The organism is Roseovarius nitratireducens, from assembly GCF_002925845.1.
In the GTDB taxonomy this organism is placed as follows: Bacteria; Pseudomonadota; Alphaproteobacteria; order Rhodobacterales; family Rhodobacteraceae; genus Roseovarius; species Roseovarius nitratireducens.
In genome coordinates, this window is record NZ_PDNI01000028.1 from 56,924 (window position 1) to 114,369 (window position 57,446).

General features: G+C 60.9%; 48 protein-coding genes and 1 pseudogene (2 of these 49 running past the window's edge). 17 read left to right on the plus strand and 32 right to left on the minus strand.

Annotated features, from left to right (window positions below; all coding sequences use genetic code 11):
- From CRJ03_RS05075 to CRJ03_RS05085, 3 genes and pseudogenes are all read left to right on the plus strand, one after another.
- Positions 1-686: the 3' portion of an ImmA/IrrE family metallo-endopeptidase gene (locus CRJ03_RS05075; protein WP_104017825.1), read on the plus strand. It extends 106 nt beyond the left edge of the window; 686 of the gene's 792 nt are visible here — the last part of the coding sequence; its start codon lies off the left edge, out of view; it ends in the stop codon at positions 684-686.
- 163 nt (positions 687-849) lie between these two features.
- A complete protein-coding gene (locus CRJ03_RS05080; protein WP_129590245.1) occupies positions 850-1,482 on the plus strand; it encodes a hypothetical protein in 633 nt (210 codons plus the stop codon).
- A gap of 141 nt (positions 1,483-1,623) precedes the next feature.
- Positions 1,624-2,214 (plus strand): annotated as a pseudogene (locus CRJ03_RS05085) (transposase family protein); the annotation flags it as partial.
- 538 nt (positions 2,215-2,752) lie between these two features.
- On the opposite strand, the gene CRJ03_RS19630 reads toward CRJ03_RS05085, so the two are convergent.
- From CRJ03_RS19630 to CRJ03_RS05125, 8 genes are all read right to left on the minus strand, one after another.
- The gene (locus tag CRJ03_RS19630; protein WP_129590246.1) at positions 2,753-4,024 is read right to left on the minus strand and encodes a ComEC/Rec2 family competence protein; all 1,272 of its coding nucleotides are present in this window, start codon (positions 4,022-4,024) and stop codon (positions 2,753-2,755) included.
- A gap of 197 nt (positions 4,025-4,221) precedes the next feature.
- Positions 4,222-5,360 (minus strand): IS3 family transposase gene (locus CRJ03_RS05100; protein WP_439126619.1). Its coding sequence is split into 2 segments (ribosomal slippage): positions 4,222-5,073 and positions 5,076-5,360, totalling 1,137 coding nucleotides; the frame shifts between segments, so codons are not numbered across the junction.
- A gap of 134 nt (positions 5,361-5,494) precedes the next feature.
- Positions 5,495-7,813, minus strand: coding sequence for an nSTAND3 domain-containing NTPase (locus tag CRJ03_RS05105; RefSeq protein WP_206018303.1), 2,319 nt, complete (start codon positions 7,811-7,813; stop codon positions 5,495-5,497).
- The gene (locus CRJ03_RS05110; RefSeq protein ID WP_104017828.1) at positions 7,810-9,837 is read right to left on the minus strand and encodes an ATP-dependent nuclease; all 2,028 of its coding nucleotides are present in this window, start codon (positions 9,835-9,837) and stop codon (positions 7,810-7,812) included. Before CRJ03_RS05110 ends, CRJ03_RS05105 begins: the two co-directional genes overlap by 4 nt.
- A gap of 184 nt (positions 9,838-10,021) precedes the next feature.
- Positions 10,022-11,056 carry a protein kinase domain-containing protein gene (locus tag CRJ03_RS05115; RefSeq protein ID WP_104017829.1) on the minus strand — a complete coding sequence of 345 codons (1,035 nt, stop codon included), beginning with the start codon at positions 11,054-11,056 and terminating at the stop codon, positions 10,022-10,024.
- 335 nt (positions 11,057-11,391) lie between these two features.
- Positions 11,392-12,867 (minus strand): recombinase family protein, encoded by a 1,476-nt coding sequence (locus CRJ03_RS05120; RefSeq protein ID WP_104017830.1) that lies wholly within the window; start codon positions 12,865-12,867, stop codon positions 11,392-11,394.
- Positions 12,864-13,010 carry a hypothetical protein gene (locus CRJ03_RS19820; RefSeq protein ID WP_165375247.1) on the minus strand — a complete coding sequence of 49 codons (147 nt, stop codon included), beginning with the start codon at positions 13,008-13,010 and terminating at the stop codon, positions 12,864-12,866. The genes CRJ03_RS05120 and CRJ03_RS19820 overlap by 4 nt, the downstream gene beginning before the upstream one ends.
- Positions 13,000-14,226: a type IV secretory system conjugative DNA transfer family protein gene (locus tag CRJ03_RS05125; RefSeq protein WP_104017831.1), complete on the minus strand. Its 1,227-nt coding sequence runs from the start codon at positions 14,224-14,226 to the stop codon at positions 13,000-13,002. The genes CRJ03_RS19820 and CRJ03_RS05125 overlap by 11 nt, the downstream gene beginning before the upstream one ends.
- A gap of 265 nt (positions 14,227-14,491) precedes the next feature.
- Here CRJ03_RS05125 and CRJ03_RS20250 point away from each other — a divergent pair, with 265 nt between their 5' ends.
- The 3 genes from CRJ03_RS20250 to CRJ03_RS05140 all read left to right on the plus strand — a co-directional run bounded on the left by CRJ03_RS20250 (position 14,492) and on the right by CRJ03_RS05140 (position 16,167).
- Positions 14,492-14,944 carry a DUF3768 domain-containing protein gene (locus tag CRJ03_RS20250; protein WP_240611560.1) on the plus strand — a complete coding sequence of 151 codons (453 nt, stop codon included), beginning with the start codon at positions 14,492-14,494 and terminating at the stop codon, positions 14,942-14,944.
- Positions 14,945-15,329: 385 nt separating this feature from the next.
- Entirely contained in the window at positions 15,330-15,680 is a 351-nt protein-coding gene (locus tag CRJ03_RS05135) for a helix-turn-helix transcriptional regulator (RefSeq protein ID WP_104017832.1), read from the plus strand.
- Positions 15,670-16,167, plus strand: a complete 498-nt coding sequence (locus CRJ03_RS05140; protein ID WP_104017833.1) for a hypothetical protein — start codon at positions 15,670-15,672, stop codon at positions 16,165-16,167. Before CRJ03_RS05135 ends, CRJ03_RS05140 begins: the two co-directional genes overlap by 11 nt.
- A gap of 109 nt (positions 16,168-16,276) precedes the next feature.
- Here the strand turns inward: CRJ03_RS05140 and CRJ03_RS05145 are convergent, their stop codons facing one another.
- Positions 16,277-18,136, minus strand: a complete 1,860-nt coding sequence (locus CRJ03_RS05145; RefSeq protein ID WP_104017834.1) for a ParB/RepB/Spo0J family partition protein — start codon at positions 18,134-18,136, stop codon at positions 16,277-16,279.
- A 483-nt stretch (positions 18,137-18,619) separates the two neighbouring features.
- Here CRJ03_RS05145 and CRJ03_RS05150 point away from each other — a divergent pair, with 483 nt between their 5' ends.
- The 4 genes from CRJ03_RS05150 (at position 18,620) to CRJ03_RS05165 (ending at position 22,742) form a co-directional block, all read left to right on the plus strand.
- Positions 18,620-19,177: a hypothetical protein gene (locus tag CRJ03_RS05150; RefSeq protein WP_104017835.1), complete on the plus strand. Its 558-nt coding sequence runs from the start codon at positions 18,620-18,622 to the stop codon at positions 19,175-19,177.
- A gap of 256 nt (positions 19,178-19,433) precedes the next feature.
- Complete coding sequence (locus tag CRJ03_RS05155; protein ID WP_240611561.1) at positions 19,434-19,751, plus strand: hypothetical protein; 318 nt, start codon at positions 19,434-19,436, stop codon at positions 19,749-19,751.
- A complete protein-coding gene (locus CRJ03_RS05160; RefSeq protein WP_206018304.1) occupies positions 19,751-21,826 on the plus strand; it encodes a type IV secretory system conjugative DNA transfer family protein in 2,076 nt (691 codons plus the stop codon). Before CRJ03_RS05155 ends, CRJ03_RS05160 begins: the two co-directional genes overlap by 1 nt.
- A 19-nt stretch (positions 21,827-21,845) precedes the next feature.
- On the plus strand, positions 21,846-22,742 hold the full coding sequence (locus CRJ03_RS05165) for a replication-relaxation family protein (protein WP_104017837.1): 897 nt from the start codon (positions 21,846-21,848) through the stop codon (positions 22,740-22,742).
- A gap of 138 nt (positions 22,743-22,880) precedes the next feature.
- Here the strand turns inward: CRJ03_RS05165 and CRJ03_RS05170 are convergent, their stop codons facing one another.
- The 5 genes from CRJ03_RS05170 to CRJ03_RS05190 form a co-directional block, all read right to left on the minus strand.
- Positions 22,881-25,712, minus strand: coding sequence for a type I restriction endonuclease subunit R (locus tag CRJ03_RS05170; RefSeq protein WP_104017838.1), 2,832 nt, complete (start codon positions 25,710-25,712; stop codon positions 22,881-22,883).
- Between the two features lie 143 nt (positions 25,713-25,855).
- A complete protein-coding gene (locus CRJ03_RS05175) occupies positions 25,856-26,770 on the minus strand; it encodes an Abi family protein (protein WP_206018305.1) in 915 nt (304 codons plus the stop codon).
- 5 nt (positions 26,771-26,775) lie between these two features.
- On the minus strand, positions 26,776-27,999 hold the full coding sequence (locus CRJ03_RS05180; RefSeq protein WP_165375248.1) for a restriction endonuclease subunit S: 1,224 nt from the start codon (positions 27,997-27,999) through the stop codon (positions 26,776-26,778).
- 10 nt (positions 28,000-28,009) lie between these two features.
- A complete protein-coding gene (locus tag CRJ03_RS05185) occupies positions 28,010-29,701 on the minus strand; it encodes a type I restriction-modification system subunit M (protein WP_240611562.1) in 1,692 nt (563 codons plus the stop codon).
- 23 nt (positions 29,702-29,724) lie between these two features.
- Entirely contained in the window at positions 29,725-29,922 is a 198-nt protein-coding gene (locus CRJ03_RS05190) for a helix-turn-helix transcriptional regulator (RefSeq protein WP_104017940.1), read from the minus strand.
- 1,047 nt (positions 29,923-30,969) lie between these two features.
- Here CRJ03_RS05190 and CRJ03_RS05195 point away from each other — a divergent pair.
- The 5 genes from CRJ03_RS05195 (at position 30,970) to CRJ03_RS05215 (ending at position 36,052) form a co-directional block, all read left to right on the plus strand.
- Entirely contained in the window at positions 30,970-32,166 is a 1,197-nt protein-coding gene (locus tag CRJ03_RS05195; RefSeq protein WP_104017842.1) for an ABC transporter substrate-binding protein, read from the plus strand.
- A 93-nt stretch (positions 32,167-32,259) separates the two neighbouring features.
- Positions 32,260-33,042 (plus strand): ABC transporter ATP-binding protein, encoded by a 783-nt coding sequence (locus CRJ03_RS05200; protein WP_104017843.1) that lies wholly within the window; start codon positions 32,260-32,262, stop codon positions 33,040-33,042.
- Complete coding sequence (locus tag CRJ03_RS05205) at positions 33,039-33,746, plus strand: ABC transporter ATP-binding protein (protein ID WP_104017844.1); 708 nt, start codon at positions 33,039-33,041, stop codon at positions 33,744-33,746. Before CRJ03_RS05200 ends, CRJ03_RS05205 begins: the two co-directional genes overlap by 4 nt.
- Entirely contained in the window at positions 33,747-34,757 is a 1,011-nt protein-coding gene (locus CRJ03_RS05210; protein ID WP_104017845.1) for a branched-chain amino acid ABC transporter permease, read from the plus strand.
- Complete coding sequence (locus tag CRJ03_RS05215) at positions 34,754-36,052, plus strand: branched-chain amino acid ABC transporter permease (RefSeq protein ID WP_165375249.1); 1,299 nt, start codon at positions 34,754-34,756, stop codon at positions 36,050-36,052. Before CRJ03_RS05210 ends, CRJ03_RS05215 begins: the two co-directional genes overlap by 4 nt.
- Before the next feature lie 68 nt (positions 36,053-36,120).
- Here CRJ03_RS05215 and CRJ03_RS05220 read toward each other — a convergent pair whose 3' ends face one another.
- From CRJ03_RS05220 to CRJ03_RS05260, 10 genes are all read right to left on the minus strand, one after another.
- Complete coding sequence (locus CRJ03_RS05220; RefSeq protein WP_129590247.1) at positions 36,121-36,255, minus strand: aldehyde dehydrogenase family protein; 135 nt, start codon at positions 36,253-36,255, stop codon at positions 36,121-36,123.
- Between the two features lie 15 nt (positions 36,256-36,270).
- Positions 36,271-36,615 carry an aldehyde dehydrogenase family protein gene (locus CRJ03_RS05225; protein ID WP_104017847.1) on the minus strand — a complete coding sequence of 115 codons (345 nt, stop codon included), beginning with the start codon at positions 36,613-36,615 and terminating at the stop codon, positions 36,271-36,273.
- 19 nt (positions 36,616-36,634) lie between these two features.
- The gene (locus tag CRJ03_RS20420) at positions 36,635-36,757 is read right to left on the minus strand and encodes a hypothetical protein (RefSeq protein WP_276308221.1); all 123 of its coding nucleotides are present in this window, start codon (positions 36,755-36,757) and stop codon (positions 36,635-36,637) included.
- Between the two features lie 3 nt (positions 36,758-36,760).
- The gene (locus CRJ03_RS05230) at positions 36,761-37,807 is read right to left on the minus strand and encodes a tartrate dehydrogenase (protein ID WP_104017848.1); all 1,047 of its coding nucleotides are present in this window, start codon (positions 37,805-37,807) and stop codon (positions 36,761-36,763) included.
- Between the two features lie 23 nt (positions 37,808-37,830).
- Positions 37,831-39,294: an aldehyde dehydrogenase family protein gene (locus tag CRJ03_RS05235; RefSeq protein ID WP_104017849.1), complete on the minus strand. Its 1,464-nt coding sequence runs from the start codon at positions 39,292-39,294 to the stop codon at positions 37,831-37,833.
- 123 nt (positions 39,295-39,417) lie between these two features.
- The gene (locus tag CRJ03_RS05240) at positions 39,418-40,791 is read right to left on the minus strand and encodes an FAD/NAD(P)-dependent oxidoreductase (RefSeq protein ID WP_104017850.1); all 1,374 of its coding nucleotides are present in this window, start codon (positions 40,789-40,791) and stop codon (positions 39,418-39,420) included.
- On the minus strand, positions 40,788-41,114 hold the full coding sequence (locus tag CRJ03_RS05245) for a (2Fe-2S)-binding protein (RefSeq protein ID WP_104017851.1): 327 nt from the start codon (positions 41,112-41,114) through the stop codon (positions 40,788-40,790). The genes CRJ03_RS05240 and CRJ03_RS05245 overlap by 4 nt, the downstream gene beginning before the upstream one ends.
- The gene (locus CRJ03_RS05250; protein ID WP_104017852.1) at positions 41,111-43,096 is read right to left on the minus strand and encodes a hydantoinase B/oxoprolinase family protein; all 1,986 of its coding nucleotides are present in this window, start codon (positions 43,094-43,096) and stop codon (positions 41,111-41,113) included. The genes CRJ03_RS05245 and CRJ03_RS05250 overlap by 4 nt, the downstream gene beginning before the upstream one ends.
- Positions 43,097-43,101: 5 nt before the next feature.
- On the minus strand, positions 43,102-45,153 hold the full coding sequence (locus CRJ03_RS05255; RefSeq protein ID WP_104017853.1) for a hydantoinase/oxoprolinase family protein: 2,052 nt from the start codon (positions 45,151-45,153) through the stop codon (positions 43,102-43,104).
- Positions 45,154-45,246: 93 nt separating this feature from the next.
- Entirely contained in the window at positions 45,247-46,131 is an 885-nt protein-coding gene (locus CRJ03_RS05260; protein ID WP_104017854.1) for a LysR family transcriptional regulator, read from the minus strand.
- A gap of 112 nt (positions 46,132-46,243) precedes the next feature.
- Here CRJ03_RS05260 and CRJ03_RS05265 point away from each other — a divergent pair, with 112 nt between their 5' ends.
- Positions 46,244-47,350: an NAD(P)/FAD-dependent oxidoreductase gene (locus CRJ03_RS05265; protein ID WP_104017855.1), complete on the plus strand. Its 1,107-nt coding sequence runs from the start codon at positions 46,244-46,246 to the stop codon at positions 47,348-47,350.
- A 2-nt stretch (positions 47,351-47,352) separates the two neighbouring features.
- On the opposite strand, the gene CRJ03_RS05270 is transcribed toward CRJ03_RS05265, so the two are convergent.
- On the minus strand, positions 47,353-48,678 hold the full coding sequence (locus CRJ03_RS05270) for an NAD(P)/FAD-dependent oxidoreductase (RefSeq protein WP_104017856.1): 1,326 nt from the start codon (positions 48,676-48,678) through the stop codon (positions 47,353-47,355).
- 158 nt (positions 48,679-48,836) lie between these two features.
- Here CRJ03_RS05270 and CRJ03_RS05275 point away from each other — a divergent pair, with 158 nt between their 5' ends.
- Positions 48,837-49,331 carry an Lrp/AsnC family transcriptional regulator gene (locus CRJ03_RS05275; protein WP_104017857.1) on the plus strand — a complete coding sequence of 165 codons (495 nt, stop codon included), beginning with the start codon at positions 48,837-48,839 and terminating at the stop codon, positions 49,329-49,331.
- A 19-nt stretch (positions 49,332-49,350) separates the two neighbouring features.
- Here CRJ03_RS05275 and CRJ03_RS05280 read toward each other — a convergent pair whose 3' ends face one another.
- The 7 genes from CRJ03_RS05280 to CRJ03_RS05310 all read right to left on the minus strand — a co-directional run.
- Positions 49,351-51,015 (minus strand): ABC transporter ATP-binding protein, encoded by a 1,665-nt coding sequence (locus tag CRJ03_RS05280; protein WP_104017858.1) that lies wholly within the window; start codon positions 51,013-51,015, stop codon positions 49,351-49,353.
- Complete coding sequence (locus tag CRJ03_RS05285; RefSeq protein ID WP_104017859.1) at positions 51,015-51,881, minus strand: ABC transporter permease; 867 nt, start codon at positions 51,879-51,881, stop codon at positions 51,015-51,017. Before CRJ03_RS05285 ends, CRJ03_RS05280 begins: the two co-directional genes overlap by 1 nt.
- Positions 51,881-52,840 (minus strand): ABC transporter permease, encoded by a 960-nt coding sequence (locus CRJ03_RS05290; RefSeq protein ID WP_104017860.1) that lies wholly within the window; start codon positions 52,838-52,840, stop codon positions 51,881-51,883. Before CRJ03_RS05290 ends, CRJ03_RS05285 begins: the two co-directional genes overlap by 1 nt.
- 72 nt (positions 52,841-52,912) lie before the next feature.
- Entirely contained in the window at positions 52,913-54,481 is a 1,569-nt protein-coding gene (locus CRJ03_RS05295) for an ABC transporter substrate-binding protein (protein ID WP_240611563.1), read from the minus strand.
- A 132-nt stretch (positions 54,482-54,613) separates the two neighbouring features.
- A complete protein-coding gene (locus tag CRJ03_RS05300) occupies positions 54,614-55,330 on the minus strand; it encodes an HAD-IA family hydrolase (protein ID WP_104017862.1) in 717 nt (238 codons plus the stop codon).
- A gap of 187 nt (positions 55,331-55,517) precedes the next feature.
- On the minus strand, positions 55,518-56,429 hold the full coding sequence (locus CRJ03_RS05305) for a 2-hydroxyacid dehydrogenase (protein WP_104017863.1): 912 nt from the start codon (positions 56,427-56,429) through the stop codon (positions 55,518-55,520).
- Positions 56,426-57,446, minus strand: partial view of an aspartate aminotransferase family protein gene (locus tag CRJ03_RS05310; RefSeq protein WP_104017864.1) — the 3' portion only. The gene runs 356 nt beyond the window's last position; only the last 1,021 of its 1,377 coding nucleotides appear in the window; the start codon falls outside the window, past its right edge; its stop codon occupies positions 56,426-56,428. The genes CRJ03_RS05305 and CRJ03_RS05310 overlap by 4 nt, the downstream gene beginning before the upstream one ends.

A 57,446-nucleotide genomic window follows, 5' to 3' on the forward strand; every position in this document is an offset into this window, starting at 1 on the left:
GATACTGCGATCTGAGCGGATGTGAAGCCGATATTCTCGGCTACCGGGACCGAGCGATCATCTCAATAGATCGGAATCGCGGGCTCAGACGTAGGCGTTTCTCTATCGCGCACGAGTTGGGGCATTGGCATTACCACCGTGGTAAAAAGCTGCAATGCCGTGTCGATGAATACCAACCGAAGCACAAACAGCTCGCAGAGCGCAAGGCCAACGGGTACGCAGCATCGCTGCTCATGCCTCACTATCTGCTAAAGCCGCGCGCCCGAGATCACCAGAAACTCACATTCAAGACAATTGAACAATTCTCTTCGGAGTTCCGCACCAGCTTACCGGCCACAGCCATTCGATTGGTCGAGGCGGATATTTGGCCCTGTATGTTGATTTGTCACACGCGTCAGGGGAGAAAATGGTTCGCACAAGCGCCTATGTTTCACCAGCGCTGGTTTCCTCAAGCTGAGCTCGATCCAGAAAGCTCGGCATTCGACGCCGTGTTCGGCCAGTCCGAGGGGGACGCTCACCCCAGGATCATCGGTGCCGATGCTTGGTTCGACCGTGCTGAGGCGCAGCGGTACGAACTCTTCGAACAGGTCAAGTGCATTGGGGATGATGAGGCACTTGTTCTTCTCACCATCAAAGACGACCGTATGATGGAAGATGAGCCAGAACGGTTCGGGCATCGTTGGTGAAACGTTTTGACCTGCCCCCTCAGAGCCCGCGTTTATAAATCAGCTCCGTTCAAGGTTTGGCCTTGATGCAAGGGATCAGCATAGCTGACATATTTTGCATGAGTAGGCATTTAAACGCCTTAAAGTTCTGGCTTCCAGAGCCAACGCACGTTTAGATCGACGCATGGCTACCCAAGAAGATCGACGCGATGATTTCCTTCAGTCTCTCAGTCACCTTCGGTCAATCGCCGCCAAGCTTGGGGGAATGCTTGGCCCGCAAGGGGCGCTGACCTTTCCGGATCACCATAAGCTGTCGGAAGGGCTCTTCCTCAGCGCATGGACCCAATGGGAAGAGTTCATTCGTCTGCTTCTTATCGATGATCTGGCGATGGAGCCATCTGGCTTTGTCCAGAAGGATGTTACGAAGTTCCGCGTGAAAGGTGCGCCTCGCCGCATGGCAGAGCGGATTCTGTTTCATCCCGACCACCCTCAGAGGTTTGTGGAGTGGGATTTTGGACAAGTGAGATCGCGGGCGGATACCTTTTTGCCTTTAGGACACAGATTCGCAGCGCCGCTTCCCCGGCAAGGCGACTTGGACAAACTCAAGCGTGTTCGCAACGCAATCGCTCACAAGAGCGATCGCGCACGGGAGAGCTTCTTGTCTCTTGTGAGTAACGCTCCTTTCAATCTGCAGCCAAACCAACGGAGGGGGCTGACAGTCGGCCGGTTTCTTACGTCACACCAATGGAATGGCCACAGTGTGCTACACGAGTCGTTGCGGATTCACCACGCGCACGCAATGCATTTGGTGGCATAGCTATTCTGAAGTCAGCAGGTCTAAAACGGTTGAGTTTTGGCCGCTACAATCCAGAGTCAGGACATGACGACTGCATGCTGCTAGTTGTTCAATCTCACGGTTTGATGGTGTGATCCTTTCGCAGGAATGGAAGGAAGCACTATGGGACAAGTTCGTCATGGCAGCGCCATGACCACGCACGCGGTCATAGCTGCAATACAGCGATCGCAGGCTTCGCTCTCGGAGTTGAGCCGGGAGTTGGGGATCAACCCCAAAACTGTTGCGAAAAGGCGCAAGCGCCAGACGGTTGAGGATCAGAAGGCCGGCCCGAGAGCCCCGCGCTCTACCGTTCTCAGTGAGCAAGAGGAGGCCATGATCGTTGCCTTCCGGCGGCACACACTGCTGCCGCTGGACGACTGTCTTTATGCCCTCCACTCGTCGATCCCGAACTTGACGCGGTCTTCTCTGCATCGCTGTCTGCAGCGCCATGGCATATCACGCCTGCCGGACGTGGATGGCGACAAGCCGAAGCGGCAGAAGTTCAAACGCTACCCGATCGGCTCTTTCCACATCGACATCGCCGAGGTGCCGACCGCCGAGGGCAAGCTCTATCTCTTCGTCGGCATTGACCGCACAAGCAAGTTTGCGGTGACCCAACTCGTCGAGAAGGCCGACAGGCGCACCGCATGGGAGTTCTTCCAGCACATGCTCGAGGCCGTGCCTTACCAGGTCCACACGGTCCTGACCGACAACCAACCGCATCCAGTTCGCAGAGCAGCCGCGCAACAGGAATACAGCCTATTCACGGCCGATGCGCTTCGACATGATCTGCGCCTCGACGCGCTCGTCATTTCCCAAATCGATTTCAAGAACACCATCGAACAGGGGAACTACCACGTAGTCAAAAGCATGCCGGTGCCAGCCGGTATTGTCCCCCGCTTCTTGAAGCGCCATTCCGTGACTTTGACACGATCATTGTCAATCATGACCGTCGGCCGAGCAGATCCGTTTTCAGAGCACATCGCACGTTCCTTCATTAGGCGAAGGCAGACTAAGCGCCGTCCATCCCACGCAATAGGGCCAGATTTTCCTGTTCGGCTATTCCAGATCGAATGACCGCTCGGTCGCGGGTACAGACCCTGAGAACCTGGCCTCTTTCGCTGCTGCAGCGAAAGTCTGCAATGACAGGACGCGCTGCAGCATCGAGCACCGTTGATGAAAGGCCGGTCAGGGCCGATCTTGTCAGTAAGGTGGCTTCCGGCGCAATCGGCGCACGGGAGCCGATTACCTATCAGGTCAAGACCTCGCTTCCCCGTACAAGGTGCGGCGGGCGAAGGAAAGTAGGAGTTTCAGACGTGAAATCGGTTTGCCAAAGCGCGGCGTGGAGGTCCCCCATAGTTTTGGGAGAAGGGTGCTGGTAGCAGTTCACCAGACCCATCGATACCACCGCCCTTGAATTGCTCGCCAGGCCCGCTGGCACGTTTCCCTCGACGGAAGCGCCATGATGTGGGGCAACTAGGTGATGCAGCTTCGGAACGTACTGCCAGTTGATTCCCGAGTAGTCGGCATCACCAGGCATCAAGACGCGTCGGCCGCTACTTAGGGTGACCGTCATTGAAATCCCTGAGTTGTTCCGCGCTTTCGATTTCCCCTTCACAACCGTTGGATCACAGTCAGCGATTCTGATGCTACCAAAATTGAACACTATCCCGGCCCAACGTGATTGCGGGCCGATGCTTAACAGCCGCCCAGAGTTATGGAGCTCATCCGCTATGACCTGAGAATTTGCGCCGAGATCCTGAACAGGGGCGACCCAAATTTTCTTTTGAAGATCAGGCCAGCGGTGGAAGCCATGAAAATGGTCCCAGTCCCAATGGGACAGGACCACGACTTCGGAAAAAATGATGTTCGGGTCAGACGGTGGACAGGTCTTCGCATTGAAGCCTAATGGCCAGCCGACATCGAAATGTACAATCGGCTCGCCGGATGCATACTGCACCGATATGAAGTTGGCGTGGCCGACATCGTGGATCGTGACGCAATTAGGCTGGTGCGGCGACAGCATACAGGCAAGTTCGAAGATCTCATGAGCGCTTGTCCCCGCATCATATCTGATGCCCTTCTTTCTAAGTTTTGCCGCCAACTGCTTGCCACCGTTGCCAGCGGCGCTCAGTGAAGGAGGCTCTTCGGGATCGAATCCAAAGTTAGAAACACTTGCTACTGAAAAGACCTCGACTTCATCGTATCCTCGTTCCCCGAGTTGACAGACCTGCGCACGCGGCCCGGAGATTTTTCCTGGCGGTAGAAGCGAGATTTCAACCCAAAGGCCCGCGAGATTCTCGTTTCCCTCTGCATCATTCGGACCAGGTAGGCCAGCCATTCGCGCGAACTTGTCTGCCGTGGTCATGACCCGGACCATGGCGAGGTTCTTTCGCGTCCATTTCCTCGCGGGCTCGTCCAAGTCATCCGGATTGAAGCGCGCATCTGCTGCGTCAATGATGATTGTGTGACGGCTTGCCGAGCGATCGTTGTGCCGCTCCACACTTTCGATCCGACCGACCATGCTTCGTGGCTCAATAGCCAATCTTGATCGTGGCGATTTGCCACCCGGGCCCTGATTTCTAATAATTTGTGGAATCAAAACCTCCAAAGAGCTTCTTGTAATTTAATGACAGCTGCGCTTGCGAACATTCTTTTGTGGATGCCGCTCGGTTGATCTGAACAGGTTCCGGGCGTTTTATAAGTGGTTTTCCGCCTCGGTTAAGCCGCCACCGCTTTGGGCATTGGCTGGTTGAAGTAGGCCTGATCGGGGGTTCTCCCGTCAAGCGATGAATGTGGGCGTCGGCTGTTGTAGAAGGTCAGATACCGGCCAATCCCGACCCGGGCCTCGGACACGCTGGCATAGGCCCGCAGGTAGACTTCTTCGTATTTTATGCTCCGCCACAAACGCTCGACGAAGATGTTGTCCCGCCAGGCACCCTTGCCATCCATGCTGATCTTGATCTCGCGGGAGGCCAGCACCTTGATGAAGTCGGTCGAGGTGAACTGGCTGCCCTGATCCGTGTTGAAGATTTCGGGCGTGCCGTGTTTCGCCAGCGCCTCCTCCACGACTTCTATGCAAAAATCCGCCTCCAGCGTGATCGACACCCGCCAAGCCAGAACGCGCCGCGTGAACCAGTCGAGCACGGCAGCCAGATAGATGAACCCGCGCGCCATCGGGATGTAGGTGATGTCCATCGCCCAGACCTGATTGGGCCGGATGATGGACAGCTTTCTCAGCAGATATGGGTAAATCTTGTGCCCCGGCGCCGGTTTCGACGTGTTCGACTTGCGATAGAACGCCTCGATGCCCATGCGCTTCATCAGCGTGGCAACGTGCAGCCGCCCGACCTTGAGGCCTTCCTGGACCAGCAGCCCCTGCAGCATCCGGATGCCCGCGAAGGGGAACTCCATGTGCAGCTTGTCGATCCTGTGCATCAGCTTCAGATCGGCGTCCGACACAGGGCGCGGCTTGTAGTAGACGCTGCCCCGGCTGATCCCCAACATGATGGCCTGGCGGCTGACGCTCAGCTTGGCGGTGGGATCGATCATTTTCTTGCGCTCGGCAGCAGACCCGCCTTACCGAGCGCGCCGGACAAAAAATCGTTCTCCAGCGTCAACTCTCCGATCTTCGCATGCAGGGTCTTCACGTCGATCATCGGTTCCGGCTCGGCCTTCGCAGCTTCGCCGAAAACCCCGGTCGCGCCCTCAAGCAGCTGATCGCGCCACTGCTTGATCTGGTTCGGGTGAACGTCGAACTCCTGCGCCAGCTCGATCAGCGTCTTCTCACCCTTGATCGCAGCTACCGCCACTTTCGCCTTGAATGCCGGGCTGTGATTCCGGCGCGGTCGTCTTGCCATGGTCTTCTCCTTGCTCGCAGCATCATGCCGCTGTTGCACGGAAAATCCACTTATCCCGGCTGTTCAGATTTCCGGAACCACCTCTCCTTAGGCAGTAGCAAATTCTTTAGCCATGTCATCCGCCTTTCGCTGCGTTACTGCCAATTGTCGATGTCGTCGAATCTCGATCGCGTCGCCGCGGGCGGCACGGGCGCTTCTTCCTTCTTTTGCGTCACGATGTGGGTCCAGTCCGCATCACTTTCTTCCTCTTCATCCCGCTCGCGCTTGCGCTCTTCGATCACCTCAACCGAGCGTCTGACCTGTTCGCGTGCTTCGTCGATTAAATCGGCGGCGTCGGCGTCGACGCCAATCGCCTCCACGCGATTTAGAAGGTCGAGCATTTTCTCGAAATGGCTATCGGGTTCGTCATCGAGATCGGCATCCACCTCTATTTCGTCGATACGATCTTCGAGGGATGGCAAGACCGTGGTCCGCAATTTCATACCCATGCTGAGCAATTGTAGCGGCGACAATAAGCCGAGCATGTCGTCTTCCTCGAAGAAAGAGGCGTCGAGCGCATCTTGCACCGCCGTCTCGAGCCGGTCCGCTGCTTCCAAGCGCAGAGTCTCGGGCAAGAGTTCAAGGCGATTTGCCCGACCGTAGGTGGTAACCTGCGGGTCGTTTACGACGGGAAAGGTCCGCCAAGACGATCGCTGCAACAAATCCGGATATTGCTGAACCACCTTTGAGAAGACCACCTCGCTCGCGCGATAGGACAGGAAGTGGAACAGCATCCGGTTCCGGTGGCGTTCGTCGGGCGTACGGCCGAGGCGGGCGACCAAAGCGTCATCCAGTGCGGCTGGGATGACCAGCGCGTCTCGGATGAGCGGCGATCCTTCGCACGTGAAGCTTGCTAGAATGGTGTCGATCGGCGCGCCGCGGATCAACGCCGCCATCATATGCGGCTTCTGCCGCATGACCTCTGTCAGGGCGTCCGAGATCGTCGGGTGTGCGAAGGTCCATCTTGGTCCGGAAAGCTTAAGGAAAGACCCCTTCAGCTCCGCAAAGCTATCCTGAATCTTAGTGATGGAATAACCGGTCAGTTCTGCGACCGACTGCGCGGCCAACGGATCGTGGTCGCTGGGATCAAAACCGGCCTGATGGACATAGACCAGTATAAGCGCCGCCTGCAGCTGGTCGTCCAAGGCGTTGACGGTATCGATAAGGTGCTCGGTCGGCTCCTCCATGAAGCGGACAAGCGAGGGCTTGCGCGGCGCCAGCCCCTTAGTGAAATTCGGATCCCCAAGCCGTTCGGCAATACCAGGAAGAAAACCATCGACGGCGGCAACGGCCGCAAGGTGCGGCTTCACACTCGACCGCCAACTCTGACTCTGTTCACCGAAATTGATGTGGTTGTAGAGAATCTGGGATTTTTCGTCGAAAGTCAGGTCGCCCACATCGACCACGGCGCTTCGGTCCGTGAATTGTGCGAGATTGCGCTGGCCGAGCCGCCGCTGCGCACCCTCATAAATGTGCTTGCGCGACGTCAGCAGGAAGCGATTGCCGTGCTTGATCGCCGCACGCAACTTCGAAAACGCAGAGGCCCAGTCCTGGACATAGTCGTCGCGCAGCACGTTCGAACCGAATGCGTCGTCGATCCAGAAAAACCGCCCGGGGTCGTTTGGATTCCAGCCCGTCTCGAAATCGCGCGGGCTCGTGAGAGCAAGGACGGTGTTATCCGGATTCTCAGATGCGATCGTGGAAATGATGGCGCCGATCGCCGATTTGCCGCTCGACGGGTTGCCTAGCAGGAGCACAACGCCATGATCCGAGATGGCGTTAACGGCGTCGCGATGGGCCTTGGTCGGAACATAAGTCCGCAGCTTCGGAATCCAACTGTCGAGGAGCGCCCTGCTCTGTTCGCCGAGCCGCTCGTCGACAATCGAAGTCAAATCGCCAAGACCATAGACCTGTGGAACGAGAGCGCGCAGGCGAGCGCTGCTCCTGATGACCCGGACAATATACTGGCGGCCAAGGATATGCGGTTTGCGCACGCCGAGCGCGCGCAATCGCGCGCGCATCGTGGCGGCGACGGGTGCATCGATGCTCATGTTGGTCAGGAAGACGTAAGTGTCGGCCAGACCGGCCTTGACCAGTTCCTCGACGTTTTCGATCTCGCCCGATAGGTCACCCGCCTTGAGCGCCTTGCCCGCATCTGAGGTGTGCTTGCACTGAATTGTGCCGATGGAGGGCGCACCCGATCCCGACGGTATGAGAAATACCGCGTCTTGGCCGCCATCCTGCGCTTCCCGAAAAATCTCGACCGGACGACCGAGCACCACCTCGCAGACCTGCGAGCAGAGATCCTGGAATGCACGCCAACCTATCGTATGTAGTGCGAGGTCGCTCCATGGCCCATGCGCGCGGCGCTCTCGGGCCGACACAACTTGGCTTATGCCGTTGTCGACGCTCATGCGACGGATACCGGCGTCTGCGGTAGTGGCGGGTCAGGCAGGTCCTCATCGTGGAAAAAGCGCCACATTGCCCTAACCAGATCATTCAACATTTTGCTTTCGCGACCTTGCTCCTGGGCGCGCCGCAATGTCCCATAGACGACCTCGGGGATTTTCTGCGTGTCATTGCTCGGATCCACGCCGAAGGGCGCGCAGGCAGCAGCGAGGCACGTGGCGTGAATGTCCGGGGTGATGTCCTCCTTGAGACGGTTTTCCAGCGCATTGCCGAAATGCGCATAGCAATCGCTGACAAGGTCATGGCTTGGGGCGGCATTGAACTCTTGGTCCGGCCTTGCGAGCTTGCACAAGGCAAGGTCGGTTGCGGGCTTTCGCTTCGCTTCGGGCAGATGTTGATCGCAATCCCAGAGCAGGAAGGTCGGAATGCCCAGCTCGCGGAAAATGACATAAGGACGGTCGAGGTTGGACTTGCCCTCAGCAGAAAGGATGGCGATACCGGCCGCCTCGAAGTTGACGCCTAGCATCCGCGCGGTCGCCGTGAGCGCCGCTTTGTCGCTGCGGCCCTCGACCAGGATGACGCCATTCGCGAAGAATCCCTCGGCCAGTTCGGCGCCCAGAATGTGGAGCCGCGGCATCAAGGTCTGTGCGCTGTACGAGTCGGCGGGCTTATCCCAACCGCGTTCGAGCTTCTGCGCCACAATACCGAGATCAAGGGCCTGTAAGCTGCACTGCTTGAACGCGCTGTCAGTGCAAGCTGAGCGGCGGGTGAGACGGATCTCGTCGGCTTTGCCCATCGAAATGAACATCGGCGAGTGCGAGCCGAATATGATCTGGGTATGCCCCTGGGCGCCTGGAAGCGTGCCGTTGCTAAGCCCGCGCAGCACCTCGGCAAAATGCCGCTGCTTGGTCGGATGCTGGTAGAGCTCGGGCTCCTCAATCGCGAGGATCAATGTCGGCGCCTGGGCGGCCGCCGCGGGACTGTCGGGAGCGCCTCCTCCCGCATCCCTGGCACCTGCATCGTCAGCTACCGGGACCGCCGTGCGCGCCAGATGTTGGAGCAGGGTGAAGATGAAGGCGCGTTGCAGGCCGTGACCCTGCCTATCGACCGGGCCACCGAAACCGTCGTCCTTGAGAAACACGTCCGCCATCGGCAACGGGACCGGCATCTCTCCGATCTCCCGCCAAGTGAGGGCGACCTCCGCATCTTGGTACAGGCCTCGCAGGTCGGCGGTGAGCGCCCCCGCCAATGTGCCAAGCTCGGGCATATTTTCCGCCGCAACCAACGCCTGATAGGCTTCCGTCATCTGCGCTTTAAAGGCCTGGACATCGGGTCGCTGCAAAATCTGGCTACGCACCAACAACTCGAGCAGCTTGCCGATAACGCTAGTCTTGCCATCGGCCGCATCGGCCGATGCTTCGCGCACAGCCGGGACGAAAACGAAGCTCGTATGCCTCTGGAGCTTGCCGCGGCTGTTATTCTGAAAGCCGAAGAATTGCCCGTCATCGGGCAACAGGACCAGTTGCTCGGGATGGGCCGCCTCCCAATCCAGCAGCGTCTGGTTAACCGCGGCGGCGCTGCCGGCGTTGGGTAAATCCGCGTAGAGCGGATTGTTTTCGCGCAGGTCATTGTAGGCTGCGCGTTTCTGTGTCGCGGTGGATTGCGAACGGATCGTGACGAAGTCGGGGATTTGAGGAATGACACCGTGATAGCGCCCGCTTGAGGCGCCACCATCGAAGATACGGGTAACGACCAGCTTGCCGTCGCGAACTCGGTCCTCGAACGACGCCGCTTCCTCAACGCTCAGCTGATGAAAAGTGAGTTCAATCTCGATCGGCTGCTCCTGATCGCGGCCGAAGAAGTCGTCAGCGTCACAGTTCTTCGACGTCGAGTAAAATTTTTCGATCGCTTTCAGTATCGACGACTTGCCCGCGCCGTTGCCGCCGATGAACGCCGTATGCTCACCGAAGCCGACTTCTACATCTCGAAGCGATCTAAAGTTTTTTATGCGCGCGCGCTCGAGCTGCATTTCCCTTCCCCATGTTCTTAATTTTCGATTTCAATCACTTCAATTCAAAGGCAATTATTATCGTCCGGACCGGCACCTCGCAAGGTGGGATGGCCGATGCACGCGTATCGGCCACTGCTCACCGGGGCGCGAAGCGGACCCTGCCTCTGATGTCATCGATAGGCAGCTATGGGCCGTTGTAAGTTTAATACCAGTAAGCCAAGCGAAATGACGACCTTCCAGGTCGTTCAACCCCGAAACCGGGGTGTGTTCGTTCCTGCAAGGATGTGACTAAGGCGGTTTTCTGTGCTTCAAGCTCAGTCAAAGCGCCAGAACAGAGCTCATCTTGATCCAAATCCAAAACGCCTCCGTTTAAAAGGCTTGCGTTCAAGCGTCGGCAAAGTCGACCAGCGTCGGTGACGCCCGACTTTGAAACCTGCTTAACCGCCGCCTTGAGGTCAAACAGTGGTGCTGCGATGATATGCTCTGCGATGAAGTTTGCATTTTCACTTCGTCGATCCCAATCAACACAATCATACACTCGCCAAAGATACTCGACGAACCGATCAATGAGCGCAACCGCCAGCTCATATGAGATGTTCGTTGGGATTTTGAAAACCTTCCCCAGTCCAAAAGGTTTGAATAGCTTTCTGGCGGTCTCAACGATCAAGTTCTCTTCCCGGGTCTCGAAGTCATCGTGATTAGCCCAAAAAACGCTGGTTCCAGTATCTGCCAGCTTGAAAACAAAGCCTGTGTCTATGCCTGTTTGCATCGACTTGCAGCCCGAGTCTGACAATATGACATTTCCTAGGTGTGGGTCTCCATGAACTGTACCCGAGCGGTGTAAAATGCCAAGAGCCTCAGCATAGCGACCCCAAAAACGCATTCGGGCTCGTAGGTTGGGATCTTTTTTCAGCCATTCCTTGCCGGTCACTCCTTCGACCAGTTCCATCACGGCATAGGGTGCGTCACCAGCATAATCAAAGCGGTACGTTGAAACTATCAACGGGTGCTGAAACTGTGCGATTTTGGAAATTTCGTCTCTTGAGCGCTCCAAGCCATTCAGGTTCCAAACCTTAATAGCGACGTCTCGTCCGAGTAGGGTATCAGTGGCCCTGTAAACCGTCCCATTCGCGCCGCTACCAAGCTCTTCCACGAGCGCAAACCCATCGATAAACATCTCGACGCCGTCGATGGATACTCGTCCGTTCCGGATTTGCGAAATAGGGCGTCGTGTCATGCTGAGACGCTAACGGAAATGGACGGATATGGTAAGCCCCGAAGGTATGTGAGATGCGTCGAGATGCTATCCTGGGCATGATGCGGAACGCTTTCGGACGAACGGCAATGCCAAGTTTTCCAGGATGAGCCGATGTCGGCTTTCGGAAGCTGCGCCGCAGCAAACACACGCCCACCCAAAAGGCGGGTATGGGCCGGTCACGCCGCTCCGGCGGGCGCTGGCTCCGCAAGTTTGCAAACTCCGCTTCCTGCGCGTTGATGCCATTCGTGACCAGCGCAGCGAAGGTCGGAAATCCGCCCTTTCGCCCGATTATCCCTCGCTGATCGCACTATGGATCACACTGACTCCGATTGTTCCGCCTCTCTCACTGCGAGATTGAAAACCCGATAATCCAGCTCTCTTTCTCCGCCGTCACCAAACCGCGGAAGTTCGATCAGCCATTTGGCTGCGTGCGCTGTCACCACGCCGTTGTCGATCCATCTGTCCTCGAGGCAATTCTTGATCAATCGGCGTTTCTGCAAACGCGATCCGGACTCGTACAAAGCCACGAGATCCATTGCCATTTCCAAAAGCCGGTCGTAGTCTTGCCGCTTGGCACTCTGGCTCTCGAGTGCTGCCAGTTCTTCCCGCAGGTGCTGCAGCTCGAATTCGTTGCTTTCCTTGCGCGACTGAAAGGCCTCTTGCTCGATGGCTCCGTCGACCAGAAGGTCGGTCAAGCGGTCGTGGCGCGCCCGGGCATCGGCAATGCGCAAGCGAAGAGATTTTTCGATCTCGTCCGTCCCGTTATTGTCGAACCAGCGCCGGATGCCGTCTGCTATTTTTTCCTGGTCATCCTGCGCAATTTGAATTCTCCGCAGTATGGCAATGAGGCTATGCTCAAGACGATCTTCTCGTATGGTTTTCGCGGCGCATCCCCTCGAGTGACAGCGATAGTAAATGTGCGCTTTCTGGCGTTCGCCGGACAACAACCCGTGGCATGCCGCACAATGAAACAGCCCCCGGAACAACAGTCGGTGCCTCGTCGATTTCTTGACGTGACGCGATTTCTTGATGGCCTGAACGCGCCGGAACCTCGCGGCCGAGATTAGCGGCTCATGGATGCCCGGATATAGCTTGCCGGCAATCCGCATCTTGCCGCAGTAGAACGGGTTGCGTAGAATAGTCTCGATGTTGCGCCGTACCGCGGGCCGCGCGCCGTAGCCGGTGAGCCCACGCCTGCGCATCTCTTCGGTCAGGCTGGTGATGGAATATTCTCCCGAGGCATAAAGCTCGAAGAGCTTTTTGACCAACGGTCCCTTGACCGGATCGATCGACTTGGGGTTTCCGCCGCCCGTATCGAGGTACCCGATCGGCGCGCGAAACGGATAGATGCCGTGCCGCACGCGCCCGTAGATGCCTTTCTTCACCTCCAGGCTGAGGTTGCGGCTGTAGTCGGCGGCCAGCGCCATCTGGATGTCGGCGAGTAGCCGTCCGCCGCGGCTGTCGAAATCGAGGCTATCGGCGGCGAAGTAGACCTTGATCCCGAGCCGAGCAACATCGTCAAGCCGGGCCCAGTCGGAAAAGTTCCGGGCCGACCGGTCGATCTTGTGCATGACGAGCCCCTCGGCCTTGCCGTCGCGCAATGCACCCAGCATCTCGCCGAAGACCGGCCGCCCGATCCGGGACGCGGTTTCCTTCTCCTCGAACCATTGGACGATCTCGAGATTGTTTTGACTCGCAAAGCCCGTGATTGCGTCTTTCTGGGCTTCCAGCGAGGCGCCGTCGCCTTGCCTAAGCGTGGAAACCCGGGTGTAACCGAAACAGGGCTTCATACGGGTCTGTCGTTATCGTCAGACTCTACCAGATTTTCAAGATTTGGCGAATCCGGCCAAGGCCATTTGCCGGCCTTGCGCAGTTCGTCGTAGATCGATTTGCAGAGCTCCAGATGTTCCTGCAGATGGTCGTCATGTGTCATTCGACCAGTGTATCCGGTCCGCGCGCCGGAGCCAGTCCCGGCCCTCGCCGGAACCGAAAGAGCCAGGCCGGGCCGTCATCGTAAACGCTGGCGCGGGCTGTCCGTCGATCATCATCCGCACGAAGGCGCGGTAGTTCGGCAGGTTCACCAGATCGCGCGGCTCCACTCCGCCGAGCTGCGCCGATATGACCGGCGCGTCCGCCGCGCCGATGCGGAAGGCGATCAGCGTGCCGGCATTGCCCATGACCGAGGCGAAGACGGCCGGGCTCGACTGCTGGGTGTGCTGCTGGCCGAGCACGACGCCGAGGCGGTACTTGCGGGTCTCGGACAAGAGGTTGGCCACGGTTTCGGTGGTAAAGGCGTGGAATTCGTCGACATAGAGAAAGAAGGGTTGGCGTGCCCCTTCGGGTATGTCGTGCCGGGTGAAGGCCGCATGAGCGATGCCGGAAACGATGAGCCCGCCGAGCACGTTGGCGATATCCGTGCCGAGCCGTCCCTTGGCGAGATTGACGATCAGGATACCGCGCTCGTCCATGAGCCGGCGAAAGCGCAGCGGCTCGTTCGGCTCGCAAACAGCCCGGCGTACCACCGGATGGGAGAGGAACGCGCCAAGCTTGTTGGCAATGGGGGCCAACCCGTCGGCGGCGTTCTTGTAGTTCATCTTCGGATACTCCTGCATCCAGAACTGGCGCAGCTGCGGATCGCTGACATATTCCAGAACATCCATGCGGAAATCCCGTTCGAGAAACAGCCGCAGGATGTCGCGCAGGTCGGTGCGTGGCGTGTCGAGCAGCGCGAGCACCGCATGGCGCAACAGGTGCTCCATGCGCACGCCCCAGGCGTCTTCCCATTGCCGTTTCAGGGTCTCGACGAGGCCCGAGGCGATCAGGGGGCGCAGCGGCGGCGAGACGCGTGTGAGAGGGTTGTATCCGTAGGGGCTGTCCGGGTCGGCGACCGTCCAGGAAATCGCCCGATCTCCGAGCGTCTCCGACAGCCGTTCGGCCAGATCGCCATGCGGATCGACCAGGCAGAATCCGTTGCCCTGCGCGGCGTCCTGCAGGGCCATGTTGCCCAGAAGCGTCGACTTGCCGGTGCCGGTCTGGCCGATAATGTAGCAATGCATCAGCCGGTCGGTCTGGCGAAGGCCGAAGGCAAAATCCCCGTAGTGACGATGCGCCAGGCCGAGCGTTGTGACGGTTTCTCGCGAAGGCTTCATTTCTCCAGTTTGACAGCGCGACGGCGATGGCAAAGTCCCGGCGGCAGATTCGGGTCGGTTGCTGTTCACCGGGTCTTGCGGACCGTCGAAGACGATGGGAGCATCCGTTCAGGTCGGTTCTTTTCTCCTTTCGTCGGGTGCGCCTGAAACGGTTTCGGGCGGCCACCCAGCGGAAGGAGAAGCAACAATGGGTATACATGAACGCGATGCAGGCGCGCTGGTAGGGGCGTACCCTGTCTGCGGAACTTGCAAAAAGAGCGCCGTTTTGCGGGATGCGTGGGCGATCTGGAACAACCTGACCTGTGCCTGGGAGTTGCAGGCGACCTTCGACAGGTTCCACTGCGAGACCTGCGGCGGGGAAACCGAGATCGCCTGGGAGATCGATGAGGCGTTTCGCAAAAAACGCATCCGTCGTCTCAACGACGCGCTCCGGCGCGGCGACGTTCTGCACGGGGCGATCATGATAACGAGCGGTATCGAGTCGCTCGGCGAGGACGCCCGAACCGCGATCCTGCGGTCGGTGCAGACGTTCTCCGATTTCTCGGAAGACAACGATCCCCACAAGGAACATGATTTCGGGGCGGTCGACCACGGCACCACCAAGGTGTTCTGGAAAATCGACTACTACGACCGGGACCTCACGGGGCACTCCCCGGATGCGGCGAACCCGGAGGTGACGCACCGGGTGCTCACGATCATGCTGGCGAGCGAGTACTGACGTATCCGCGCCTGCCGCATGACGGCATGGGAACCCAGATGGCTCGCCCGAACCGGGCGGGCCTTTTGATGTTCGGGTATCGCATCGCGCCGGGTCTGGTTTCGATCCGCGGGATCGGCGAGAATAGCAATACTCGGGGATTGAAAACGGGTTTTGCCGCTACCGGGCCGAATCCGGGAGAGGCGAAACGGGCTTCGCCCTTTCGCCCCCTCGCCTCTCACCCCGGGTTCGGGCCCTGAGCGGCAAGGCAAAACCCGTTTTCAAAACTGCCGGGTCGCGGCCGGAGGGCCGGTACAGCGTCGAGCACAGTTCTTTATTCAACGCGGGCAGATCGAGAACACCCGGGATCGGGCCCAGTGTCGATCTGTCCTAACCAAACACATCCATGTTTGACGAGTTCATTTTCGACCTCAAGGTCGCGCGCCGCAAATCCGGTCTCACACAGGCCGAGTGCGGCCATCTTATCGGGGCGTCGCCCCACCAGATCAGCGATATCGAACGCGGTCTGCGCCCGCCGACATTGCGGGAAATCCATGCGCTCTCGATTCTCTACGGGCGCAACTTTGAAAGCCTCCACGGCCCGCTCATGCGTGAGCTGCGCCGGACGATCATGCAAAAGATCGAGACGTTGCCTGACACACCGGTCGGCTCGTCCGAAGCGTTTCGCCGGCAAAGCACGATCGAACGCCTGACCCACCGGCTACTCGTGGAAAATCAGGCCGACCATGACGGCTGAAGTCCGACGTGTTCTGTCGGTCGCCGCCCGCTCCGGGCGCATCGGTTGTGTGCTGCTGGAAGGCCAGACGCTGAAGGGCTGGACGACATCCGAACGCGGTGCCCGGTCGGCGGTTGCTGCGGTTCAGCGTCTGCGCGGCTGGGTGCGGACCTTCGAACCGGAGGTGCTGGTGAGCGAAAACCCGGATGCGGACAGCCGAAAGGGCGGACGTCAATTGTCGATCCTGCGTGCGTTCGTCGAGGTCGGCGACGATCTGGCCATTCTCAATCTGGTCGTGCAGCGCCAGCGGCGCTTTCCGAATTTCTATCTGGAGGCCGCCGACCTCGCAGGCCGGTTTCCAGACCTCGCGCACGAGGTTCCCCGGAAACCGCCGATCTGGAAGAAGGAGCCCTACCGGCTGGTTATCTTCGAGGCTCTCGCGCTCGCACGCGATGCCGGGCTTGTCGGGGAAGACGATGCGGGATGCGCCGCGTCCCCCGGAGACTGAAGCCCGTGCGCAGAGGCAGTTCTTCACGGCAAAGCCGCACCGGCAAGGATGCGGCTTTTCGTCTTTCGGGTTGTACGGGGCGCGGTCACCCGCGCCCCGGTCCGGCTTCTTATCCCATTCCCTCCGGCAGCCACGCATCGATCTTCGCTATCTGCGCCTCGCTCAGACCGGCGGTCGTGCGGTATTCGGGGTCGGCGAACAGCTTCTCGAGCCGCTCCGCTTTTTCCATCTTCTTGAGCCGGGCGAAGGTGGTTGCGCTCGGATGGTTCGGCTTGAGGCCCAGAAGCTCGCGAAAGAGATCGTCGAGATAATCCCCCCGCACCCGTTTGAAGAACCCGGCAGCCGTGGGTGTCCAGACGGAGCGGATGGATGTGCCCGCCTCCTTGTCCACAAGCTGCCCGAGCTTCTCGTCCTCAATCGACAACAGCGCCGAAAGCTGCCGCGTGAGTTCCGCCCGGGTGGCCTTGCGCCCCTGATTGCGGAAAGCCCGGAAGCCGCGCGCCAGATCGGACCCGACTGGGTCTTTCGGGCAGAAGCCCGGCTCGATCAGGCGCTTGTCTAGTGCATACCCGTCGCTCTGCTCCGGCATGTTCGGCACATCGTCCGTGCGCTGACCGAAGGCGCTGCGATAGCCCATCCGGCCTGCGAGTTGGAAGGCCAGCAGGTCGAGAAGCAGATCGGGATGCCCGAGCAGCGCATTCTGCCGCGCCCCGCGAAAGATGCAATCCAGATCGTGCTGCAACTTGGCCGGGATGGCCGGTTGGGGCCGGTCCGATGCCGTATCGTGGGCGGAAGGCCCGAGAATGCCCGCCGCGATGGCGGCGTCCCTGTCCTCCTTGGCGACCAGCCCACCGCAGACCGTGAGAGCGCCCTCGCGATCGACATGGACGATGGCACCGGAGAGCACCTTCTGCACTTCGGAGTATGTCCCGTCCAGAATTCGCTGCAGAGCTTCCAACTCGGCCTCGGCGGCATCGTCCAATTCACCGGCTTCCGCCAGTTCCGCCAGTTCGTCATATCGCTGCGACTGATCCTCGCTCAGCGTTCCGGCCTCGGGATAGACCCGTGCCGCCTTCATCGCTTCGATCTGGTGCCAGCCGACATATGTCTCGGGACAGGCCTCGACCCATTTCCAACCTTCCGATGCCCGAACCTCCTCGGCAGCTTCCTCAAGCATCTGACCGAACACCTCGTCGAGAAGACCTGCATCGTCATAGAGCACCTCGTCGGCAAAGAGGTCGCGGGTCAGACGGCCTCCGGCCTCGGTATATGCTGCCTCGCCCACGAAGCGTGCCCGTCTGTCCGTGCTCTTGACGCAATCGGGCTTGAGCATTCGCTTGAGATGGTGCTCGCTCATCGCCCCGCCGCGCACCTGCTCGAGCACCTTGAGCGCCAGCGCGTCGTCGTTGCAGAGGGTGAAACACGCGGCCATGCCGAGCGTGATCTCATCGGCGCAGAGTGCGTCCAGCACCGGCTCGGGCAGGCCCGCCAGCTTGAGACGGCGATAGACATGCGCCTCCGATTTTCCGAACGCGACCGCGATGGCCGGAACCGGCAACCCGTCGCTTGCCATGCGCCCGTACTCGCGGATTTCGTCCGCCGGATGCAGCGCTTCGCGCACGTTATTCTCGGAAGCTGCCCAGACCTTCGCCACGTCGATATCGTCGGTTACCCTGACCGGTACGACCCTGAACCTTTCCTGGTCCTGCAACAGCGCCAGCGCACGCAGGCGGCGGCCTCCGGCAACGATCCCGACCCGGCCATCGCCTTCGCGCAGCCCCGCGAGATTGTGGATGAGACCTACCTCGCGGATATTCTCTGCAAGGCGCTCTATTCCGTCCTCGTCGATCATGGTCCGTCCATTGAGGTTCGAGATATGCAGGTTCTCGAAGGGCAGCCATTCGATGCCGATCTCGCCTTGCTCCGGTGAGACCGTGCTCGCTTGTTTCATTCCAGATTGTTCGTTCATCTTTTCTCTCCTTTGGGTTTGCCGTGACTGGTCCCTCTCGGACCCGCCCACGATTGCGGAGACCGCCCCGATCTGAATTGAGGAAAGCCCCCGTGCTTTCCGAAAGGCAGAGCAGGGGCGGGCGCAGCCGGCCCTGCGGCCGCACCGGCCGGAGAGACAGGGGGCCGGAGACGGCGGAAATCGGAGGGGCCCGCGCGGAACGCGTGGGAGGAACCGATTTGTGAAGGCGGAGGCTGACGCGCCCCGCGCGGCACCACAGCCCCTGTTCACCGGACGGGGCGGATGCCAGTTCAGGACATGAACTGAGGCTTATAAAGCCACGGCTGTGTCGGGGGATCTCGACAACCGCCGTTGCAATTCTTCGGCCGGCATGTATGGCCAGTTCGGCCAAGTCGATGACAGCAGCAGTTGGCTGCTCATTATTGACAGATTGCAACCGACCGTTGCAGCATTTTCTTTTGGGGACAGAAGGGGGGCAATCTCATGCGAAGCTACGAAGTTGCGCGGAACGTATTTTCATTCATTGAGTTCTGTGGCTGGGCGCTTGTCGTCATCGGTGGAGTTGTGGGTATTGGCATGGCGGCAAGTGTCAGTGAATATGGAGGGGCCGGTGCTACTGTTTCATCACTACTGGTTGGTGGATCGATTGCGTTTGCCGGTTTGGTTTCTGTCGCGTTCGTGCAGGCCGGCCGAGCGACCGTCGATACGGCCGAGTACACGCAGCAGATGCTGCAGATCGCCCGCGACCAACTAGAGGTCTCGCGGCAAGGTCTGAAGCAGGATGATACAAGCCCGCAGAGTTACGTGACCGCCGTGGAAACGGACGGTGGTAACAAGACATCCGGCAAGGCGACCTTCACGGAAGAGCTGCCGGAACCCAAGCCCGCCTCGAATGATCATTCAGTGACGCAGAATTCGGACGACAGTATCGAGTATCGTGGCGTTAATATCGTGCACGTTGGAGGAAACTACCTGGTTGGAGGTACGCCGTACAGATCCGTCGATTTCGCGAAGAAGGCAATCGATCGAAGCTTGAAATAGTGATGCTGAGTGTCCGTAAAATGTGCTCGCTTGATATCCTGTTATATCCCCATACCGACCCCCAACCTCTATGGGTATCCGGTATGGGGGTCGGGGGCGGAACATGGCGGCGCGTAGCGGAACAGAATGCGAGGATCGGAAGCCGTGACTTTATCACCGCCAGCTATTGATAAACCCGCCCTCCCGACCCTTTCATTTTGAATGGGGTTGGGGGATGCGGGTTTCGATTTCTCACCATACGGTCCGCAAGGGTCTATTGTTCAAGACAACCTATTACGAGGTGCACCTGACCGTCGCCTTTACCCATGAGGAAAAGCAGATCATACGGCAGAGAAATCTCCTGAAGACAAAGCTGGTGGACAGGCGACCGGCAACGGCCAGGGTGGATGACCGCGACGAGAAGTTCGAGCTCCGGGTCGAGCATCTGATGGATGGCCGAACCGACCGGTTTCTCTGCGCCAATCCCTCGAAAGCCAAGATCTACGAAGACAATCTGCTGGACATGCTGGCGCAGATGAAGCGCTGGCTCGACGACAATGCGGACACCGCCGATCGCACCGTGGTCGAGTTCTGATGGCCAGGAGTTTTTCAGAAGACTACTTCGGCGTGGTTCTGGGCGCGTTCGTTCTCGCGATGATCCTGCTCATTGCCATTCTCGTCTCCTATGTCGCGCTGATCGCCATTCCGGCCTATGTCGGCTACCGCCTCTACTCTGAGAACCCCAAACGCCTCGAACGCCTCGCCCGCGACGAAACCATGATCCTCTACAATCACGCGGTCGCAGGCTCCGTGCAACTCACGGATGAGGAAATCGACGCGGGCCTTTCGAGCCACTGGCCGCCAGATGTGCCGTCGTCCCTGCGCGTGCAGCTGCTGCAGATCGGTCGGGCGCTTTTCGAGCAGGAAGGGCTGATGCCGGAAATCCCGCCGCCGCCAGCCCTTTGCAACACCGTCGAGGGTGCCCGCTACCGGGACATGCTCGCCAAGGCCGGACAGGCGAAAAGCGACCGGGTGATGGTCATGTCGGCGCTGGAGATTATCTCGAAGGCGCTGGCGCCCGTTGCCGATGCGGTCCCGCCCGTCGAGGGCGATGTCCTGGTCGAGGTGACGCAGTTCACCCAGCCGCTCGGCCAGACCGTGCAGAACGTCATCACACCCTTCTTTCAGGAGAACGACTACCATCACTTCAAGGCGCTGCGTGAGCGGCTGGATGCCAATCTCGCCGCCACCCACCGCACCAACCCCGTCCTTCCCATCGACTACAAGCACGACGACGTGGTCGAGACCTACCTGCGCGGCACGCACCTGAAAGACCTTTTCAGACTGCGCACGCCCTTCACCATTCCCGAGGAACGGCGCTTCGAGCATACCCATATCGTCGCCGGCTCCGGCCACGGCAAAACCCAGACGCTGCAGTACTTCATCTCCAAGGATATCGAAGAAGTCGAACGCGGCGACAAGACCGTGGTGGTGATCGACAGCCAGGGCGATCTGATCGACACGATCCTCCACGCGAAGACCGTGCCGCCCGAGAAGATCGTGCTGATCGATCCCGAAGATATCGGCTGGCCGGTCTGTCTTAATCTCTTCTCCGTCGGCCAGGACCGGCTGGAGAGCTACGACCCGCTGGAACGCGAGCGGCTCACCAACTCGATCATCGAACTCTATGACTTCGTGCTGGGCTCGCTGCTCTCGGCCGGCATGACGGCCAAACAGTCGGTGGTCTTCCGCTACGTGACGCGGCTCATGTTCCATATCCCCGATGCCACGATCCACACGCTGCGCGAGCTGATGGAGCCGGGCGGGGTCGAGACATACCGCGCGTACATCGACCAGCTCTCCGGCACGCCGCGGCGTTTTTTCGAGACCGAGTTCGACAGCAAGGAGTTCGCCAATACGAAAACGCAGGTGCTGCGCCGGCTCTATGGGGTGCTGGAAAACCAGACCTTCGAGCGGATGTTCTCGCACCCCCAGAGCAAGTTCGACATGTTCTCGGAGATGAATGCGGGCAAGCTCATCCTGATCAACACCTCGAAGAGCTTGCTGAAGGAACAGGGCACGGAAATTTTCGGCCGGTTCTTCATTGCGCTTATTGCCCAGGCGGCGCAGGAACGCGCCACATTGCCCGCCTATGACCGTCTGCCGGTCATGGTCTATGTCGACGAGGCGCAGGACTATTTCGACCGGAACATCGGCATTATCCTCAGCCAGGCCCGCAAGTACCGGGTCGGCATGGTGATGGCGCACCAGTATCTGGGCCAGCTCTCAAGCGGATTGCAGGAGGCCTTTGAGGCCAATACCTCGATCAAGCTCGCGGGCGGCGTCTCGGCGCGGGATGCCCGGGCGCTGGCCGGTCAGATGAATGCCAACCCGGAACTCATTCAGAGCCAGCCCAAGGGTACCTTTGCCACCTTCATTCGCGGCCTGACCGAACGCGCCGTGCCGATCGGCTTTCCGTTCTTCGTTCTGGAAAAGCTGCCGAAAGCCACAAAAGATGAGATCGAGGCCATAAGGCAACAGTGCCGCGAAGCCTATGCGGAGCCCTGGCAGACCACGGTCGAGCATAGCGACACATCCGACGACGACGCGCCGGAGCCGCCGGAAGAAAACGACCCCGGCGACCCGCTCAATCCTTCGCCGGAGCTCTGAGGAAGCCTATCCTGGCCGCATGACACAACCGCAGACAGACAGCCTGGGCCGGGCCACCTTCCACCATATCGCGCCGCAATCCCATGTGCGGCCCACCGAGCGCGAAATCCGTTGGTTCAAGCACCTCGAACGCCACGGCCCGCAAAGCTCGCAGTACCTTTACGAGCTTACCCGCGACACGCACCGCTGCAGGGATACGGCGCTCAGGCAGATGCAGAAACTCCGCGCCGGCGGGTATCTCGCACTGCCGCGCCAGCAACGCGCGACCGAGCGTGCGGAGTTCAACCCGTATATCTATGACCTCACGAAAAAGGCGAAGGATCATCTCCGCGATCTCGGCCTTGACGAGCCGACGGTTCACCCCACCGGGCACTGGTGGCACGGTTACACTGTCTCGTGCGTGACCGGGTCGATCGACATCGCTGCGGCTCGCGAGGGTGTGCGCTACATCCCGACGCACGAAATCCTGTCCCGGACCGGGGCCGATCTCGCGATCCCTGTCGCGGGCACGAAGCTGATCCCGGACCAGCTCTTTGCGCTGGATTACGGCGGCAGCTACCGCGCGTTTGCCTTGGAGGTGGATCGAGGCACGGAACCCAAGACATCGCCCGCCAGACGCAAGAGCTGGGCACGATCTATCGAGCAGTATCAGCATGTGATCGAGCGGCAACTCTATAAGAGGCATTACGGACTCAAGGCCAATCTGATCGTGTTGTGGGTGTTCTCGTCTCGAACCGATCGAGAACGCTTTTTAAAGTTGGCATCTTCGACAGCCCCGAAGCTGGCACCGTATGTATTGGGGCAAGTCGTCGGAGGCGATGTGATCGCCCGCGCAGCACCTCGCATCGAAACGCGGCTGTTCGACGGCCACTGGATGCGGCCAGATCGGAGCCGCGTCCGGATTTGTTGCGTCTAGCCCTGTCGTAGCGGCAGTGCGGTCAGATACAGAGTAACCGGACGTCGAACGCAGTATGACGATCATTCATGGATAAGGCTGCCGAACCAAGGTCCGATACCCTGCTTCTAACGTGTCTCTTGTGTCAGGTGGCGAACACTAGTCGACACCGTCGATGAAGGTTTCAACGAACGTCCTGATCTTGTCGATGACGCGATCCGCGACGCTGCGTCGCTCGCGCAAGGAAGGGCGCGTCTCCATGATCCCGATGACATCATCACGCATCGGGGTTTTCTCCGTGAAGAGATAGGTGCCGATAACCGCCTCAAGCCCATCTTGCTTGAGCGCTTCTTCGCGGCTGAGGGCCTCGATGGCCTGGCGCTTCTCGTCGGCCCAATATGTATCAAACGCCTCTCCGACATCGGCGCTCGCGGGCAGATTGGCAAAATGTTCAGCGATAAACCGCTCGATGAGCTCCTTCTTGCTGCGCAGCTGCGCCTCGGTGTCGAGCACGTCCATGATGCTCTTGCGGGTCTTGGCCTGCTCTGCGGGGGTCTTGTCGCGCATGGTGCGCAGCAGATTGATGATGTAGCTGACATTGATCTTGTCGCGGCTGATGAGTTCGATTTCGAAGTCGAGGTCATTGAGGACAGACACCTTCTCCTTTTCCTTGTCGCTGCGCACTTTGTCATGCAGGTCAAGATATTTGCTGCGGTAATCGGCAAAGCTCTGCGCGTCGATCGGCAATTCGGAAAAGTCGAACTGGGTGAAACAGTCGAGCACGTTCTTGATGCGGATCACCTCCCGGAAGGCCTGCACGAAGCGCGCCTCATCCTCTTCGGTGACCAGTGCGTCGACGCTCTCGACGGTGGGCGTGATGGCCAAAAGCTTGGCCACCGCATCCTCGAACTTCGCGACATAATCCTCGTAGGGAGCAAGGATGATGTCTTCCTGAGCGTCCTTGTTGGCGAACAGTTCGATCGCCTTATCGGTGGCGGGTTTGAGGTTGCGGAAGGCAACCACATTGCCCTGGGACTTCTTCGCCCCCATGATGCGGTTGGTGCGTGAATAGGCCTGGATGAGCCCGTGGTGTTTGAGGTTCTTGTCGACGTAGATCGTATTGAGCGCCTTGCTGTCGAAGCCGGTAAGAAACATGTTTACCACCAGCAGAATATCGACCTCGCGGTTCTTCACGCGCTTTCCGATATCCTTGTAATAGGAATAGAAGAGCTTTCCGTCCTTCGTGGAGTAATTGGTGCCGAACCGCGCGTTGTAGTCGCTGATGAAGCTGTCGAGCGCCTCGCGGCTATGCGCATTCACGGGCTGGCTATCGTCCGGCAGGTCACCTCCGATGCCCATGCCATCGGCGTCGGCATCCTCTTCATTGGCCTGGTAGGAAAAGATGGTGGCCACGGTCAGATCATGCTCCCCGGCGATCTTCTTGGCCTTGAAGAGCTTATAATAGGCGATCAGGGTTTTCACGTTCGACACGCACATGATGGCGGTGAACTGGCGGCCATGGGTTTTCCGGTCGTGGTTGGCGACGATGTAGTCCACGATCTTCTCAAGCCGGTCAGGAGCTTCCATCACCTCGGCCGTATCGATGGCCTCCACCTCGATATCCTCGATACCCTCCTTGCCCTTGAAGGTGCGGATATACTCGACCGAAAACTTCAGCACGTTCTCGTCCCGAATCGCATCGGTGATGACATACTTGTGCAGGCACTCTCCGAAGAGGTCTTTGGTGGTGCGCCTGCCTAGGGCATTCTTTGCCGCGTTCTCGGCGAAGATCGGCGTGCCGGTGAAGCCGAACATCTGCACGTTCTGGAAGAAATCGCTGATGCGCCGATGCGTGTCTCCGAACTGGCTGCGGTGGCATTCATCGAAGATGAAGACCATGCGCTTGTCGCGCAGGCCTTCCATGGTCTTCAGATGACGTTCGCGACTGATGGCGGTGTTGAGCTTCTGAAGCGTGGTGACGATCAGTGGTGTATCATCGGAGAACTGCCGCACCAGGTTTCCGGTATTGGTCGTGGCATCCACGCTGCCTTCCTGAAAACTGTTGAACTCCTTGATAGTCTGAAAATCGAGGTCCTTGCGATCCACCACGAAGACAACCTTGTGCACATGCGGGCTCTGCGTGAGGATTTGCGCGGCCTTGAAGCTGGTGAGCGTCTTGCCTGATCCCGTCGTGTGCCAGACATAGCCGTTCTTCGGCCCGTTCTGCACACGCTCCACGATCGCCTCGACCGCGTAGAACTGATACGGGCGCAATGCCATCAGCATCCGGTCGCTCTCGTGCAGCACGATGTATTTTGTGATCATCTTCGAGAGGGTGCATTTCTCGAGGAAGGCGTCGGCAAACTCGCTGAGCTGGGTTATCTTCGTGTTGTCTCGGTCAGCCCAGAAGAAGGTCTGCTTGAAATCTCGCCGCTGCACGGGCGCGTTGGCGAAATACTTGGTGTTGACGCCATTCGAGATCACGAAAAGCTGTAAATACCCGAACAACCCGTACCCGGCGGAGAAGCTGTGCCTGTGATACCGGTTCGTCTGGTTGAAGGCTTCCTTCATCTCGAGCCCGCGCCGCTTCAGTTCGATCTGTACAAGGGGCAGGCCATTCACCAGAAGCGTCACGTCGTAGCGGTTCTTGTAACACCCCTCCATCGTGACCTGGTTGGTCACCTGATACTGGTTCTTGCACCACTGCACTTGATTGATCAGCTCGATATAGCCGGTGGTGCCATCGTCGCGGGAGAAATCCACCTTGTCACGCAGGATTTTGGCTTTCTCGAAGATGTTCCCGCGTGCCAGCTTGTTGAGTACCTGCTTGAATTCAGCGTCTGACAAGTTGGTCTTGTTGTGGATTTCAAGCCGACGCTTGAGGTTCGCGACCAGATCAGCCTCATCCGCAATCGTCACGCGATCCCAGCCCAGAGTTTCAAGCTGGTTGATCAGGGCGTTCTCAAGCTGCTGCTCTGTTTGGGTATTCATAAGCTACTGATATCTTGTGATTCTTGTAAGTTCTAGTAAATCTGGCGGTGCTTCACTCATCCACAGTCTGTTCTTGATAAATTCAGGATCCTAACGTATATTAATATCATACACGACTGACGCCTCTGCACCATGTGCACGCGTCAGTTTTCGTTTTTGGGACGCCACAGCGCCCACTCGTCCCATCCTTCAACCACACCCATGTCACTCAGATGCACCTTGCCGTTTGTCGGGGTAGGGAAGTTGAGCAGGTGCTCACGCACACGGTCGCGCCATGAAGAGCGTGGGCACAGTTGCTCGAGGAAGAACTGCATGATGCAGAAGTAACGGAAGGGGCGGTACTGGTTGGTATGCGCGATCTGAGAAAACTGTGGCGGGACAGCCGCGTGGTCTTTGATGTTATTGTTCCAGAGACGTTCATGGTGTGCGGCCACGTTGCGTAGATAGGTAAGCGACTTGAGCCATTGCTCGAGGACATGCCCGCCGCTCAGTCCATACTTCCCCGCGATCCGATCCCGATCCTGGCGGCGCATCATCTTGAAGAGGTGTGACAACGCACCGAAGTCAAAGATCTCTATGGCAACCCAGATAGGCAACTCACCGTAGGTATCGAGATTGTGCCGAACAAACGCCCGTCGGTCGGATCGTGACTTTAGGTCACCGTACTTTCGTATCCACCGATCGGCTTGCCCATTCTTGACGAACTTCTGATTGAGGAATTCAGCCTTGGTATGGGCAACCGGATCGTGCTGCCCGAGGGTACTGGCGACATCGACCTGTAAGGCGAGCTCGATTCTCTCCAACGCATCGAGCGCTAGCAGCCGCAGCCGCTTGTCGAAGACATAAAGATCCACGATCTCGCTCAGGTGGGTATCTGGTGTGAAGTGGTCGAGGATCTGGCCCATCTCATCTTTGGCGCGAAAGGAAAACCAATAGCCGCTCAAACGGTAATAGCCAAACCGTTCCAACGCCTGCGCCGCGCGAGCCTCATCGGTGATCACCATGCCCTTGGACTTAAGGACGCCGATCTGCGCATCGATGGATTTCCATGGTTTCATAGGCATTATACAAACATTTGTTGCAGCAGTCCGGTCTTGAAGCGGCGGACCTCCTGGAGCAGCATGCCAGCCAGGTCGATCTTGACATCAAGCGCCGAGAGGAAATCGGCAATCTTGCGTTGCTCGGCGGGGTGGGGAAGGGATACCCTCAGGTTTCGCATTTGTGAGGCGTATAGGTGCACAACGGAATTACCTTGCGCATAGCTGGCTATGTCTTTTCGCTTCGCGTTGTTTAGATAATAGGCGAGAAATACGCCATTCGGCGCGCCACGCAGCACATTGATATCGCCGCCAAGAGCGATACCGTCGTCTTCGACGCAACAAGCCCGCGCCATATCGAGGGGGTCCTCTCCGGACGCCGGGATGATGACATCACCGGGTTGGCTTAAATAGAGGGCGCTTGAGGCGGCATTGGTTGCAGATTGCACTGCGGTGATATGCTCACGGTAGACGGTATAGATTTCTCCATATCTGATGCAGGGTGTAACGCCACCTTCAGTGATGTCGGCCTTTGAAATACCTTTACCTTTAGAGAAGTTCACCACCTCTTCCAGTCGCTTCTCCTCCCAGTCCGGGAAATCTTGACCATTCTCATCCTTGAAACGGATTTCTTTATTGAAGATCTGCTGCACGCAGCCCTTTTTGTAATGCTCCAGCAAGGTTTTCTTGCGCGCCAGTTGCGCAATTTTCGTATCCACCGCGCCAAGGAATTCCGCAATCTTGCGTTGCTCGGGAATGGTGGGGAAGCGGTGCTTGATCTTTTGAAAGTCCTTTTTACTCAAAACTCGGTTTCGACCTGCTCCGCCCGGCGAAATTAGATCAAGGGTTTTTCGGAAACGCCTGTCCTCAATGACATACTCAAAAAACTCGTGAATGACTTTTTCTCGTTTGAATGTGTAGGTAGGAAACCTATGAGAAACCAAGCCTCCATGATCGTCCATCCTAGCGATAGCAATGGCCCCCTCCCAAGCAAATGTGATATTCACAATGAGGTCATTTCTGTGAACCTCATACAAGGTCTCCATAGCAATTTTCTCGGGCTCCGAGTCGGGTTTTTGAAACGTTCCTTTGCCATGACTGCGAACTCCGAGAGCGAGATATTTTTCTGATGGCTTTGGAACAGCGCGAAAGTCTGGGTGTAGGAATGAAGAGAACTCTTGCTCCGTCCAAGCCCCCTCGAAATCCGGAAACCTCAACTTTGGCATGTTTTGTTGATCTGTCTGTGTCATGGGCGCAGGCTTAGGAATTAAAGGGGCTTGGGATACCAAGCTCATCACAGAACCCGGCGACATTTGCGTCGGTCTCGGCCATCTCGGCCTCGAGCCATTGCAGCTCGGCCGTGATGGCAATCAGGTCGATGGGGTCTTCATCTTCAAAGGTATCGACGTAACGCGGGATGTTCAGGTTGTAGTCGTTCTCGGCCACCTCGCTGAGCGGGGCTACATAGCTGTAGCGTTCGACGGTCTCACGCCTCTCGTACGTATCGACAATCTTCTCGACATGCGCGTCGGTCAGGTGGTTCTGGTTGCCCTGCTTCTCAAAGTCCCGGCTGGCGTCGATGAAAAGGATATCGCCGTCATGCACGCGGCATTTCTTGAGCACCAGGATACAGGCCGGGATGGATGTGCCGTAGAAGATGTTGGGCGGTAGTCCGATCACGGCATCGAGGTAGTTCTGCTCTTTGATGATGTATTCGCGGATCACCCCCTCGGCCGCGCCTCGGAACAGCACCCCGTGCGGCAGTACCACGGCGGCGGTACCGTTGTCGGCCAGCTGGTGGATCATATGCTGCACAAAGGCAAAGTCGGCCTTCGACGCCGGTGCCATCTTCCCGTAGATGCTGAAGCGGTCATCGGTCTCGTTGAGGGGGTTGTTTGCCCCCTTCCATTTGGCAGAAAAGGGCGGGTTGGCCACCACGGCCTCAAAGCGCTCCAGGATGTGCTGAGGCTCTTCGAGCGTGTCTTCCTGCTGAATATCGAAGCGGCTGAAATGCACGTCATGCAGGATCATGTTCATGCGTGCGAGGTTGTAGGTGGTGCGGTTGAGCTCCTGCCCGTAGAAGTGCCCGACCTGGGCTTCCTTGGCGATACGCAAGAGCAAAGAGCCCGATCCACACGCGGGATCATAGGCGGATTTGATCTTGGTCTTGCCAAGGGTCACGATTTTCGCCAGCACGCGGCTGACCTGCTGCGGGGTATAGAACTCGCCGGCCTTTTTTCCCGCCCCGGAGGCAAACTTTCCGATCAGGTATTCATAGGCATCGCCCAGAACGTCGGCGTCCACCTGGTCGAGCTGGAAATCGATCTGGTCAAGATGGGCCAGTACCTTGGCGATGAGGGTGTTGCGCGCGGCAGGGGAGCGGCCCAGCTTCGTGCTGGCCAGGTCGATATCCTCGAAGAGCTTGTTGAAATCGTCTTCACTGTCATTGCCCATCGTACTCAGCTCGATGGCGTTGAGAATGCCTTGCAGGTCTTCCAGAATGAAGTTGTCAGCAACTTCCCCGTCGTCTTCATCGACCTTGATGTTTCCACGCTTGGCGATGGCGGTGAATATCTCGTTGGGCTTCAGAAAATACCCGAGCTTCTCAAGGGACTCCTCGCGGATCGCCTCGAGGTCGTCCGCGTCTGTGACCTGAGCGTAATCCTTCACATGCTCCGTCTCGAGAAGCTTGTTTGCGAACAGGTGCTGCTTCTCGGAGAGATACTTGTAGAAAATGAAGCCCAGGATGTAGTCGCGGAACTCGTCCGCATCCATCTTCCCACGCAGCTCGTTCGCGATACTCCAGAGTTGGCGCTCCAGTCGCTGCTTTTGTGCTTCAGTCATGATTTCATTGTACTTTTTTCTGCCGCTTTGCGCAAAGTGACGCAGTGAGGGGCAATTGGCAACAGGCGAATAGGCGGGTTTGAAATAGTGGGCGGCTGGCTTGTGCACTGCCAGCCGCCCTGGCTCCTGAATCAGGAGTGTCGTTCGGGTTCTTCGCGGCTGTCCAACCGTTGCTGGAGCCAGTCCAGAACTTCGTCCTCAACCCATCCCACTCTGTTCGAGCCCAGCTGTACCCGCTTGGGGAATTGGCCTGCTTTTTCCAGCCGCGCGATGTGTTGCGGCGAGTAGAGGACCAGCTCCTTGAGTTGGCGCTTTGAAAGTATCCTCATCACGATGTCTCCATGACTGAAGAGCATCGCGATGCCCTAGGGTTGACAAAAGCCTAGGCATCCTGAACCTACAACGAGTTGCGAAATGGATAAAGGTTTTCGAACGTGTAAGCCTTGCCGGATTCCCCTAAGGGTACGGTCCTCGGTCTGGCTTCGAACCTCTGAATTCAAAGTGGTTCTGGGGTATGTGCCCGGGGTACATTTTTAAACCACACATCATATATGATTACATATCAATTATTTAACTGACAATTGTGAGTCCTCTCCTGGCACCAAGAAATCAGGTGTGGCCCTTCGATTAAGTCAATATATTTAAACAACAATCCGCTTCTGTCGTAGCGAGATCACTATCGACTGAACGTGTTTTGCCACACTTTCCACTACATCAACGCTTGCGTGCGGCGACGCTTTGCGGCAGCGGATTGGCATGCCGAATTCATCTCCGCGGGTCCACCTACCATCTCCGTCGCCGGGCTCCGAAGCGCTAGTCAGCGGTCGAATCGCGCAAGGTCGTCTACGTCGCGCTCAAGACGGACAGCCTGTCCAAAGCCCGCCGATGGCCGTGCTTTAATGACGAAAGAAGACGCCACCCCGACCCCAACTCTTGCAGGGCGGCCTGGCGCAGGGCCACCATCTTCTTCCCAGCGCGTCGGTGATCCAAAACTTGACTTGGTGGTCATCATAGACGGGTAGCCGCCCGCGTACAGACCCTAGCCGCCCTGTCGGACGAGTGACGGCTCTCTTCAATCACCTTGGCACGGTGGAGCAGTGGATCAAGAAGGGCAAGATGGCGGAGGGCGACGTGTGTCCGGATGAGGCGGAAACAGCTCCGAAAAGGGTGCCAAAAGCCGTTCGGTGGTCGAAAGTTCGGTCCAACGGGCGGTCATGCGGTCAAGGCATCGGCCTGGAGCCCGTTCGGCTATCCTCAGGGCCAGGTTCGGGAGCCATCTGGGGAACGTCAGTTATGATGGGTGGAAACATCATTCTTGATATGTATACTGCGCAGTAAAAGAACAACGAACCTATCAACACAGGGAAGGGCTATCCATGAAACAACTCTCTGCCATCCTCCTGTCGGCCGCATTCTCGACGGTCGTCGCGACGGGCGCCTTGGCGCAGGATCCGGTCAAGATCGGCATGATGCAGGGCTTCACCGGCCCGACAGAGTCACTCGTCAAGCCGATGGCGCTGGGCGGCGAAATGGCGATCAAGGAAGTGTCGGACAGCGGCGTGTTCCTCGGCGGCCGCGAGGTCGTTTCGGTCCGCGGCGACAGTACCTGCATCGACGCCGGTGCCGCCACGGCCGCGGCCGAGCGCCTGGTGACGTCCGAGGGCGTCCACGGCATCAACGGGGCGACCTGCTCCGGTGCCACCACGGCGGTGCTTAACAACGTCGTGCGCGCGAACGGCATCGTCATGATCTCACCGTCGGCGACTTCGCCGGCGCTGTCGACGATCGAAGACGGCGGCTATTTCTTCCGCACGGCCCCGTCAGACGCGCGTCAGGGCCAGATCATCGCCGACATACTGGAGCGTCGCGGAATCGGCTCCGCCGCGCTGACCTACACAAACAACGACTACGGCAAGGGTCTCGCCGATGCGATCCAGGCGGCATTCGAGGCCACGGGCGGTGAAATCACCGCCGTCGCGGCGCACGAGGACGGCAAGGCCGACTACTCGGCCGAGATCGGCACGCTGGCGTCGGCCGGCGGCGAAGTGCTGATCGTGGCCGGGTACCTCGACCAGGGCGGCAAGGGCATGATCCAGGCCGCCCTCGACACCGGCGCCTTCAGCAAGTTCGTGCTGCCGGACGGCATGGTCGGCGAGGCGTTGACCAATCACTTCGGCGAGGCGCTGGACGGCTCCATCGGAACCAATCCGGGCACCGACAGCCCGGGCGCCTCGATGTTGGCCGAACTGGCCGAGGGCAAGGACTTCAAGGGCGACGACCCATACGTGCCGGAGGCTTACGACGCCTCGGCGCTGATCCTGCTCGCCATGCAGGCGGCCGATTCGACCGACAGCGCCGTCTACAAGGACAAGATGTTCGACGTCGCCAATGCCCCGGGCGAGAAGATCTACCCGGGAGAGCTCGCCAAGGGCCTGAAGATTCTGGCCGAGGGCGGTGAGATCGACTATGTCGGTGGCACCGCGCTGGAGCTGATTGAGCCGGGCGAGTCCGCAGGCAGCTTCCGCGAGACGGAGGTCAAGGGCGGCAAGTTCGAAACGGTGATGTACCACTAAGGGCATCGCCGGGCGACGGCCTGCCTTCACAGGAACGGCCAGGGAGCTCGATCCCTCGCCGTTCCTTCTTTACCGGAAACCGGGATTGATTGAATGATAACGGTCGAAAGCGTCGCCAAGAATTTCGGCGGCATTCGCGCGGTCGACGGTGTCTCGCTGTCGATCGAGAAGGGCTCGATCACGGGACTGATCGGCCCCAACGGCGCGGGCAAGACGACGCTGTTCAACATCATCGCGGGCGCCTTCCCGCCGTCCTCCGGCGCTATCTATCTGGATGGCGAGGACGTTACCGGCCTGGAGCCGCACGAGCTTTTCCACAAGGGCCTTCTGCGCACTTTCCAGATCGCGCATGAGTTCTCGACGCTGACCGTGCTGGAGAACCTGATGGTCGTCCCCGGCGACCAGCCGGGCGAGCAACTGCGCCACAGCTGGTTCAATTTCGGTCGGGTCAAGGAGATCGAGGCGAAGAACCTCGAGCGGGCGCTGGAGGTGATGGAATTCCTGCAGATCGACCACCTGAAGGACGAACTCGCCGGCAATCTCTCGGGCGGCCAGAAGAAGCTGCTGGAGCTGGGCCGCACCATGATGGTGGACGCCAAGATCGTCTTCCTGGACGAGGTCGGCGCCGGCGTGAACCGCACCCTGCTGAACACCATCGCCACCTCGATCAAGCGCCTCAACGAGGAGCGCGACTACACCTTCTGCCTGATCGAACACGACATGGATTTCATCGCGCGCCTGTGCGACCCCGTCATCGTCATGGCCGAGGGCAAGCTTCTCACCCAGGGCACGATCGAGGAGGTCAAGAACAACGAAGAGGTCATCGAGGCCTATCTCGGCACGGGCCGCAAGCACGAGCGGAAGGCGCCGGCATGAGTTTCCTGAGCGCGACCGGCATGACCGGCGGATACGGCGGTGCCGACATTATCCACGACTGCACCATCACCGTGGAACAGGGCGAGATCGCCGTCGTCGTCGGCCCGAACGGTGCTGGCAAGTCGACGGCGATGAAGGCCGTCTTCGGCATGCTCGACCTTCGTGAGGGCACCGTCACGCTGGACGGCAAGGACATCACCAACATCGCCCCGCAGGACCGGGTCTCCGAGGGAATGGCCTTCGTGCCGCAGAACCGCAACGTCTTCGTCTCGCTGACCGTGGAGGAGAACCTCGAAATGGGCGCCTTCATCCGTGAGGACGACGAGATCGAGGAGACGAAGGATCAGGTCTTCAGCCTGTTCCCGATTCTGGCCGAGAAACGCAACCAGCCGGCAGGCGAACTCTCAGGCGGGCAGCGCCAGCAGGTGGCCGTCGGCCGCGCGCTGATGACGCGCCCGGATCTGTTGATGCTCGACGAACCGACAGCCGGGGTCTCGCCGATCGTGATGGATGAATTGTTCGACAAGATTCTGGAGATTGCCAAGACCGGCGTCGCCATCCTCATGGTCGAGCAGAATGCGCGCCAGGCGCTGGAGATCGCCGACCACGGCTTCGTCCTGGTCCAGGGCCGCAACCGATTCACCGACACAGGCGAAGCGCTTCTTGCCAACGAAGAAGTGCGCCGGTCCTTTCTGGGGGGTTGAATGGAGGTCCTTAACGCACTCGCATTGTTCGCCAACTTCGTCGTCGTTCCGGCGACGGCCTACGGCGCGCAGCTCGCCTTGGGGGCGCTCGGCGTTACCATCATCTTCGGAATCCTGAAGTTCGCCAACTTCTCGCACGGCGAACTGATGTCGTTCGGCACCATGATCACGATCCTGGTGACATGGTTCCTTCAGGATATGGGGATAGGCATCGCCCCCTTCCCGACCGCGCTCCTGGCTCTGCCGGTAGGCATATTGGCGGCGATCGGGGTCGCGCTGCTGACGGACCGCATGGTTTTCCGCTTCTATCGCCGGCAGCGCTCCAACCCGATCGTCTTCGCCATTGTCTCGGTCGGCGTGATGTTCGTGCTGGCCGGGCTGATCCGCATCATCATCGGGCCGGCCGACCAGAGTTTTGCCGACGGCCAGCGCTTCATCATCGGCGCTTTCGATTCGCGTGAACTGCTCGGCCTCGACGAGGGCATCGCCATCAAGCAGACGCAGGTGATCACCATCGTCGTCGCCGCCGTCGTTGTCGCGTGGCTGTTCTGGTTCTTGCAGAAAACACGCTCCGGCAAGGCAATGCGCGCCTATTCGGACGACGAGGATCTGGCGCTGCTCTGCGGTATCAATCCGGATCGCGTGGTCATGATCGCCTGGGTTATCGCCGCCGCGCTCGCGGCCATTGCCGGTACGCTTTACGGCCTGGACAAGACCTACAAGCCGTTCATATTCCTGCAAATCCTGCTACCGATCTTCGCCGCGACCATTCTCGGCGGTATCGGTCAGCCGGTCGGGGCGATCCTTGGCGCCTTCATCGTCGCCTTCTCCGAGGTGATGGTGACCTACGCCTTCAAGAAGTTCCTGGCTTATCTCGGTCCGACGGGCTGGGCACCGGACGGCCTCGTCCAGCTGTTGTCGACGGACTACAAGTTCGCGGTCTCCTTCATCATCCTCGTCGCGGTCCTGTTGGTCCGACCGACGGGCATCATCCGCGGGAAAGTGATATGACTAAGAGGGTTGCGCTCCTGTACGGCCTCATGGTCCTGGCGCTGATCGCGATCGGCTTCTACCAGAGCTGGAATGTCGCCTTCGGCATCTTCAATCTGTGCGTCATCTCCGCGGTGATGGCACTGGGCGTCAACATGCAGTGGGGCTATGCGGGCCTCTTCAATGTCGGCGTCATGGGCTTCACGGCGCTGGGCGGACTGACGGCGGTGCTGATCTCCATGCCGCCGGTGACCGAGGCGTGGGCCGTTGCCGGCGGCGACATCGCGCTGTCGGTCCTGAGCCTGATCGGCACGGTGGCCGCGATCATCTTCGCGCGGCGCACGGTACCGCCGGTGCTGAAGCTGCCAGTAACGCTGGTGCTGCTCGTGGTCGGCTATTTCGTCATCGGGTATTTCTTCGATCCGGCGACCGACGCGATCGAGTCGATCGACCCCGCGCTGAGCGGGTATCTCGGCGGCGCCGGGCTGCCGGTGGTGCTGGCCTGGCCGATCGGCGGCCTGGTCGCGGCCGGTGCAGGCTGGTTCATCGGGCGCATTGCGCTGGGGCTGCGCGCCGACTACCTGGCGATCGCCACGCTTGGTATTGCCGAGATCATCATCGCCATCATCAAGTACGAGGAGTGGCTGTCGCGCGGCGTGAAGAACGTCACCGGCATCCCGCGCCCCGTCCCCTACGAGATCGATCTGATCGAGCAGGACTGGTTCATCGGGTTGGCGAACTTCTTTGGCGCCGCGGATATCTCCGATGCCGCCGGCCTCTTCGTCAAGCTGTGCTACGCGGCGCTGTTCATCGCCGTGCTGGCGATCATCATGTGGTTCGCGGAACGTGCGCTGCGCTCCCCGTGGGGACGGATGATGCGCGCCATCCGCGACAACCGCGATGCCGCCGCCGCCATGGGCAAGAACGTCAAGGCCCGTCACCTGCAGACCTTCGTGCTCGGCTGCTTCACCTGCGGCGTCGCGGGCGCGATGCTGACCACGCTCGAGGGTCAGCTCACGCCGACAAGCTACATCCCGCTGCGGTTCACCTTCCTGGTCTGGGTGATGGTGATCCTGGGCGGTTCCGGGAACAACTGGGGTGCCGTCCTGGGCGGTTTCATCATCTGGTTCCTGTGGGTCGAGGCAGAGCCATTCGGCAACTGGTTCATGGCGACGGTGACCTCGCCGCTGGGCGAGGACTCGGGATTGGCGCAGCACATGATCGAGGGAGCGGCGTATATGCGTTATCTGATGATGGGCGCGATCCTGCTTGTCGTCATGAGGTTCGCACCAAAGGGCTTGATACCCGAACGGTAGCGCCGGATCGCCGGACGGGAGGCTCGCATGGCCGCCCCCACCCTGCAATCTCGCCTCAAAGCCCGGTGTCAGGCAAGAACATCATCACCGATCGCTCCGCCAATGCCGAATTCCAGCGCCTCGCCCACACGAAACGCCCGGGCCAGGTCGCGGGTATAGTAATATGCGGCAAGGCCGAATGGGGTGCCGTTTGCGAGCCGCATCGCCCGGACCGACCGTTAGCGCATCCACTCGCCTGGATAGCGCGGCAACGAATTCATCATGGATACCCCCACGGGCTCTTTCATCGCGAGGATCTTCTTGCCCGGTGGCGGCGATGGAATCATCGCACCGTCGATGCGCGGTGCCTCCTCGGCAAACCAGCGGATGAACGACGCGCCATAGGCCACCTCGCCGCGCGCCTCGGCCAGCGGTTTGCCCTGTTCTGCTGTCAGAATGCACGCCAGATCTTCGGTGTTGTCCTGCACAAGGTCATGCCAGCGCATTAGAATGTCGGCCCGCTCGGCATGGGTGCGGGCGCGCCATTCTACCATCGCCCTCTCGGCGGCAGAGATAGCGCGCATTGTCTCTTCTGCGGTGATGTCAGGTATGATTCCCAATCGCGGCACCGCTTGCGGGGTCGATCACCTGCATGTCGGGTCGCGCGATCCAGTTGCCGTCAATCAGGGCAGCCTCGCGAAACAGATCGGGATCGGAGAGTTTCATCGGTCAACCTTTCACTGCGGATATCACCGCACCGGTGATCTCGTCGGTACCGTGGCTGCCGGGTCGCACGCCGATGCCCTGCCCGGTGGTCGCGGCGAGTGCCCTCTCTACCGTTTCCGCGGCGGTGGTCTCGCCCAGATGATGCAACATCATCGCACCCGACCAGATCGCCGCAATAGGATTGGCTATCCCCTGGCCCGCGATATCCGGGGCCGAGCCGTGGACCGGCTCGAACATCGACGGTGCGGAGCGGTCCGGGCAGATATTAGCCGAGGCAGCAAAGCCAAGCCCGCCCTGAATGGCCGCGCCAAGGTCGGTCAGGATGTCCCCGAACAGGTTCGAGGCCACGACGACATCGAGTGTACCGGGCGCCATCACCATCCTGGCGGCCATGGCGTCGATATGCATATGGCTGACCGTTACATCGGGATATTCGGGGGCGAGGATGCGGGTCATTTCGTCCCAGAAGACCATGGAGTATTTCTGCGCGTTCGACTTGGTGACAGAGGTCAGATGCCCGCGTCTTGCGCGGGCCTGCTCGAACCCGAAGCGCAGGATGCGCTCCACACCCTTGCGGGTAAAGATCGAGGTTTCGACCGCTACCTCATTGTCACGCCCCTGATGTACGCGACCGCCCGCGCCAGCATATTCGCCCTCGGTGTTCTCGCGGATGCACAGGATGTCGAACTCGCCGGATTTCAGCGGCCCCTCCACCCCCGGCAATAGACGGTGCGGGCGGATATTGGCATATTGGTCGAACGCCTTGCGGATCGGCAGCAGCAGCCCGTGCAAGGACACGGCATCGGGCACCGTGTCCGGCCAGCCGACCGCGCCCAGATAGATCGCATCGAACGCGCGCAGCGTCTCGATGCCATCCTCGGGCATCATCGCGCCGCTCTCTTGATAGTGCGCGCAGGACCATGGAAAGGTCTCGGTTTCCAGCGTGAAACCGGCAGTGGCGGCCACGGCGTGCAGCACCTTCATGGTTGCATCCGTCACATCTGTTCCGATCCCGTCACCCGGGATCAGGGCAATCTTGTGATTGGTCATGTTCGTTCCCTCAAGGCGGCCGTTCAAAGCGTTGCCAGCACGGATTTCGTGCGGCGATTGGCGGTGTAGGCTTCGCGGCCCAGATCCTTGCCCAGCCCGCTGGCCTTCCAGCCGCCGGTTGGCAGGATGTGGTCACGCGAGCGGCCGTAGCGATTGATCCACACGGTGCCGGCCTCGATCCTTCGCGACAGGCGGAGCGCGCGGGCGAGATCGCGGCTAAACAGACCGGCACAGAGCCCGTAGGTCGGGTGCGCGGCCATCGCAATCGCCTCGTCCTCGCTCTCGAAAGTCTGAAAGGTGGCGACGGGGCCGAATATCTCGTCGGTAACAGCCGGGTTGTCCATGGCCGCCCCGGCAAGGAGCGTCGGACGGTAATAGCTGCCTTCGGTGTCAAAGCGCGTCCCGCCGCAGAGGATATCGGCACCGTGATCGCGGGCGGCGTGCACGATGCCGTCGATCCGCGTGAGCTGCGTCTCGGAAATGATAGGGCAGAAGCCAGGATGCTCGGCCCATGTCGGCGCGGGAACATGCCGGTTGAACCGCTCGGTCAGGCGCTCTGCCAGATCGTCGGCAATTTCGCGGGCCACGATCATGCGCGATCCGGCAACGCAGAACTGCCCGGCATTCGGTAGGATGCCGCGTTCAAGACAGTTCGCCGCAAGGTCGAGATCGGCATCGGCGAGAACGACCATCGGGCTTTTGCCGCCAAGCTCCAGCGTCATCGGCTTGATTCCGCAGCGGGCGATATTCTCCATGATCGCGGCACCGGCGCGCGTCGATCCGGTAAAGGAAACCTTGTCGATACCGGGATGGCCGGTGATCGCCGCGCCGGTTCCCGCACCGTCCCCCAGGACGACGTTGATCAGCCCTGCCGGAAGGCCCGCGCGCACCGAGAGTTCGGCCATGAAAAGCGCTGACCACGGCGTCATCTCCGACGGCTTCAGAACGACCGCGTTGCCTGCGGCGAGAGCCGGGCCCAACTTCCAAGCGGCCATGGAAATAGGGAAGTTCCACGGCGTAATAGCCCCCACCACACCATGGGGCTCGGAGGTGATCATGCCCAGATGCCCCTCCGCCGTCGGCGCAAGCGTATCGCATTCCTTGTCCGCGAATTCCGCAAAGAACCGGATCTGTTCGGCGGTGACCGGGATATCTCCCGCGATCACCTCGGCGACCGGGCGCGAGGAACAGACAGCCTCCAGACGCGCCAGCGTTTCGGCCTCCTGCTCGATCAGATCGGCCCAGCGGTGCAGTGCGCGCAGCCTGTCTCGCGGGGCCGCAATTCCCCAGCCGGAGGTCCGCAAGGCGGTGCGAGCCGTCTCGACCGCGCGGTCAACCATCGCCGCATCAGCGCGCGGGATCGCCCCCAGTGATGCACCGTTCGAGGGAGCGGAGACCGCTATGTCCTCGGCTGCGGAAACATACTGACCGCCGATGTGATGACCAGGCGGCAGGGTCAACCCAAAAGGATCGAAGGCGAATGTCATGAGAACCTCGTGTCTGTCGCCTTCAACTTGGCGTGGTTGGACTGAAAGCATTTGCCGAAAGCACCCGGTTGGCAGCATTTTGCGCCGCAAGTGCCAGGTCCGGACGCAGAAGATGCGTGCGACTCAGTCCGGGCTATCACTGCGTGTCGCGAACGCGGCGAGTGGCACCGGGCGTGCGGGCGGCTGCACACGCAGCCGGCCCATCTGTGCAGCGCGCACCCCCGTTGCCGCTGCCATCACCTCCGCCCCGGCAAGCTGGCAATAGCGCCCCTGGCAGCGCCCCATACCAACACGGCTGAGCGATTTGGCGCGGTTCGCCTCAGGCCCGGAGAGGGGCAGGGTCGCGCGCAGTTCGCCGGCCGTGACGCCCTCGCAGCGGCACAGGATTGCAGCGTCCGGCAGCGCACGGATCATGTCCGCAGGCCATGGGAAGGCATCGGCGACACCTTTGGCAAAACCGCGCAAGCGACGCGCGCCCCGCAAGTCGCGCGCGTAGGCGCCCATGTCTATCTGGTATTCCAGATCAGCAAGGCAGGCGCACGCCGCGAGTCGCCCGCTGATTTCTGCGCCGTCGGCCCCGAGCAGCGAGATCCCGTCACCCGCGAGATACAGCCCGTCCGCAGCGCGGCCCGCCTCGTCCGTTTCGGGAAGCCATTGCGCCCAGGTATCCGACCATTCGAACGAGGCTCCCGCGAGGTCGGCGAGGGCCGTCTCGGCCCGCAAGTGCCAGCCGAGCGCCACCGTGTCGCAGGCCGTGCGCTGCACGCGACCGCGCGCATCGCGCCAGTTGATGGCTTGGGGGCCGGTCCCCTCACCCTCGATAGAGACAAGCGTGACGCCAGCCTTGTAGAGGCGCCCCAAACGCGCGCGCATGCGCAGCCCGCGCAGCGTAAACAAAGGACGAGCCAGCGCCATCCTCGCACCACCCCTGACCTGCGCGCGCCACGGTGCGGTATCCAGAACCGCCGCCACCTCGGCCCCCGCGTCGATCAGTTGCGCGGCAACCAGCGTCAGCAGCGGGCCCGAACCTGCCAGAACCATGCGCCGTCCGAGTGCCACCCCTTGCGCCTTGAGCGCGATCTGTGTGGCACCAAGACTGTAGACCCCCGCCATCTGCCAGCCGGGAACGGGGGCGAGCCGGTCCGTTGCCCCGGTCGCAATGATCAATCTGTCATAACGCAGCGATATCACACCGGTCGGTCCCAGCACCTGCGCGACCCCGTCATGCAGGCCCAGAACGCTGCATTCGGGGTGATACTCGATCTCCCGGTCGCGCACAAACCCGTCAAAGACGTCGTGCAATCGCCGGGCCTTGCCCGCCTCCGAACCATAGAGCGTGCCCGGCGGCCGGGTAAATCCCTCGGGCGGGCGCCGATAAATCTGCCCCCCCGCCCGCGATCCTTCATCCACGACGGTCGGGCACAGTCCGCCTGCAACGAGCGTTTCGGTGGCGCGGATACCCGCAGGGCCCGCGCCCACGACAAGAATGCGGGTCATGGCAAGGTTCCGGGCCAGTCGTCCGGTGGGGATGAACGCAGGCGCATCCCCGCGCGCAACGGGGTCGAACAAGCCCGCAGGCGCGGACCGTCCTCCTGCCACAGCCAGCAATCCTGGCAAGCTCCCATCAGGCAGAATCCCGCCCGCCGCTCGGGTCCGAATTCCGCCGCGCGCAAATCAGGTAACGCAGCCAGTACGGCGGTCAGCACCGTGTCGCCGTCCAGCCCTGAATATGCCGCCCCATCAAAGCCGAAGACCAGCGCTGCGCGGTCCGTCTCGGCCAGCCGCCTTACGCGGCCTGCGCTTGGGGCGCCGCCGCTCATTCCGCAGCCTCGGCATGGGCGCGAGGGTGTGGGATATCAGGAAACCGCTTGCGAGTTTCGGCGTAGGCGGCGTTCACCCCCTCTGCGCCCTTGCGCGCCTCTATCCGGCGAAAAACCTCTGTCTTGACGAAAAACCGCCAATGCACAGGCAGGGCCATCAGGATATCGGTCAAACGGGCATAGGCGGCATCGGTCCATTGCGCCTCAAAAGCGTCGCGCTCCGGCCCGAAATGGAAATGTCCATCATGCCCGCGCGCCTCGACGCGCAACGCAGCGGTCGCGGTCTCATCGACCTCGCCGCCTTGCATGACGACGCCGTAGTCACGGCGCGCTGCCTCTTCCGAAACATGACCGCGCGCCACGTCCTGCGCCACACGCCATGTCTCGCGGCTCATCGGGTCACCGCGTCCGCCCCCACCTGCCGAACGGATGGAAAGCACATCACCGGGCTGCAAAATGGCCGTGTCAGCACTGCCCATGCGCCGCGCATCCGGTGTGCCGGGATTGACCACCATTTCCGCCAGCCCGGCCGCGCGCCCCCCCAGGACACCCCAGGGGCGAAAGCGCGAGCGGTCGCGGTTACGGGCAGTGATGCGCGTGTCAGGGGCGAAAACGCGAAAGGCCATTTCCGTGGCCAGCCCCCCGCGCCAGCGTCCTGCGCCTCCGGTATCGCGTGCGAGGCTGTACTTGACGAACTCCACCGGCACCTCGGTTTCGGTGATCTCGATCGGCGTGTTCTTGAGATAGGCTGCATCCGCGCCCGAGCCGTTGGTGCCGTCGCGATGCGGCATCCCGCCACCGCCGCCGACCACCGGATTGACCGCCGCGATGACCTTTTGCCCGCTGCGCTCGTCATGGGTCATGACATTCACGATGCAGTTGTTTCCCGCGGGAGCAGCGGGCATCCGCTCGGGGATGGCCTGACTGAACGCGCCGAAAATCACCGATCGCAGCCGCGCGCAGGTCAGCGACCGCATCCCCACGGCCGCCGGCGCAACCGGGTTGAGCACTGTACCCTCGGGCGCGACACAGGTGAACGGCCGCGTCAGCCCGGTATTCAGCAAGAGCCGCGGATTGAGCGTGTAGAGTACATAGTAAACCCCGACCAACAGCATGGTATGGCGCGGATCCCCCCCCGAAGGTACGTTGAGAGATGAGCCAAGCTGCGGGTCGGACCCGGTGAAATCCAGCTCGGCGCTGTCGCCCCGAATACGCAGGGTCAAGTGCAGCCGACAGGGATTTGCAAAGTCGCTGTCTTCGTCGGCGTAATCGGTAAACACATAGTCACCATCGGGAACGCCGCGCAGGATCTCGCGTGCCTGCGCCTCGGCCTGATCCTTGAGCGCGGCAACCCCGGAGAGGAAGCCGCGGCCGCCAAATCGTGCGAGCATCGCGTGGACCTTGCGTTCGCCGGTGTTCAGCGCGCCGACCAGCGCCTTGATGTCGCCGATGTTCAGGGCGGGCTTGCGGACATTGGTTTCCATGATACGCAGGATCTGCGCGTCAAAGACCCCCTCGTTGACCAGCTTCATAGGGGGAAACCGCACCCCTTCCTGATGAATTTCGGTCAGCGAGCGCGACAGGGACGCAGGCACCGCGCCGCCCATATCGGTATTGTGTATATGCCCGCCGGTCCATGCCACGATCTCACCTTCGTGAAAGACCGGTTTCCAGAGATGGGTATCCGGGGCATGCGTGGCGACATGGCCGGAATAGGGATCGTTGGTAAAAGCCACGTCGCCGGGGCGATAATCCTCGACCATGTCGATGGCCCGCCTGTAGCTCAGGCCCGGATACCATGTGGCCCCCAGATCCATCGGCACGGCAAAGGTGTCGCCGTGGCGATCCATCAGCATCACCGTGAAATCCTGTGTCTCCTTGACGAAGGCGGAATGCGCCGTGCGATGCAACGTATGCGCCATGTTTTCGGCAGCGGCACGGGCATGGTTGGCCAGCACCTGAAGGGTCATCTTGTCAGACATGGGGCTCACTCCGCGAGTTCGAGGTGGATATTGAGATGCCTGTCAACGTGGGCGCGTGCGCCCTCCGGAATGGCAAGCGTGGTATCCTCCTGACAGACCACGGCGGGGCCGTCGAAGGTGACGCCGGCCATGAGATCGGCACGCTCGAAGAGCGGGATATGGCGCGCACCGTTCAGATGCACCTGCACTTCCCGGGCGGGCATGGCGTGGGCGGTCGTCGTGATCGCCTCGGCAAAGTCCGGCTTGGGCGTGACGCCGATCGCCGAAAGCCGCAGGTTCACGATTTCGATTGCGCCCGCCGGGTCGTCGAAATCGTATATCCGGCGGTGCGTCTCATGGAATGCCGTCGCCAGCCGGGCGGGATCGGAGAGCCAATCCGGCTCGAGCGCGGTCTCGATCTCATAGCTCTGACCGGCATAGCGCATATCGGCCGAGAGCCGGACCTGTGCCGCGCCAACATGGCCCTGCGCCTTGAGCCACGCATCTCCCTCTTTCTGCAAATCCGCGAGCGCGGCGCAAAGTTGGCGGGGGGCGGTGGCATCGAGATCGGTGAAAACCGTTTGCAGGAAATCACCCCGCATATCCGCGACCAACCCACCGAGCGCCGAAACAACGCCAGGTCTGCGAGGAGCCAGAACGCGCGTCATGCCAAGCTCACGCGCGAGGAAGGCACCCAGCATGGGGCCGCCGCCGCCAAACGGCATGAGCGCATAGTCGCGCAGGTCGACGCCCGCGCGCGAGCCCAGTTTCTCGACCTCCACGAACAGTTCGGACACGGCGATGTCGAGAATGGCTTGCGCGGTTTCCTCCACGCTGCGACCCATCGGCCCGGCAATCCGGGTCACCGCGTCACGGGCGAGATCGCGGTCGATGCTGAGTTGACCATAGGCCATTTCAGCCTGTCCAAGCCAGCCGCAGACGGCCATCGCATCGGTCACCGTGGGGGCCGTGCCGCCGCGCCCATAGCAGGCCGGTCCGGGGCTGGAGCCTGCCGAGTCTGGCCCCACGCGCAGCACGCCGTGACTGTCGACGCTGGCAATCGAGCCGCCGCCGATGGCAATGGAACTGACCGAGACCGAGGGGATATGCAGGGGAAAGTCGCCGATCCGCTCATCGGTCCCGAACTGCACCTCACCATCGACGATGAGTGCAAAATCGGCCGAGGTCCCGCCGATATCAAGGGTCAGAACATGCGACTCTCCAGCCTGTCGCGCCAGCCAGGCTGCCCCCATCACGCCCGACGCCGTGCCCGAAAGCAACATCGACACACAGTCCCTGCGGCCTTGATGCGCGCTCATCAATCCGCCATTCGATTTGGTCAGCAAGGCGCGCGCCGGCACGCCCCGGCCGGCCAGACGATCCTCGAGCGCGGACAGGTAGCCAGCCACGCGGGGGTGAACATAACCGTTGAGAATCGCGGTCGAACTGCGCTCGTATTCGCGGATCACCGGCCACACCTCGGAGGACGTGAAGACGAACAGATCGGGCGCCTCGGCCTCGATCATCGCCTTTACCTTGGCCTCCTGCGCTCCGTTGCGCCAACTGTGCAGAAACGAGACGACAATGCCATCGGCACCGGCCTCTTGGGCCAGCCTCACTGCCTCGCGCACGGCCTCAGATGTCGGGGCAACCGGCTCGCTGCCGTCCGCGCGCAACCGCGCGGGGATACCAAAGACCCGGTCACGCGGGATCAAAGGCTCTGCCCGGTGGCAGAACAGCGAGTACATCTCCGGCATTCCCAGGCGCGCCAGCTCGATCACGTCCTCAAAGCCTTGATTGGTGATGAGCGCCAGCCGCGCGCCCTTGCGTTGCAGGATCGTGTTGATACCCACCGTGGTGCCATGCACGAACCGGGTCACAGCCCCCGGATCGAGCCCTTCACGCTCTTCCAGCAGATCGAGCCCCGTCAGCAACTCGGCCCCCGGATCATCGGGGGTGGTCAGCACCTTGAGCGACGCGATGCGGCCACTACGGGTGTCCAATGCGCAGAAATCCATGAAGGTGCCGCCGATATCGACACCGATCTTCCAATCCGCAGGGGCGGTGTTGCCATCCATCTCTCTTCGATCCTTTCCGGTCACTTGCCGGAACTCGACCAGATCGGGCGCGCCACGTCCAAGACGGATAGAACAGCGATGTATAAGGGGGGCTTATGTCTCGACGAGCGGGGTGGCATGTAACAGTTTGCGCATGGCCTCTTCGGCGCGCGACAATGTCTTGTCACGCGCGGTCAGGAGAGACACCGGCAAGCCAGGCGCATCCCTCAGCGGAAGCGCCACGATGCCGGGAAACTGCGCCCAGGGCAAAAGCGCATCGACCAAGGCGACGCCCAGCCCGGCGCGCACGAACCCGGCCGCCGATATCGAGCTGTCAATCTCGATCTGCGGCGCAAAGATGCCGCCGCGTCGGCGCTGGGCCATGTCCAGTTCGTCGTGCGGTCGGGTCTGGCTGCGATAGGATATGATCGTCTCGTCTTCCAGATCGGAGAACCCCACCTCTCGCGCACCTGTCAGCCCGTGACCCTCTGGCAAAAGGCAGCAAAAGCTCGTGGTACCTATGTTTTCGACAGCGATATCGGGAGGCAGGTCATCATCGAGCGCCAGGGCCATGGAAGCATCACCAGTGCGCAGAAGGTCCACCATCGCAGCCAGAGGGGCGACATGCGTGCGCAAAACGACATCCGGATGCTCGGTACGGAACGTCCTGAGCGCGCGGGGCAGCAGGGACATGCCGGGCGGTGGCGAGGCCGCGATCCGCACCAGCCCGGCCCGGCCAAGCCGCAGATCCGATGTCTTGCGGCGTAGCCCTTCGAGGCCGGCAAACAGGCGCTCAGCCTCTGGATAGAGCTCAAAAGCCTCTGGCGTGGGGCGCAACCTGCCCTTTTCGCGATCAAAGAGGGCAAAGCCAAGTTGCGCCTCCGTATGAATGAGAATCTGGCTGAGCGCGGGCTGCGATATGTTGAGAAGCCGTGCCGCCCCGGTCACGGTTCCGGCCCGCATGACAGCGGTAAAGACTTCGAGTTGGCGTGCGCGCATCCCGTTTCTCCTATAGGTCAGGCTTATAGGGTGCCATGTTTCCCGACTTTGACACAACCGGGTTAGCAGGGTCTGATGGTTCAAATTCCTTTGTCAAAAGGGGCATGGCGGCATGGATGTGATCGTTCTGGGTGGCGGTCTGATGGGGACGGCCTCGGCCTTCTTCCTCGCACGCCGTGGCATCCGGGTGACATTGATCGAGCGTCGCCGAATTGGCGCGGGAGCGACCGTTGCGTCCTTTGGCAACATCCGGCGCAGTGGACGGCATTTGGCGCAATTGCCTCTGGCTGCCCGGTCTCTCGCGATCTGGAACGAGGCGCAGACGCTGTTGGGGCGCGACGTGGAGTTTCGCGCGACCGGGCATCTGCGGCTGATTTTCGACGCGGACGGGTTGGACGACATGCGCAGCTATGCGCGCGCCGCGCGGGCCAACGATCTCACGCTCGAAGAACTCGGGCCCGACGACTTCCGCCGCCGCTTTCCGGGGCTTGGACCGGACGCCATTGCCGCGTCCTTCTCGCCAAGGGACGGATCGGCCAATCCGCGGCTGGTGGCCCCGGCCTTTGCCGAGGCGGCGGCGCGCGCCGGGGCCTGCATCGTCGATGAGGCCCCGGTTCTGGACATGCGACAAAGTGAGACCGGCTTTGAGGTGATAACGGCCAAGGGTGTTCACAAGGCAGCGGCGTTGCTCAATTGTGCGGGCGCCTGGGGCCGGGAGGTGGCAGCGCGGTTCGGCGAAGAAGTGCCGCTTGGCACATGGGGGCCGCAAATGGCCGTGACAGAACCGGTGCCCTATCGCATCGCACCTGTGGTCGGCGTCTGGAGCCGGGCACATGGGGCCTATCTGCGGCAGGTCGAACGCGGCAACGTGGTGTTTGGCGGCGCTGTCGCGCGCGTTCCGGTGGCACCTGATCCCGGTTTTGCCCAAGCCGATCCGTCCTCTCTACCCGCTCAGGTGGCGGCTGTGCTGAAGCTGGTTCCGGCGCTGGCCGATGTTGCGGTGATCCGCCAGTGGTCAGGCTGCGAGGGCTACGTCGCCGACAACCTGCCGGTGATGGGGGCCTCTGGCACGACACCGGGATTGTTTCACGCTTTCGGGTTCTGTGGGCACGGTTTCCAACTGGGCCCCGGTGTCGGCGACGCCATGGCCGAATTGATCGCGACCGGTCGGTGTGCGACACCGTTGGCGGATTTTTCCATCACCCGTTTCGCGGCATGAGATCAGAACTCTGCCACCTTGCCCCACTGGCCCTTGCCGAACCGGCCGAGGCGGTACTGGGCGGTTTCGCAGATCGGGGCGCGTCCGAGGACCATGTCGGCCACCAGGTGCCCAACACCTGGTCCGATGCCGAACCCATGCCCCGAGAGGCCCGCCGCCAGCACGAGACCGGGCGTCCCGATATCGGCGTCGATCACCGGCACACCGTCCGGTGTGCTGTCGATATATCCCGCCCACTGCGCCTGGACCGGAATATTCCTGAGTGCGGGCAACAGGCTACGCGCACGCTTGAGCGTCAGCTCAATCAGCGCCTTGCTGGGGCGGGGATCGAGGATGCGGCTGCGCTCCATCGGTGTTTCGCGATCGAAAGCCCATTTCTTGCGCGTTTCGAATCCTGCGCGCCAGGCCTGCGCCCCGCCCGGGCGCAGTGCGCGCCAACGCTTGGCGAACATCGGCAGGAAATGGCGTGCCCCGGCGAGCGCCCCCGGCGTGAGATCGAGATTGGCCAGTCCCGATACGGCCAGGGTATGCGCGCCGTCGCCGCGGCGCGTGACCGACACGGCAGCGGTGTGCAATGCGCGGGGCAGCCCTTCGGCCCCCGGTGCAACGGACAATATCGAACTGCGCACCGCGGCCTGCGGAAACCCGATGCCGTGACGATGCAGAAAGCTGCTGGCCCAGGCACCACCGGCCATCACCACCACGCGCGTCCGGATCGTGCCGCGCTCGGTAATGACGCCCGAAACGGCACCGGCCCCGGTTTCCAGCCCGCGCGCCGCACAGCCCTGCACAACCGTCCCGCCATGCGTCAAGATGCCCCGCGCGATCAGCGGTGCCGCGCGCGATGGATCGGCGACGCCATCGCTTGGCGACCAGACACCACCCTGCCAACGCTGACCGGTGGCGGTACCGTGTTCGGTGGCCTCTTCAGGGGTCAGCATCCGGGTATCGACACCTTCACCGCGGGCAAATCGGCCCCATTTGGCCCAGCCTTCGATTTCATCAGGATCGTTGGACAGGTAGAGCAACCCGCAGCGTCGAAACCCGAGATCAGCAGCGATATCGGCGCTCATCTCTTCCCAGAGCGCGAGGCTACGGGTGGACAGCGGCAGTTCCCGGGCATCACGATTTTGCTGGCGGCACCAACCCCAGTTGCGGCTCGATTGTTCCGCACCTATACGGCCTTTCTCGAGCAGAACAACGTTCTGCCCTGCGCGGGCAAGCCAGTACGCGGCGCTGACGCCAACGATTCCGCCGCCAATGACCACACAATCGGCCTGGTTGGGAAGCTCGGAGTGGGTTTCGATCTCAAGCAGTGGAGCAGGCATGAATTTCCCATGTGTTTTTCGAAACCTAGCTGTAGGATTTCAGCTATTTGTGCCGCATCTGTAGAGGTGGTCGGCAGATCGTTTCGTATTTGTGATACCGGGTGTGCCAATCGCCTCCGGCTTCGCGTGTCGCGCCGTTACATGCAAGGACAGGACCGATGAACAACCTGCAGAAGCTTGACCGAATCGACATTCGCATACTGGCCGAGTTGCAGCGCAACGGCCGCATCACCAATGTCGAATTGGCCGATCTCGTTCACCTGTCGCCCTCGCCTTGTCTGACCCGCGTGAAGAAATTGCAAAAATCCGGCTATATCACCGGATACTCGGCGCTGATCAACGTGGCCAAGCTGGGTGAGACGCTGACCGTGTTCACCGAGTTCACGCTGAAGAACCACCGGCAGATAGATTTTGCCCGTTTTCAGGAATCTCTGGAAAAGATCGACAATTGCGTTGAATGTCACCTGATTTCCGGCGGCTACGACTATCTGGCCAAGTTCGTCACCGCCGGGATCAGCGACTATCAGGAAATCATCGAAGAGCTGATTGACCGCAACTCGGGAATAGATCGCTATTTCAGCTTCGTGGTGATGAAGACCCCGTTCATCAAGCGGCAGCTGCCGTTGACCCGGCTGTTCACGGAGACCGAGTAAAGACCAGGGGGCCAGCGCCTCAGCGGTCCGAAAACGCGGCCAGTAGTTCGGGATCCTGTTCCAGGCCGGCGAGCCAACCGGTATCGAGCTGCGGCACCGACGATATCAGCAGCCGGGAATAGGCGTGGGTCGCGTCTTGGGACATCCGTGCAGCCGGCAAGGCCTCGACCACCTCACCCTTGTACATGACGAGTACGTCGTCGCAGATCGCCTCGACGGTGGAAAGGTCATGGCTGATGAACATGTAGCTAAGTCCCAGTTCACCTTGCAGTTCCTTGAGCAATTCGAGAATCGCGGCCGCCACCACGGTATCCAAGGCCGAGGTGATCTCGTCGCAGAGGATCAGTTCGGGCTCGGCGGCCAGGGCGCGGGCAAGGTTCACGCGTTGCTTCTGTCCGCCCGACAGCTCGGACGGGAGCCGGTGGCGCAAGGTCGGCGGCAGGTGGACCATATCCAGCAACTCGATCACCCGCTTGTCAGCGGCGTCGCCGCGCAGACCCTTGTAGAACCGCAGCGGGCGCGCAATTATGCTGCCCACGGAATGCGCCGGGTTCAGTGCCGTGTCCGCCAACTGAAAGACGATCTGCGCGCGGCGCAGTTCCTGCTTGCTGCGTTGACCCAGGGATGGCGCGAGCGTGTGCCCATCCAGCAGCACTTCGCCCCGATAGGCTGGCAAGATGCCGGCAATGGCCCGCGCCAGCGTCGACTTGCCGGACCCCGACTCGCCGATCACACCCAGGTTGCGCCCGCGATATAGCTTGAAACTCACGTCGCTCATCACCTTGGCCAGCGGTTCGCCATCCTTGATGGGACCGTATCCCGCATAAAGGCCCCGAACTTCGAGTATCGGCGTCTCGGCTTCCGCTTCGACGTCCTTCACGGCGACATGTGGCACCGGATCGAAAGCGGCCAGAAGTTCCTTGGTATAGGGATGTTTGGGCGCGCTCAGAATCTGCTCGGTCGTGCCTTGTTCCTGGATTTCACCGTTCTTGAGCACCACGATGCGATCCGCGATCTGGGCGACAACGGCTAGGTCATGGCTGACATAGACGCCGGCCATGCCACCTTCCTCCATCACGCGGCGAAAGGCGCGCAGCACCTCGATCTGTGTCGTCACATCCAGCGCGGTGGTCGGCTCATCGAAGATCACCAGTTCCGGATCGCCGATCAGGGCCATCGCCGCCGACAGCCGCTGAAGCTGTCCGCCCGATACCTGGTGCGGGTAACGCTCGCCGATGGTGTCGGGATCGGGCAGCGCAAGCGCGCGAAAGAGACCGCGGGCGCGTTCCTCGGCCTTGGCGCGCGGCATCAGGTCATGGATGCGGGTTGTCTCCACCACCTGGTCCATGATCCGTTTGCTCGGATTGAACGCGGCTGCCGCCGATTGCGGGACATAGGAAATCTCGGTGCCGCGCAGCTTGGCGCGCTGCCTTTCGGTCATTCCTGTGACATCGTGCTCCCCGACGCGGATCGTACCGCCCTCGATGGAACAGCCACGGCGGGTGTGACCCATGAGCGAGAGCGCGATCGTCGTCTTGCCCGACCCGGATTCACCAATCAGGGCCAGGATTTCTCCGGGCGCGATGTCAAAGTCCACGCCACGAATGATCTCGACGTTGCGGCCCGAGTCGGTGACGGCACCAATCCGCAGGTCGCGGACGGAAACGAGAGGTGTGTCTGTCATCATTCGGCCCTGTCTCTGATCTTGGTGGGTAGGTTGTCGATGAACATGTTGACCGAGATGGTCAGTGACGCGATGGCGATGCACGGAAAGATCACCGCCGGAGCACCGAGGCTCAGCCCCTCGATGTTCTCGCGCACCAGGGCGCCCCAGTCGGCATAGGGCGGCTGCACGCCGAGGCCAAGGAAAGACAGGCCCGACAACACCAGAACGATAAAGACGAACCGCAACCCGAAATCGGCAAGAACCGGGCCGAGGATGTTGGGAAATATCTCGAACGTGATCATGTAAGGCGTGCCCTCGCCACGGGCACGGGCAACGGTCACGAAATCCATCGTGTTGATGTTCACCGCCAGCGCGCGGGCAAACCGGTAGGCCCCCGGCATGTAGATCGCGGCCAGCGTCCACACCAGAACCGGAATGGAGGACCCCACGGCGGCCACGACGACGAGACCGAAGAGCAACGAGGGGATACCGTTGAACGCATCCAGAAGCCGCGACAGCAGCGTGTCGAACCAGCCGCCGATCACCGCCGCAATCATCCCGAGGATGACACCCAGGGTGCAGGCTAGCGTCACCGCCGCCAGTGCGATTCCCACCGTATAGCGTGCGCCCATCAAAACCCGCGAAAAGATGTCCCGGCCCAGGTAATCGGTACCCATCCAGTATTTGGCACTTACTCCGCCGAAATAGTCCCAGTCGACGATCTTGCCCACCGGGTAAGGCGTGAGCCAGTTTCCGACCAGCGCGACGATGGCCCAGAAAATGATGATCGCGATGCCGATTCGCCCCGTCCAGCCAAAGGAATAGCCCAGATTGCGCGGCGTCGGCAGACGGAGTTTGCGGGGGGTGGTCGTGGGAATCGTCATCACTGGCGCAGCCTTGGGTTCGAGAGGATTGCGATCATGTCCGCCAGTGTGATCAGCGTCAGGTAGCTGACGCAAAAGACCATCGCGCAGGACTGGATCAGCGGCAGGTCGCGGGTGGCGACGGCGTCCACCATGAGCTTGGCAACGCCCGGATAGTTGAACACGGTCTCGACGATGATCACCCCGCCGACGAGATAGGACAGCGACAACGCCACCGCGTTGGCAATGGGACCAAGCGCGTTGGGAAGCGCGTGAACCAGGACCATGCGCAGCTTCGAGGCGCCCTTGAGCAGGGCCATCTCGACATACGGGGTCTCGATCGTTTCGATCACCGCCGCTCTGGTCATGCGGATCATCTGGGCCGCGACGACGAAGCTCAGCGTGATGACCGGCATGGCATAGGCCCGCAGCATCGCGCCGATGCTGTCGACATTGACACCGTAGCTGAGCGCCGGCAGCCAGCCCAGCCAGACGGCAAAGACCAGAACGGACAGGGTGGCCACCATGAATTCCGGCACCGAGATCACCGAAATCGTAGCCACAGACACCGCCCGGTCCAGCCAAGAGCCACGAAACATCGCCGCGATGATGCCAAGGGTGAGTGCCACTGGCACGCAGATGACGGTCACGATCCCTGCAAGGCGCAGCGAGTTCTGCAATCGCCCCCCCAAGAGATCGACCACTTCGATGTCGTTGACGTAAGAGCGCCCCATATCGCCCGTGGCGAGCCCCACCAGCCAACCTAGAAAGCGCTGAAATGCCGGCTCGTTCAGCCCCATCGCCTCGCGTAGCCCGGCAACAGCTTCGGGTGTTGCTGCCTGTCCAAGCAGGATCTGGGCGACATCGCCGGGCAACATTTCCGTCGCGAAGAACACCGCGAAGGATACGATGACGAGCGTTATTAATGCGATCCCGAGACGTTGCCCGATGAGACGCCATGTCGTGGTTGACCAGAGCATGGGGCACCCCCTTTTCAGGAATGGAAATGGCCCGCGCATGTTGCCATGCGCGGGCGCTCGTTGGCAGTGGGATTATTCGTCCAGCCAGACGTATTCCGCAAAGGCATAGCCCATCAGGTTGCCCAGAGGATTGGGACGTAGCCCCTTAAGCTCGCTGGCGATCCCATCGATGTTTGAGATATAGGCAGGGATGATCGTGCCCGCCTCATTGGCGACCATCTCCTGCATCTCCCAGTACATGTCGGTCCGCTTGGTCTCATCCAGCAATCCGCGTGCCTCGATCAGCATGTTGTCGAACTTCTCGGATTTGTACTGGCTTTCGTTCCAGGGCGCCTCGGAATGATAGAGCAGCGAGAACAGGATGTCCGGCGTCGGTCGCGGGTTGATGTTGCCGAAATGGACCGGCGCTTTCAGCCAGTAATTCGACCAGTACCCGTCAGAGGGCGCGCGCTGAACATCGAATGTCATGCCGATTTCAGATCCTGCCTGCTGCACCACTGTCGCCATGTCGATCGAGGCGTTGGCGGCATCGGATGCGACAATCGGGATTGTCTGTCCCAGAACGCCTGCCTTCTCAAACAGCGCGCGTGCGCGTTCTGGATCATACTCATGGGGCTGCAACTCGGTATTGTGATAGCGGTTGGCGGGAGAGACCGGCTGGTCGTTGCCGATCTCGGCCAATCCACGCAAGATCGATTTCTGGATCAGTTCGCGATTGACCAAGTGTTTCATGCCCTCGATGAACCCGGCCTTCGCTCCGGGGTCGATGTCCAGACGAATATTGAGATTTGTATAGTTGCCGGTCGTGGTTATAGAGGTGTCCACACCCTGCTGACCTTCCATCATCCGCAAAGAACGTGCATTGATCGCACCCGCGATGTGGATATCGTCAGACAGAAGTGCATTGACCCGGGCATTGTTGTCGGAGATCGCGAAAAACTCGAAACTGTCGAGATAGGGACCCGTTGCCTTGAAGTAGTTCGGGTTGCGAGCCGCGATCGAGCGAACGCCCGGCTCGAACTCTTCGAGCACGAATGCGCCGGTGCCGATGCCCTTGGAGAAATCCGTGGTGCCGTCGGCAACAATCATGAAGTGGTGCAGCGACAGGATGGTCGGCAGGTCGGCATTGGGTTCGGTCAGGACGATCCGGACGTTCAGATTATCGACCGCGGTGATTTCGGCCATCTGCTTGGCGATGGAGTTCACCTTGGAACCGACATCCGGATCGAGATGACGCTTGAGCGAGAACACCACATCGGCCGAGCTCAGCGTCTTGCCGTCATGGAAGGTGACACCGGATTTCAGCTTGACGTTCCAGGTCTTGGCGTCGCTCGATTCGAATGACTCGGCCAGTTCCATCTCGACTTCGCCGGCCTCATTCAGAAAGGTCAGCCGGTTATAGAGCGCGCAGCTGCGCGTGTAGTCGGTCGAGAGCGAGGCCTTGGCCGGATCCAGCGTGTCGGCAGTAGATGCCGACCAGCCCGCGGCCTTCAGGTGCCCACCGGTCTTTGGCGTGGCTGCGACCGCCTGAGTGGCCCGCATCAAGAGACCGCCACCTGCGCCGAGGGCCACGCCCGAGCCCATGAGCATCTTCAGAAGATCACGGCGCGACGCACCGCGGCGGATCGCCTCTTCGACCATGGCGTCGTCGCGCGCGGTCCAGTTGTTCGGAGTATCGTTGGTCATGTCTGTGTTCCCTGTGTCAGTTGAGGTTGGTGGTTCAGTCGAGACCCCATCCGGTTCTTTGTGCCGGTTTGGGCCGGGGTGGCGGGCTCAGGTCGCGGCCGCACGTTCGGTTGCATCGGCCAGTTCCATGAGCGATCGGAAATGGTAGTCGGGTTCGGTGAAGGTCTCGGGCTCTATCGTGGCGCCATAGCCCGCTTGCCCGTGGCGGCGTTCTATCCAGACATTCGTCATGCCCAGCCGTCGCGAGATACCGATATCGTGGTGCTGACTTTGCGCCGTATGCAGGATGTTGTCAGCCGTGCCGCCGGTCGCTTCCACGTGGGCAAACACCTTGTGGAAAAAGGCCGGGTCAGGCTTTTCGGTGCCGGTATCGTCCACGGTGAACCCCGCCCAGAACGGAAAACCCAGCTTTGCCTCGTATTTCTCAAAGGCCCACCGGCGGGCATTGGTCATGGCGATCAGCTTGTAGTGCTTGCCAAGCCGGGCCAGTGCCTCTGCACTGTCGGGAAACGGGGACGCTTCTCCCACCGCGTCTACCACGCGGGCGCGCAACTCGGCGGTATCGGGCAGGCCAAACCGCGCCGCGATCACACCGTAGCAGCGATCCAGATCATCCGGGAAAAGGCCGGCATCAGGCTCATAGCGTGCCGCACGATAGACCGACAACGCCTCTTCGCCATCGAGATCGACACCAGCCTCCAGGGCGATGGCCGTCAGCGCGCCGGTGATCGCAGCTTCGAAATCTATCAGCGTGCCAACGACGTCAAAGCTCATAAAGGCGAACGCGGTCAAAGGTTTTGTCATCGTTGCTGTTGTCATCCGACGCTACCTTTTCTTCTCATGCCCCCTTCGGGGAAAGGGGGCATCGCCCCGTTAGATTGATCATCGCCCGTTGGACGAAGGCCGTGACGTCGAATTCTGTTGACGCTGCGGCAGATTCTTTCGTTTTGCGGGGGCGCGCGGCGAGAAATGCCGCCCCCCCGATTGCGGCCTAGTACCCTTGCTCCCTGTCCACGAGACCTGGGAGTGCAGAGCCGTCACGGGTGGCGCGGATCACGGCCAACGCGTGACGCGCACCCTCGACCGCATCCGTTTCTGCCGCGGTGTGCGGTGTTATGATGACCCTTGGATCTATCCATGCCCAATGACTCTGCGGCAATGGCTCGGGCTCCGTCACGTCCAGCATCGCGGCCCGAAGGCGTCCTGCATCAAGCGCGTTGCGCATTGCCTCCATATCAAGCTGCGCGCCGCGCCCGGCATGGACGAGCGCCGCGCCCTCGGGCAATGACGAGAAGACGTCGGCCCCGAGCAGCCCGCGCGTTTCGTCTGTCAAAGGCAGCAGACAGATCAGCAGGTCGGTTCGGGCGAGAAACGCGGCAAGATCGGCATGGCCGTAGACCTCGATATTGTCGACGGGGTGGCCAGACCGGCTCCATCCCGCGACGTCAAAGCCCAGCGACGAAAGGCTCGCCGCCGCCGCACGCCCGATCCGGCCCAATCCCATGATCCCCACGCGGCCCGCGCTGGCCGGGCGCGGGGGATGCGTGCACCACTCGCCGTGCGCGCCCTGCTCCAGATAGCGCGGCATGTCGCGATGCAGCATCAGCGTCGCCATCAGCACCCAGTCGCGTACCATCGCGTCGATCCCGGGCGCCAGTGTGCGGACCAGCGCGACGTCGGGCGGCAGGGCCGGCATCTGATCCACGCCCGCGCCGGTGCTTATCACTGCCTTGAGATTGGAATAACGACCGACGTCAGCCGGGGGCGTCCAACAGGCCAGATGCGTGATGGCGGACGGATCCTGCACGGCATCCTCGCCCACGACCAGTTCCTCTCCGGCGACGTCGAAAATCGGCCGCCAGGCGCGGGCGCGTTCAGGCGGTCCAAGCAGCAAGAGCGTCATGAGCGAAGCACCTCGCGGATTTCAGTGTCCTCCAGTGTCAGGTCCAGTACCTTGCGCGTGCGCTCGACGATCCGGTCGATTTCGGCGTCCGTGCAGCACAACGGCGGGGCATAACCCAGTACCCCCTGCGCAAAGGATCGCAGGATCAGCCCCTGCTCCCATGCGCGATCAAAGAGCCGCGTCGCCGCGTCCAGCGCGGCGGGCAGAGGTGTCTTTTTTTCCTTGTCTGTGACAAGTTCGACCGCCGCCAGCATGCCGCGCCCGCGCACGTCGCCCACCAGCGGATGGTCGGCCAGGCCGGCCAGCCCTTGCTGCAAGCGGGCGCCCTGACGGCGGCCATTTTCCAGCAGCCCACCTTCGTAGAGCTTCAGTATTTCGAGCGCCACAGCGGCTGAAACAGGGTGCGCGGAATAGGTAAATCCATGCCCGACGGCCTTGGTGCCCGCACCTTCGGCGATGGTCTGGTAGACATGCTCGCTCATCAACACCGCGCCCATGGGCACATACCCCGAGGTCAAGCCCTTGGCGACGGTCATCAGGTCGGGCACGATGCCTTCGTCTTCGCAGGCAAAGAGCGGCCCGGTCCGGCCAAACGCCGTGATCACCTCGTCGGCAACAAAGAGGATGCCAAGTTCGGTGCAGGCATCGCGCATCGCCTTGATCCAGCCATTGGGCGGCACGAGAACCCCGCCAGACCCCTGAATGGGCTCGACATAAAAGGCGGCAACCCGTTCGGGGCCAATTTCCTCGGCCTTGGCACGCAAGGCCGCCACCGACGCAGAGATTATGGCCGCATCATCCGTCCCCACCGGGTTGCGATAGGCGTAGTGCGACGGGATCTTGTGCTGCCAGTCATGGGGCAGACCAAAGCCGTCGTGAAACACCGGCAACGCCGTCAGACCAGCGCCCGCGGAAGTCGAGCCGTGGTAGCCTTGCGCGACCGAGATGAACTGATCGCGTTCCGGCTGACCTCGAGCGTGCCAGTAGTAGCGGATGAAACGGATCGTGCTGTCCACT

What these genes read in the sequence shown, in the direction of transcription:
- CRJ03_RS05165 (WP_104017837.1), top strand. Translation starts at nt 21,846, where the DNA reads ATGACACAACCGCAGACAGACAGCCTGGGCCGGGCCACCTTCCACCAT.
- CRJ03_RS05265 (WP_104017855.1), top strand. Translation starts at nt 46,244, where the DNA reads ATGGATGTGATCGTTCTGGGTGGCGGTCTGATGGGGACGGCCTCGGCC.
- CRJ03_RS05175 (WP_206018305.1), bottom strand. Translation starts at nt 26,770, where the DNA reads ATGAAACCATGGAAATCCATCGATGCGCAGATCGGCGTCCTTAAGTCC.
- CRJ03_RS05135 (WP_104017832.1), top strand. Translation starts at nt 15,330, where the DNA reads ATGTTTGACGAGTTCATTTTCGACCTCAAGGTCGCGCGCCGCAAATCC.
- CRJ03_RS05285 (WP_104017859.1), bottom strand. Translation starts at nt 51,881, where the DNA reads ATGACGATTCCCACGACCACCCCCCGCAAACTCCGTCTGCCGACGCCG.
- CRJ03_RS05305 (WP_104017863.1), bottom strand. Translation starts at nt 56,429, where the DNA reads ATGACGCTCTTGCTGCTTGGACCGCCTGAACGCGCCCGCGCCTGGCGG.
- CRJ03_RS05080 (WP_129590245.1), top strand. Translation starts at nt 850, where the DNA reads ATGGCTACCCAAGAAGATCGACGCGATGATTTCCTTCAGTCTCTCAGT.
- CRJ03_RS05290 (WP_104017860.1), bottom strand. Translation starts at nt 52,840, where the DNA reads ATGCTCTGGTCAACCACGACATGGCGTCTCATCGGGCAACGTCTCGGG.
- CRJ03_RS05230 (WP_104017848.1), bottom strand. Translation starts at nt 37,807, where the DNA reads ATGACCAATCACAAGATTGCCCTGATCCCGGGTGACGGGATCGGAACA.
- CRJ03_RS05105 (WP_206018303.1), bottom strand. Translation starts at nt 7,813, where the DNA reads ATGAGCGTCGACAACGGCATAAGCCAAGTTGTGTCGGCCCGAGAGCGC.
- CRJ03_RS05220 (WP_129590247.1), bottom strand. Translation starts at nt 36,255, where the DNA reads ATGCGGCTCGCAAACGGCACCCCATTCGGCCTTGCCGCATATTACTAT.
- CRJ03_RS05120 (WP_104017830.1), bottom strand. Translation starts at nt 12,867, where the DNA reads ATGAAGCCCTGTTTCGGTTACACCCGGGTTTCCACGCTTAGGCAAGGC.
- CRJ03_RS05125 (WP_104017831.1), bottom strand. Translation starts at nt 14,226, where the DNA reads ATGAAGCCTTCGCGAGAAACCGTCACAACGCTCGGCCTGGCGCATCGT.
- CRJ03_RS05205 (WP_104017844.1), top strand. Translation starts at nt 33,039, where the DNA reads ATGAGTTTCCTGAGCGCGACCGGCATGACCGGCGGATACGGCGGTGCC.
- CRJ03_RS05210 (WP_104017845.1), top strand. Translation starts at nt 33,747, where the DNA reads ATGGAGGTCCTTAACGCACTCGCATTGTTCGCCAACTTCGTCGTCGTT.
- CRJ03_RS05280 (WP_104017858.1), bottom strand. Translation starts at nt 51,015, where the DNA reads ATGACAGACACACCTCTCGTTTCCGTCCGCGACCTGCGGATTGGTGCC.
- CRJ03_RS19630 (WP_129590246.1), bottom strand. Translation starts at nt 4,024, where the DNA reads ATGGTCGGTCGGATCGAAAGTGTGGAGCGGCACAACGATCGCTCGGCA.
- CRJ03_RS05160 (WP_206018304.1), top strand. Translation starts at nt 19,751, where the DNA reads ATGGCCAGGAGTTTTTCAGAAGACTACTTCGGCGTGGTTCTGGGCGCG.
- CRJ03_RS05245 (WP_104017851.1), bottom strand. Translation starts at nt 41,114, where the DNA reads ATGAGCGGCGGCGCCCCAAGCGCAGGCCGCGTAAGGCGGCTGGCCGAG.
- CRJ03_RS20420 (WP_276308221.1), bottom strand. Translation starts at nt 36,757, where the DNA reads ATGAAACTCTCCGATCCCGATCTGTTTCGCGAGGCTGCCCTGATTGAC.
- CRJ03_RS05200 (WP_104017843.1), top strand. Translation starts at nt 32,260, where the DNA reads ATGATAACGGTCGAAAGCGTCGCCAAGAATTTCGGCGGCATTCGCGCG.
- CRJ03_RS05270 (WP_104017856.1), bottom strand. Translation starts at nt 48,678, where the DNA reads ATGCCTGCTCCACTGCTTGAGATCGAAACCCACTCCGAGCTTCCCAAC.
- CRJ03_RS05170 (WP_104017838.1), bottom strand. Translation starts at nt 25,712, where the DNA reads ATGAATACCCAAACAGAGCAGCAGCTTGAGAACGCCCTGATCAACCAG.
- CRJ03_RS05140 (WP_104017833.1), top strand. Translation starts at nt 15,670, where the DNA reads ATGACGGCTGAAGTCCGACGTGTTCTGTCGGTCGCCGCCCGCTCCGGG.
- CRJ03_RS05225 (WP_104017847.1), bottom strand. Translation starts at nt 36,615, where the DNA reads ATGCGCGCTATCTCTGCCGCCGAGAGGGCGATGGTAGAATGGCGCGCC.
- CRJ03_RS05195 (WP_104017842.1), top strand. Translation starts at nt 30,970, where the DNA reads ATGAAACAACTCTCTGCCATCCTCCTGTCGGCCGCATTCTCGACGGTC.
- CRJ03_RS05235 (WP_104017849.1), bottom strand. Translation starts at nt 39,294, where the DNA reads ATGACATTCGCCTTCGATCCTTTTGGGTTGACCCTGCCGCCTGGTCAT.
- CRJ03_RS05180 (WP_165375248.1), bottom strand. Translation starts at nt 27,999, where the DNA reads ATGACACAGACAGATCAACAAAACATGCCAAAGTTGAGGTTTCCGGAT.
- CRJ03_RS05145 (WP_104017834.1), bottom strand. Translation starts at nt 18,136, where the DNA reads ATGAACGAACAATCTGGAATGAAACAAGCGAGCACGGTCTCACCGGAG.
- CRJ03_RS05190 (WP_104017940.1), bottom strand. Translation starts at nt 29,922, where the DNA reads ATGAGGATACTTTCAAAGCGCCAACTCAAGGAGCTGGTCCTCTACTCG.
- CRJ03_RS05275 (WP_104017857.1), top strand. Translation starts at nt 48,837, where the DNA reads ATGAACAACCTGCAGAAGCTTGACCGAATCGACATTCGCATACTGGCC.
- CRJ03_RS05260 (WP_104017854.1), bottom strand. Translation starts at nt 46,131, where the DNA reads ATGCGCGCACGCCAACTCGAAGTCTTTACCGCTGTCATGCGGGCCGGA.
- CRJ03_RS05240 (WP_104017850.1), bottom strand. Translation starts at nt 40,791, where the DNA reads ATGACCCGCATTCTTGTCGTGGGCGCGGGCCCTGCGGGTATCCGCGCC.
- CRJ03_RS05110 (WP_104017828.1), bottom strand. Translation starts at nt 9,837, where the DNA reads ATGCAGCTCGAGCGCGCGCGCATAAAAAACTTTAGATCGCTTCGAGAT.
- CRJ03_RS05215 (WP_165375249.1), top strand. Translation starts at nt 34,754, where the DNA reads ATGACTAAGAGGGTTGCGCTCCTGTACGGCCTCATGGTCCTGGCGCTG.
- CRJ03_RS19820 (WP_165375247.1), bottom strand. Translation starts at nt 13,010, where the DNA reads ATGACACATGACGACCATCTGCAGGAACATCTGGAGCTCTGCAAATCG.
- CRJ03_RS05300 (WP_104017862.1), bottom strand. Translation starts at nt 55,330, where the DNA reads ATGACAAAACCTTTGACCGCGTTCGCCTTTATGAGCTTTGACGTCGTT.
- CRJ03_RS05115 (WP_104017829.1), bottom strand. Translation starts at nt 11,056, where the DNA reads ATGACACGACGCCCTATTTCGCAAATCCGGAACGGACGAGTATCCATC.
- CRJ03_RS05295 (WP_240611563.1), bottom strand. Translation starts at nt 54,481, where the DNA reads ATGGTCGAAGAGGCGATCCGCCGCGGTGCGTCGCGCCGTGATCTTCTG.
- CRJ03_RS05255 (WP_104017853.1), bottom strand. Translation starts at nt 45,153, where the DNA reads ATGGATGGCAACACCGCCCCTGCGGATTGGAAGATCGGTGTCGATATC.
- CRJ03_RS05250 (WP_104017852.1), bottom strand. Translation starts at nt 43,096, where the DNA reads ATGTCTGACAAGATGACCCTTCAGGTGCTGGCCAACCATGCCCGTGCC.
- CRJ03_RS05150 (WP_104017835.1), top strand. Translation starts at nt 18,620, where the DNA reads ATGCGAAGCTACGAAGTTGCGCGGAACGTATTTTCATTCATTGAGTTC.